Origin of the sequence: Rhizobium giardinii bv. giardinii H152 (genome assembly GCF_000379605.1) — a bacterium.
In the GTDB taxonomy this organism is placed as follows: domain Bacteria; phylum Pseudomonadota; class Alphaproteobacteria; order Rhizobiales; family Rhizobiaceae; genus Pararhizobium; species Pararhizobium giardinii.
In genome coordinates this window covers 1-42850 of record NZ_KB902689.1, presented here as the reverse complement: position 1 = coordinate 42850, position 42850 = coordinate 1, and the positions used below count along the sequence as shown (strand labels likewise).

Here is a 42850-nt window from a genome sequence, read left to right as displayed (position 1 = left end):
GAAAAAGCGGGATTTGCGTCATCCGCTTTTCATTGAAGCCGCAGCCTATCTCCGCACTGTGGGCAAATCCAAGCTCGATTGGCTCGACAGCACAAGCCGGGCCTATGTGCCACTCGCCAATCCCGATGCCGACGCTCGTGCAAATCGAACGCAATAAAGCATCCTTCGGATGCGCCATCCGTCGCCGGGTTCACGCTGGCAGAAATCACCTCGGATCTTTCGTGGGTGCCGGATATGGTTGGCCTGGAACAACCCTCAGCGACGGCGGAAGCCTATGTGCAGGGTCCACTCGATTGAGGAGATGGACGATGTTCTTGGCAGCGCTGTCCGAACATGCCGTCACCAGCACGGCCGTGATCAAGGGGAAATCGGTCAAAAGGTGCCTGCGACCTCTGTAGCAAAATCAGGGCGACCGCTTTGGCAATCACGCCGCATCGTTCTGGGTGTCGCGCGCACGGGGGGCCTCAAGACCAAGGATTGACGCTTGCGAGCGTCAATCAAACAGATACACTTACCCAGCCAGGCAGTGGGTCGTCGAGCGCTGTCAATGTGCGACTTGTGAAGCTGCCGACATTAATTCTTCGGGATCGAGCGCCTGGCACACATTCCAGGGTTTCTCTTCAACTTCTGTGAAGCTCCAGCGCACCACACCTTCTCGATCTAGCAGGAAATGGCCGATAAGCTGCATATGGCCGGGTATCCTCACCTGCTGATCGGCTTCGGTTAATTCGTAACCATCCTTCTCGTTGAGAAGGTCGGCCGCTGTGGCCGGATCCATCGGTTCAGGCAGCTCACCCGGCCGGTCGACCCGCATTGTCTTGACGACGTCCATTCCGACCTTGTACGGCCAGTCAGTCTCATTTTCCGTGAACTCGAGGAGGGGTAAGCCGAAGGCGCGATGCGAAGCTCGCCCCGGGTCGGATGCGGCCAGGAGACCGGGTATTGGATGATAACGAAAATAAAATCGCGCGCGTTCGACCGGGGTGTTTACCACCGCGAGAGATTCGATGCCTTTCTCACGTAGTGCCGGGCCGAGCTGGGCCATCGTCGCGACGTGGCGTCGGCAGAACGGGCACATCAGGCCCCGGAACAGTCCGATCAACAATGGGCTGCGGCCGTGAAAATCATCAAGTGCGATCTTTCCCTCGCTTGAGATCGCATCCAGCACAATGTTCGGGGCCTGCTCGCCCGATTGCAACGGATGGTCGGCATAACGCGCAGACATGGACAACTCCTCGCCCCGTGGGGCTAGTCGAGAAAGGCACGGCAAAGTCTCCAAGATCGCTTCCGTGCCGGGCGAACGTTCCCTCAAGGCAAAATAGCGTTCGGCCTCCGCCATGTTGCCGAGGTGGAAATTGAGCGATGCAATTGCCTGACCCTCGTCTTGGCGGATAGCCAGGATCCACCCTAAGAATGGCCCTACATTGTCTCACGAGCAAGTATAAACAGCGAAACGTCGCGCACCAACGACGGCGTGTCTTTACGTTCCAGACCTTGTGAATGAAATCCACCGGGACGTCAGGATGGAACAGATCTGACATCGAGTTGACAAACACGTTGCGCGGCTTTTTCCAGGAAGCCGGTACCGCCAATGCTATCTCATCGAGGGCGATAGCTCCGGTCCACTTCGCGCTGCAACCGGTCTTGCGCGTCAAGCCGACGTATTTTTCAACGCCTATCGCTTATAGTCGAGCCGCTATCCGCATTGCATAGCAGTTCGTGCAACCCGCGCTCATAATCGAACATCCAGCGATGAGCGTCTCTGGCGAGGGGTGTATTCCGGGACGCGGGTCCATGAAGGCCGAACACTGATAATCCGAGTCCAGCATCGCCATGAAGGATGTCGCAACAATCATTTCTCCGCAGGCTGCGCATCGCAGGATATACGAGCCGCCGTGGACGACCGATTCCGTTTTCTCCAGTCCGCAAGCCGTACAGGACAACATACTATTCGTGGTCCAAATTAGCTGCGCACATTGCTTCTGATGATGAGGTCATGAGGCGACTGCCAGGATAATGGCGATGACGAGCAGCAAGGGGGCCAATCCATCTGAAATGACGAACCACCAGCATCTTGTGCGCCGGATTTCGTGACAAGGAGAGATAGCCAAAGCCCACGGACGTCATCCCCAAGCCGGCGCAAAACATGATGAAGTCGTCGACATAGGTTGCGTCACCGTGGTGCTCCTGCCTTTGAATGCGCCATGTGCTGGCCCTTGCTGTTGTGGCGTTTCGTAGACGCCGGGGTCGCCCCGGCCTCATTTGGCCCTGTCGCCGCCTCAGGTTTCATCCTGGTCATCAACCGCCACGACGGTGTAATTAGCCCAGACGCTCCGGGAGATCGCGTCGCTCTGGGCATATTCGGCGTCGAACTCTTCCAGGAGAGTGAGGAACCCGCCCTTCGCCTCGACATCCGCCGGGGTAACGTATCCCCATTCGCATTCTTCGCAGTGCGCGTATATGTCATCTGTCGCGAGATTGCGAAACAGAAACAGTCGCCCTTGGCGACAGGATGTACAGTTTCCGGCGTGGTAGCGGCGAAGCATGCATTTTCTAGCCCAAGTCACTCGATTATCCAGTATGGCTCGGCAGCGCCAACCACGTCCAGCCCGCTAGCCAACTTCGTGAACTGTTTTCAGGCGACGCCTGTCGTTTGCGATCTGCCGGAGGCGTCCATCGAATTTCGGGCGACACGCGTCTCACGCGTGCAGAGGAAAACAATGCACCTGCTGTCGGGGCGTTCATCGTGTATGATGGTCCGAGATGGGAGAACGTCAAATGTTCGGTCTGCTCGCGTTGCTCACGGCGTCGATCTTCTTCGGCGCCGCCATTTACATAAACGTGGCCGAACAGCCGGCAAGGCTTGGCCTCGATGATCGCGCGGCCCTCGCGCAATGGGGTCCGGCGTACCGGCGGGGCTTCGAAATGCAGGCTTCTCTCGCGCTCATTTCCGGCCTCCTCGGCGCTGCGGCCTGGTGGCAGACCGGCAATCCGCTTTGGGGTGTCGGCGCAGCGATCATCATCTTGAACTGGCCCTATACGATGCTCGTCATCATGCCGGTCAACCGGCGCCTGGAGGCAACGCGACCGGAAGAGGCGGGCGACGAAACCCGTGACCTTCTTCTCCGCTGGGGCAAGCTTCATGCGGGCCGAAGCGCCCTCGGCGCAATCGCGGCGGCCATCTTTCTGCTCGCAGCCTTTCGCGGTCTTTGAACCTTCCTGCCGAGGGCTACCCGCGCAATCACTGCGAAGATTCCCCTCAGCAGCCAATCAAAGTGCTTTGCGCTAGCGAGTTTGAACGACACTATTGGCGAGCCTGGCGTAGGAGTCTCCCCTTTCTGAAAGATAGTCGTAGTATGAAATTCGGCCTCCTGCGTCCGCATAGTCTTCGAGCTTTTGAAAATCAGCTTCATTCAACACTACATGCATCCCTTTGTTGAGAATTCACTAGCCAGCATTCCAACTTGTTAATTACCTTTTGTTTTATAGTATTTCTTTCTCCAATCCGGCGCAGATCGACCTTGGCATCGACCCCTAGACAATTCCAAAAGAAAAACATTTTGCAGCTTGGCGACGGTATAGAGCCGGGCGCATAGCACTCCAGAAAATTAGGCTCCGTTGAAGGATCGACGTAGATGTTTTTCTCTACGGACAGCGAAGGGTTCTTCGCCGGGAAAGTCACCAGATCGGTTCCTGGCGCACGGTATCCGACGGAGCTCTTTTTTAGGGTTTCAAGCCGAACTTTCAGAAAGTCTCTCACCGAAAGCGTCGGCGCCAGGTGCACCATGAACATCACGATATCCGAAACCCGGCTGCCTAAATTTTCGGTTGTTAGCTTCCGATTGAAAATGAAAATCGGGATAGTCGACGATAAATGCTTCGGCTGTCGACTTATTCAGGATCCCATCCAAGGCGGCGGATAAAGAAAGTAGCCTCGGGGGATGAGAAAGACGTGCTCTGAATATGCTGAGCGCACGACAATTGGTTGGTCAGGATCGATAGATCTGAAACCTGAAAGGACCAAGGCGCAAAATGCTATCGCAACTATGACCCAAAACGAGTGACCGACAACGGGGGAGGAGGTAGTCACGCATCACTCCTCGGAAATACGCTTTTGCGCATGCACACATACTGCATTTCATAAAAGAACTTTAAATTTGGCAATTCCGCGAGGAACGTTGGTGCTTCGTGGCTATGTTATGACGGGTGGGCGAATATTCATCTGCAAATTTAGTGATACTGGAAAAATTAACCTGCGTTAGAATTTCCTAATGCGTTGTCTTAAGCCCTTGATAGTCGCATTCGCGGACTTCATCGAGGCGGCGAAGCACGGTTGCCGCCGATCACGTCTTGCGTCCGAGCGCACCAGTTGGCTCGGATGTCTCAATCCCTCGCCTTGAAAGGGTGTGAACCCACGAGCCTGTTATTGCAACTTTGAATTAGAAAGTGATTTTCTAATCCGCACATGAACTCGGCGAAACCGGATGACGGATTTAGGGCCGGTGCGAGCGTTTGTTTGTCCTATATGGATCCGGTCGCGGACCGTCTGTATTCGGCTCACGTCGCAGCCGTTGGAAACCGTGCCTTGTATCACCTCGAGATGGCATCCTTATGAGACGTATCTCTGGCCAGCGAGGCACCCTGCTCCTGGGCAATAATGATGCGGGCTGGGCCGCAAAGGATCCCGGCACGCTCTTCGTCAAGACGGTGAAGACAACCAGTCTGGACGCCGCCTACGACTCCACCAAGTTCTATGAGGCCTGGCGAACCGTGATCCAGGGCTATGGGATCTACAATCCCTATACCGGCGGTCCCTATACCGGCCGTGGCGCCATCAAAGGCCTGCTGCCACATGGCCCTCATAACCTCCGGGACATCTTGGCAACCCATATTCTGAAGCTGACCGGGTCTTATGAGCAGGCGAGCTACGCGATCCAAGATATCCCGGATGTAGTGCAGCAGCACTATGGCCGCTTTTGGCTGCCAAGATATTGAACCAGGCCTGGGAAGCGGCGTAACGACCAGAATGACTGGGAATGGCGCGGTCCACTGTTCCATACCCTTAAAGGCGCCATGTCTTGATCAGTGCGTGATGTCTGGACTTGTACTGGCGATGAACCATGCTATATGTAGGTACATACCTACATCGGAGTGCCGTGCCGTGTCTACCCTTACCAGCCGTGAACTCAATCACGACGTCAGCAGTGCCAAGAAAGCGGCGCAAGATGGACCTGTGATCATCACTGACCGGGGCAAGCCGTCGCACGTGCTGATGACCTATGACGATTTCAAACGTCTTTCCGGAAAGCGCGGCAGCCTCATCGAGGCCCTGTCTATGCCCGGGCTTTCGGAGATCGACTTCTCTCCCGAACGTATCGAAATTGTTTCGCGCGCGGTCGATCTGTCTTGACCTATCTGCTCGACACCAACGTTGTCTCCGAACTGCGGAAGATTGGCGACGGCAAGGCCGATGCCAATGTCGTCGCCTGGGTCGGGCGGGAAGAATCGACAGCCTTCTTTCTCTCGGCGATCACCATCCTGGAACTGGAGCGTGGTATCCTTGGCGTGCAACGGCGCGATGCCCGCCAAGGCGCCCGGCTGCGGACTTGGCTCGACAACCATGTCCGGCCTGAATTTGCCGGCCGGATTTTATCGATCGACGATGCCGTCGCGACGCGCTGCGCCCATCTGCATATTCCCGACCGGCGCAATGAAGTCGATGCTCTGATTGCCGCGACAGCACTCGTTCATGAGCTGACGGTGGTTACTCGCAACGTGAGAGACTTCGAAGGGACGGGCGCAATCATCGTCGATCCCTGGCTGGGATGATTTTGCAGGGTGCGCTTTAGACGAGAGAGGACGCTATAACCGCACGCCCCGTCGCCACTCGATAACGACCGATAAGGTTGGCTTATCGAACGCAAGACTTATCGTCTTGGGGAGGGGTTCAGACAGTCAACCCAAAGTGTGAAAACTTCGCTAGGGATAGCGATGCCCTCAACGACCGCTTCAGCCTCGATCGCCCGGTTTCCGAAGGTTTTATAATCGCATATATTGCCCGCATGGTAGAGCCGCGACATACCTTCGGTCCGTTTGTCTTGGATGTCGGCTGCGGTTTGCTGCAGCGGAACGGCAAGTCCGTGGCTATTGGCCAACGAGGCCTAGCCCTCCTCCAAGCGCTGCTCGAGGCCGACGGAGGGGTCATTTCCAAGGCAGTACTGATGGAGCGGGGATGGCCAGACACGATCGTGGAAGAAGGAAATTTGACCGTCCAAATCGCGGCCCTGCGGAAATCGCTAGGCCCCACCCCGGATGGGCGTGACTGGATCGCAACCGTCCCTCGTGTCGGCTATCGCCTGGTTCGCCCAATCGACGGATCAAGAAAGACCGATGTTGCGCTTTCCGTCACGCCGGCACTTGCAGTTTTGCCCTTTGCCAATCTTAGTGGCATTGCCGAGCAGGACTATTTCTCCGAGGGCGTGGTAGATGACATCATCACCGCACTCAGCCGGTTCAAGAGTTTTGCTGTGATCGCCCGCAACTCCAGTTTTGTTTTCAGAGACCCCGCGGTGGATGTCAGGGAGGTGGCAAAGGAACTCGGCGTCCGCTATGTGCTCGAAGGCAGCGTCAGGCGAAGCGGCAATAAGCTGAGGATCACGGCGCGGTTGGTCGAGGGTGGCGACGGTGTGCATCTCTGGGCGCAAAGCTTCGACGGTGAACTGGACAACGTGTTCGAATTCCAAGACGACATCACCGAACGCGTCGCGACCATCGTTGGTCCCCTTATACAGAGGGCGGAGATCGACCGTTCGCGGGGCGAGCGGCCGGGCAGTATTGCTACATACGACATCTACTTAAGGGCGCTGTCCAAAATTCTGACGGAATCGGCGAGCGACAATGCCGAGGCCTTTGCGCTGCTAACTGAGGGACTGACGCTCGAGCCGGACAACGCCCTGCTCAACGCCCATGCAGCTTGGGCACTGGAGCACCGGATTACCATGGGCTGGACACCAATCGGCCCCAAAGACCGCGAAGAATGCTTCATGCTGGCGCGAAGGGGTCTTGAGAATTCCGCCGGGGACCCGGCGGTTACGGCGCATTGCGCCATGGCGCTGGTTCAGGTGGCGCGGGAGTACGACTGGGGCATGGCAGTTCTGGATGAGGCCGTCGAGGCTAACCCTCACAATCTGATGGTCGTGACCGCAGCAGGCGTCGCTAACCTGCATTGCGGCAGCGTCGAAATCGCACTCTCCTTATTCCATCGGGCGAACCGGCTCTCACCACGCGATCCCCTCGCCCACATTTCGCTATGCGGCACAGCACATGCGCAGATGATCTTGGGAAATTACAGCGAGGTCTTGGTTTGGGCTGCGCGAGCGCTTGCTATCAATCCGAATTTCGATGCCAGCTTCTGGATGCTGATTGCCGCCAACGCACATCTTGGCCGCCTCGATCAGGCTCGCCATTTCCTCAATGAACTCAAAAAAGCCTCTCCGGGCATCACGATCGCGCGCATCGAGGCAGGACAGCCGGCCAAGGACCCAAGCAGGATTTTGGCCATCCTCGAAGGTTTACGGATTGCCGGGCTTGAAGAGGACTGACGCCGGCGCTCTTGCCACTCATCCGATCACGGGCGCCTCGGCAGCCGAGCGGTACGCCAAGAGTGACGCGTCAGGTTGTTTCGGCTGCCGTGCCCTTTGGAAAAATTAGTAATTTTTAGCATCCGCTGAAGGACCCTAAACGGGCTTGTCATTGAGAATGCTCCTCTCGGCGTCGATTGGCGCAGGATTAGAGGAGACTCACAATGCTCACGACCTTGACGATCGTTTCCCTCGACCAGGGTAAAATCTATTCACCGCCTCCCGATCAGGTGCACGAAGTGGCGAAGGCGGAGATCAACTCATTTTCTGGTTGTAGACAAATCGTGCCGACCCGAAAAACCGCTGGCATCGTATTTGATTGTTTGACCGCGCCGATCTTGGGTCTGCGCCGAACCTTTGACCGACTGGTTTCGGTGCGCGGTCGGAACGAACGGGCCTAACGCCATATGGCCTGGTCGGGACACGCATGTGCAGAGATGACACGGCGCTATCAACAGCGACGTGATCGCTTCGGGGCGAATTTGTCGCCATGCCAAATCTCCAGCTCCTGCCGAAACCCTTCTGGCAGGAAGGCAGAAACGGCTGGCTGCTCGATGTCATTGAGCGTCGAATTTCCCCGATGGTGACGGTTCGTCAGTCGATGATGTGATAGCCGCCATCGACGTAGAGCACCTGTCCCGTGATCAGCCGCGCGGCGTCGTGGGCCAAGAAGGCCGTTGCCACCCCGACGTCCTCGATGCTGATGAGTTCGCGGGCCGGCGCCTTCGTCCTGGTCTTTTCCAGAAGCTCGTCGAATTCAGGAATGCCGGAGGCGGCGCGGGTCGCCAGCGCACCCGGAGAGATGGCGTGGACCCGAATGCCTTTCGGTCCGAGTTCCGCGGCGAGGTAGCGGACGGCGCTCTCGAGGGCGGCCTTTGCCACCCCCATGATATTGTAGTTCTCGACCACCATCTGCGAGCCGTAATAGGTCATCGTGAACAGCGTGCCGCCGTTCTTCATCAAGGGTTCGGCAAGATGAGCCATACGGATGAAGGACCAGCAGGAAATGTCCATCGTTGTCAAAAACCCCTCGCGCGGCACATCGACGACGCGCCCGCCGAGCGTATCCCTGGGCGAGAAGGCGATGGAGTGGACGACGAAATCGAGCTCGCCCCAGGTGCTGGCGATGCGGTCGAAAACCGCCTCGATCTGGCCGGGAACGGCCATGTCCATCGGCATGAAGATCGGTGCCTCCACCTCGCGGGCAAGCGGCTCGACATAGGTCCTGGCCTTTTCGTTGAGATAGGTGATCGCAAGCTCGGCACCGAAGGCACGGAAGGCGCGTGCGCAACCCCAGGCGATCGAGCGATCGTTGGCGATGCCGACGATCAATCCTCTTCGCCCCCTAAGAAGCTGTGCATTGACGACCGGAATGGACATTGATTGCTTCTCCTTGTGTCTGGCTTCAAGACATGTTGACGAGCGCCAGCGTATGGCGCGCGATCATCAGTTCCTCGTCCGTCGGCAGAACGTAGACTGCAACGCGGCTCGCCGGGGTGGATATCAGGGTCTCACCGGCTTCATTTGCCGCAGCGTCGAGGTCTGCGCCGAGCCAGGCGAGCCTTTCGGTGATGCGGGCGCGGATCGGGGCGGAGTTCTCCCCGACGCCAGCCGTAAACACGAAGGCGTCGAGGCCTGCGAGCGCAGCGGCAAGCATGCCGGCGCTGAGCGCACAGCGATGGACGAAGTGATCGATGGCGAGGGCGGCACGCGGGTTGTCGCTGGCGAGAAGCTCCCGCATATCGCTCGATATTCCTGACAGACCCTTTAGGCCGGACGACCTGTAGAGGAGGTCGGTCACCTCCCTGGCGCTCATGCCCTTGTGCTCGATCAGGTAGAGCACGACGCCCGGATCCATCTGGCCCGGTCGTGTCCCCATCGGCAAGCCGTCGAGCGCGGTGAAACCCATCGTCGTCTCGACGCTGCGCCCCTCCCGCAGTGCGCACATCGACGCGCCGCTGCCGAGGTGGGCAGCAATGATGCGTCCGCCGGCGATAGCGGGTGCGACCTCGGCCAACCGCTCGCCAATATATTCGTAGGACAGGCCGTGGAAGCCGTATCGCCGAACGCCCTGCTCGTAGTAGTCCCAAGGCAAGGCATAGCAATCCGTATGCGGGGCGTGGCCGCGATGGAATGCCGTGTCGAAACAGGCGACCTGCGGAACGTCCGGATTGATCTCCATCGCAAGACGGATGGGCGCCAGGTTGTTCGGCTGGTGCAGCGGCGCAAGCTCCTGGAAAGTGGCAAGCCTGTCCAGGGTGTCGTGGTCGATCAGCATCGGTCTCGCATAATCCGGGCCGCCATGCACGACCCGGTGCCCGATCGCCCGGAGGCTGAACCCCTCGAGGCTCTGCAGCCAGGTGCGAGTTTCGGCAATCGCCGCCGGCAGGTGGCCAACCGCATCAGGCGCATAGCGACGATCAACCAGCACCGCTCCATCGGCAGCAGTCGCCACAAGACGCGGCCTCGTCCCGATACCATCCATCTGGCCGCGGATGCAGCGTCTCAGGCCCACATCGGCAATTTCGAAGATCTGGAATTTGAGGCTGGACGAGCCTGCGTTGACGACAAGGATCGCGTCCATGTTCAGGCCGCCACTTGCGCGGCGCGCCGCCGCGCGGCGGCGTAGAGCGTGGCAACCGCACACGAAGCCAGACGGCTGCGCACCGTGTCTGCCCGCGATGTCAGCACGATCGGTACGCGCGCGCCGAGCACGATCCCGGCGGCATCGGCATGGGAGAGGAACGTCAAGTTCTTGGCGAGCATGTTTCCTGCCTCCAGATCCGGAACGACGATGATCTGTGCCCGCCCCGCCACCGGCGAGGTGAGCCCCTTGATGCGGGCGGCCTCGGGGCTGATCGCGTTGTCGAACGCAAGCGGGCCGTCGAGCACGCCGCCGGTGATCTGGCCGCGGTCGGCCATTTTGCACAGCGCCGCCGCTTCGATGGTTGACGGTATCTTGGTTGTGACGGTTTCGACCGCCGAAACAATCGCCACGCGGGGCTGGCCAAGCCCGATGGTCGTCCAGAGGTCGATGGCATTCTGCACGATATCGCGTTTGACGTCGAGGTCGGGAAAGATATTGATCGCCGCGTCCGTGATGAACAGCGTGTCGGCGTGGCCGGGCACATCCATCACGAAGACGTGGCTGATCCTGCGTTCGGTGCGCAACCCCGTCGCCGAGGCCGTGACTTCGCGCATCAGTTCGTCGGTATGGAGACTGCCTTTCATGAGCAGTTCGCCCCGTCCCTCTCGGATCAGGGCGACCGCCTGCGCCGCAGCTGCATGGCTGTGCGGCGCATCGACGATTTCGTACTCCTTCAGGTCAAGCCCGTGCTCTGCCGCGACAGCCCGGATCTTAGCCGCCGGCCCCACCAGAACGGGAACGATCAGCCTGCTCTCGGCCGCTTCGATCGCGCCGCGCAGCGAGCTCTCGTCGCAGGGATGCGTCACGATCGTCACAGCAGGCGCCACCTCTTGTGCAGCGGCAATCAGCCGGTCGTATTTGGATGGCTCACGTGTCGTCGTTGTCAGGTCGTTCATCGGAAACCCCTCTGCTTCGATCAGGAAACGCTGCGAACGCGAGCGCTCTTGTTTGCCGCTCCAGGTGTCGGGTTGCTGTCAACCTCCTCCGTGCCGATGTTGAACAACTCGGCCACGCGTTCAAGGCGCTCGGCTGCGGCGTCCTCCAATGCCCCGGACGATTCCAGCACGTCGCGAAGGATCTCGAAAGCCTTTCGGCGCTCGCCTATGTCCGCCGGCAAGAGGGTGGGGATTGCCTCAAGGGCTTCTGCCTCGTCGATAAGCAGGAGGAAATACTGCTCTCGCATCAACGCCTTGAACCCGGCTAGTGTCAATTGACCCGCACCAGCATGGCTGCGCCTTATCCTGCGGATTGCCTCGAAGCCGCGCTCATCCGCTCTGCCGCGCACCATGCCGACGAAGAGCAGGGATCGCGCAAGCGCCTCGAGAGTGCCACCTTGCGCTATCTTCTCTTTCAAGGCGGCGATCCGGGTTTCGAGCAAGGCACCGCTCAGCAGGCTTTTGGGTGCCTTGCGTAGCGGGCGGCTGGTGTCTTGATCGATGCCAAGCGCCGCCTGCAGAGGAGCGGCGCCATAGACGGCGAGGAATGTCTCTTCCGCCACCTTCTCGGACAGGCGCCGCCAATGCTCGAGCCCGTCGACGATCTGGTTCGACAGCTGTTCCTGAAAGGCGAGGAAAGGATTGTCCGGCTCCACCGGAAGGCGGTTTATACGCACGAATTCCGCGGCGTCTTCGACCCAGGCCAGCCATGGATTTTTCGACCCGAACAGTTCGTAGCTGAGGCGCAACGGGTGGAGATGACGCATCGCCTCGGCCACTGGCGGCGTCGCGGCCGCGCGGACCGCCGGCTGGGCAAAGAGGCGGTAGTTTGCCAGATTGACCTCCGAGAGCCGCGCCGCAGCGGCAAATCGGCGCTCGTCTTCGATATCGTTACCGCCAAAGGCGCGAATGTCGTCCAGAGTACGGGTTTCGCAGCGCATGATCCATTCGCCCCCGACCAGCTCGGGATGGTCGATGGCCTCGCCCCTCGGCTCAAGAACCGCTTCGTAAAGGCCGGGCGGCAACACGTCGATCAGATCGATATTGGACGCGAACTCATCGTGTTCCTTGCGCGCGACGCTGGCCGAAACGAAAATTCCTAGATGGCCGATCTTCTCGTGGACCGTATAAACGATGGTCTGCCCAAGAGAGCGTATCTCGTCGACGCTGTCGTAGAGATCGAGGATCCAGTCGAGTGCCTGCTGCGGCGGCGTGACGTTGTCGCCCTTTGAGCAGAAGACAACGATCGGAGAGCGGATGTTGCGCAGGTCAATCGCCGTCCCGTCGGACGTCCGTATCTCGCCGGCGGCAAGCCTGTTGCCGACAAACAATTCGTCGACGATGAACTGCATTTCCTCTGCGTTCAGCGTCACATGCCCACCCCACCAGCGTTCGAAGCCCAGATAGCGCTCGGCTTCCGTGTCGATCTTGGAGTAGAGGTTGTATTGTTTGCTCCACAGGGTGTTGGCAGGGTTCTGGTTCTCGAAATTCTGCACCAGCCATGCCCCGTCGAATTTTCCGGCACCGAGATCGCCGGTCAGGGCCGTCAGCCAGCTTCCGCCGAGAAGGCCGCCGGAATAACGCATCGGATACTGACCCTCGACACCCGCCCAATAGGAGAGCGGCGTGCCGCTGATGATGATGGGGCCGAACAACTCAGGCCGCAGCGCGGCAAGCATCATGACGGACCAGCCCGCCTGGCAGTTGCCGACGACACAGGGCTTTCCATCGGCTTGAGGGTGACGCTCGATGACGGTCTCGAGAAACGTGGCCTCTGCGTAAACGATGTCCTCAATTGTCTGCCCCGGAACGGGTTCCGGCAGGAAGCCTACGAAATAGCAGCTATGCCCGGCTTTCATCGCCACGCCGATTTCGCTATCGGCCTTGAAACCACCAATACCAGGCCCGTGGCCGGCACGCGGATCGACGACGACGAACGGACGCTTGAGCGGATCGATCACCACGTCGGCCGGTGGAACGATGCGGACCAGCCCATAGTTGACCGGCCGCGCGAGGCTTCGCCCATCACAGACAAGCTCGGTGGCGTAATCCAGCACATGCGGCGCGGTGCGCGCTGCTTGCTCCTCATACTGGGCCCCGCGGCGCTTCATGACGTCGAGGTAAAGGATCGAGCGTTGCCATGCGTCGATCCAGTAAGTGGCGAAAGGGTTGGTGAAGTTCGGTGTCGGTGGAAGAATGGATAGCTCGGACATTCTGTCCCTCCTTTGCAGATATAGGGGAGCAATTCATGGCGACGACTGAAGCGTTCAGCTCATTTTTCCCATGCACCGGGAGCGTTGGCCCAAACGGGCCTACTCGAGGATACAGGAATACCCGTGTTTGGATGCTGTTTTTTTCGTCTATGCCGAAGGCAAATGATATTGGCATTGAAACATATCGTTTGCGTGACATCAAATAGCGTCGACAGACGGCAAAAACTCACTGAAATGGCTGCACTATCTCCCGACGACGATAGAGATCACATCATGCCTCCAATCTCTGAGCTTGCGTTGATCCACATCAACGACCAGACGATTGCGAACACGGCTGCACATCAGCCACAGCAAGGACTTTGCTCCTACATTCGAGTCGCTTCAGGCGGATGGTCCAAGTTCGGCAAAATCATATCGTCAAGTAGGCAGGCCCGCCAATTCTTCCCAAGCCTCACCAAAATCGCGGAGAAAGTTCATCGCGCCCGAATGCGCGAGACCGCGCATTTCAGAGAGCGAGCGATTGGGTGTCAGATAGGTTTCGACAATCCTTTCCATCGCCAGCTCGGCTGCATGCACAACCGGACGGGTTGAGATCAGGCGCATCCGGGCGACCAGTGCATAAAGCAGCACGAGATCGGAGACGTCGTCCTTCTGGTGGCTTACTGCGTCACCGTAAAGCCGCGTGGCTTCGGCGATGAAATCCGCAAAGAGCTTTTCGCGCTTGCCAACCTCGACCTCCCAATACTTTTCCTTCGCCTGTGATCGATGCGTCATCCACGTTGTGGCAAATGCTGCCAATCGCAACGCCTGCGAGGCCTACAAGAGCAGAGACGGATGCGTCCATGAGAATTCAACTCCCGGCACGCGCCCGCACCGCGCAAAATGATACTGGTTCCGCATGGGCCCCGGGCCTACTTGGCAAGCGGAGGACCTACCCACACGCCGGCTGGTATTGCAGGGATACAATTTGCCAATCCGTCTAGCATGCCCTGCAAGAGGCTTTCGGTCAGCTCCGCCATTTTTTCACTGGGTCCGACGAGGCGGTCCACCAACAGCAGCGTAAGGCCATGCATTTGAGACCAGAACGTTAAAATTGCACCATCGATTTCGCGTGTATTTTCCGTGGTGTTCGGGATGGGGCGCCCGAGAGCGCCGTTGCTTATCGCCTCCACCAGAAGTGCTTTCATGTCCTCCGCCGCGGTTCTTTCGATAGGCGGGCGCCCGTCATCCTGACCGGTAAGATAGCCGCCAAACATCAATCTGTAGAGCGCGGGATTGTTGACGCCGCCGCAGACATATGCGCGCGCAATAGCGGCAAGCCGTTCATGCGGACTGTCGAGGTCCTTTGTCGCATCGGTCATCTGCTTCGCCAGGAGCTCAAACCCTACCGCTGACACGGCGGCGAGCAATTCACGCTTGTCGGCGAAGTGCTTGTAGGGGGCGTTATGGCTTACGCCCGCCCGACGGGCGAGCTCACGAAGCGAGAACTCGGTGTTTTGTGACTCGCTGAGGACAGCGAGTGCGGCACCGACGATCGCGCTGTGCAGGTCGCCATGGTGATAGGGACGCTGCTCTGTAGTGGAACTGTGCTGGGTCATAGTCGCACATTTAGATTCTCATGTTGCGCATGTCAACATTTTTTGCCGCGCGATGTTGACATTGCCCACACTAAGCTTTAGGTGGGCGTTGTCAACATGGGCGATGGCCCGTTTATACGCATCAGACCGGAGACCGCGAACGCCTGGCTTCCCGTTTGTTCGCAAACCTACTGGAGCAAAAATGCAGTCCTTTCGATTGCTCGGAATTGGTCTCGCCTGCGCGGTTCTGGCTGCCTGCGAAGACAAGGCTGAGGTAACGCCGCCGCCGCAGATGGTCCGCGTCGTTGCGGTTTCCAAGACCCAGTATCAGCCGGGAGCGGAAATCACCGGCGAGGTGAAGGCCCGGATCCAGACCGAACTTTCCTTTCGCATCAGTGGCCGCGTCATTGAGCGATGGGTTGATGTCGGCTCCCACGTTCGCGCCGGCGAGATCCTCGCGCGGCTCAACGATACCGAGCAACAAGCCGACCTGGACGTCGCCCGAGCCGCACTGGAATCTGCGCAGGCAGTCGTCAACCAGAAGACGCTGGCCTTTGAGAGGGCCAGGGCCTTGGTAAAATCGCAGGCAATCCCTCAGCAGTCCTTTGATGAAGCGCGCAAGGAGCTGACGAGTGCCCAAGCCTCTCTCGAGGCTGCCGAGGCCGCACTGGCGACCGCCGAGGACGCCCTGTCCTACACGGAGTTGAAGGCCGACACGGATGGGATCATCACGGCACGAACCCTGGAGGTAGGGCAGGTTGTGTCGGCGGCGCAGTCCGCCTTCACGCTCGCCCATGACGGTCCAAGAGACGCGGTATTTGATGTCTTCGAGTCTTTCTTTCTCGGCGGTCCCCCGTTGGCCGACGTCGAGGTGGCGCCGGTCGGGGATCGCACGCTCGAAGTCCATGCCGCCATCCGGGAGATCTCCCCCGTGATAGACACGAAAGCCGGTACGATCCGGATCAAGGTGGGGTTTCCGCAGGACGCGCAATGGCCGCTCGGCACGCCGGTGGTCGGCAAACTCCGCTCCTCTCCGCGCAGCGGCATGGTGCTGCCGTTCAACGCCATCGCCTCCGACAAGGGTGAACCGGCCGTGTGGCGGGTGAACAACGAAACCCGCTCCGTTTCCCTTCGCAAGGTTGCGGTTGCCCGTTACCGCAAAAGCGATTTCGTCGTGACCAGCGGCATTGCGCCCAATGATCTGATCGTCACGGAAGGCGGAAAATTTCTCAAGGAAGGCGAGGCCGTAGCCTGGGAGGACAAGTGAGATGACCCTTAACCGCTGGTATAGTTCTATTCCACTCTTTCTGTCGATCACGCTCCTTGTCGGCTGCGAGCAAAACTCGATCGCCGGGGAGAATATGCCCCCCCGTCCTGTCAAATCCGTCGCAGCAACAGCCGAGCAGGAGCAAACGGCGAGTTTGCCCGGAGTTGTACGAGCACGCGTCGAGACCGACCTTGCATTCCGCACCCTCGGACGAATTGTATCGCGCAAGGTCGATGTTGGCGATCTCGTGCTGAAAGGTGATGTCGTTGCCGAGATCGATCCGCTGAGCCTCCGGCTTGCCGTCAGGAGCGCAGAAGCCGATTTGCGCGATGCCCAGGCGCAGTTCGATAACGCTGCCCTGACCGAAAGGCGCAAGCGGACTCTCGCCCGCATAAGCGCCGGCAGCATTGCCGATCGGGATCTCGCCGAGCAGCAACTGAAATCGGCCAAGGCCAATGTTGCAAAAGCCACAGCCAGCCTCGCCAAGGCGCATGAGCAGCTTGGTTATGCTGAGTTGAGGGCGGAGTTCGACGGTGTCGTTACGGCCACCTTCGGAGAAATGGGTCAGACGGTCGCGGCGGGCCAGCCGGTCCTCGGACTGGCCCGTCTTGAAAACCGCGATGTGGTCGTCGATGTCCCCGAGGCGCAATTTCGATCCGTTCGGCTGAATGACCGGTTCAGCATCGCCCTCCAGCTCGACCCGACGCTACGGACCTCCGGAATCGTGCGCGAGATCGCGCCGCAGGCAGATCCCAATACCCGCACCCACAGACTAAAGATCGCCGTGGATCAGGCACCGGAGGTTTTCCGCCTCGGTGCGGTGGTGACCGCGACGCTTGTGGCTGACGGAAAGAAACGAGCAATCGCGCTGCCGATCGCCGCCATCGCTGACAGGGATGGCGCAGAACACGTCTGGGTCGTCGATCATTCGACGGGAACTGTCACGTCGAGACCGGTCCAGCTCGAGGCCCCGGCCGCCGGTGCCCGGTCTGTCAGGATAAGGTCGGGGCTGCGGGAGGGCGAAGAAGTCGTCGTCGCCGGGGTCAATGAACTTGCCGATGGACAGAAGGTGAAACTCGAACAGGAGCTGCTCCCATGAGTAAGTTCAATCTCTCGGACTGGGCGCTCGAGCATCGCTCGCTCGTCTGGTATTTCATGATCATCTTCGCGGTGGCGGGTGCCTATGCCTACGTCGGCCTTGGCCGTGAAGAGGATCCATCGTTCACCGTCAAGACGATGGTCGTCCAGGCTCAGTGGCCCGGCGCCTCGGCCCAGGAAGTGACCGAGCAAGTTGCCGACCGCATCGAAAAGAAGCTGCAGGAACTCGACAATCTCGAGCACACGCGCAGCATCACGACCGCTGGTCAGACGATCGTCTTCGTCGATCTGCTGCCGGGAACGAATGCGGGGGACGTAAAGCCCACCTGGGCGCGGGTGCGCAACCTGATTGACGATGTAAAGCACCAGTTCCCCCAGGGGGTTGTCGGTCCGTTCTTCGATGACCAGTTCGGGGACGTCTACGGCAATATCTTTGCCCTCACCGGCGACGGACTCAGTCATAGGGAACTACGCGATTTCGCGGAGGACGCGCGAACGCAGATCCTCAAGATACCGGACGTTGGCAAGGTCGACATCGTCGGTGCGCAGGAAGAGGTGATCTACCTCGAATTCTCCACCCGTAAGATCGCTGCCCTCGGTATCGACCGCGCCGACATCATTGCCACGCTGCAGGCGCAGAACGCCGTCACCCAGTCCGGGTTTGTCCAAACGGGACCGGAACGCGTCGCCTTGAGGGTTGGCGGACGCTTCATCTCCGAAGACACGTTGCGCGGGATCAATCTGAAGGTCAATGACCGCTTCTTTCCGCTGACGGACGTCGCCTCGATCACCCGCGGCTATGAAGACCCGCCGACTTCGCTTTTCCGCTTCAACGGAAAGCCGGCGATCGGGCTCGCGATTGGTATGAAAACGGGTGGCAATCTGCTCGCCTTCGGTGAAGCGCTCGAAAAGACGATGAGCGGAATCGTCCAGGACCTCCCGGTCGGCGTCTCGGTCGAACAGGTCTCCGACCAGCCAGAAGTGGTTCACGAGGCAGTCGGTGGCTTCACGAAGGCCCTGTTCGAAGCGGTCGCCATCGTGTTGGCAATCAGTTTCATCAGTCTCGGCTTAAGGGCCGGCCTGGTCGTGGCGGTCGCAATCCCACTCGTTCTCGCCATTACCTTTGTGGTGATGCTCTATTTCGACATTTCGCTGCAGCGAATTTCGCTCGGCGCGCTCATCATCGCGCTCGGTCTTCTCGTTGACGACGCCATGATCGCGGTCGAGATGATGGTGGCGCGGCTGGAGATGGGTGATAGTCTCAAGAAGGCCGCCACTTACGTCTATACGTCCACGGCCTTTCCGATGCTGACCGGCACGCTCGTGACGGTCGCGGGCTTCATACCGGTCGCTTTCAACAAGAGCAGCGCCGGGGAGTTCACCTTCACCCTCTTCGTTGTCATTGCCGTTTCGCTCATTGTCTCCTGGATCGTTGCCGTGGTGTTCACACCCCTCATAGGCGTGACCCTGCTGCCGAAGACGATGAAGAAGCATTCCGAACACAAGGGCTGGTTTGGCAGGGCTTTCTCGCGGATGCTGCAGTTCTGCCTGCGCTGGCGATGGATGACAATCATCGCCACAGTCGCTCTCTTCGCAGCATCGATCGCCGGCCTGTCCATGGTTCAGCAGCAGTTCTTTCCGAGCTCCGACCGGCCGGAACTGATCGTCGACTGGAACCTGCCGCAGAACAGCTCGATTGCCGAGACCAGCCGGCAGATGGCTCAGTTCGAGCGCGAAATGCTGGCGGGCAATGCAGCGGTCGAGCACTGGTCGACCTATGTGGGAAGAGGCGCACCACGCTTTATCCTTTCTTTCGACGTGCAGCCGGCTGACGTTGCCTTCGGGCAGACAATCCTTGTCACCAAAGGACTCGACGAGCGCGACAGCTTGAAGCGGCAAGTGGAAGCCTACCTTCAGAAGACTTTCCCCGGAACCGACGCTTATGTGAAGCTCTTGGAAATCGGACCGCCGGTCGGCAAGCCGATCCAGTATCGCGTGTCCGGCGAGGATCTCCAAACGGTGCGTGACCTGGCACAGAAACTTGGGTCTGTTGTCGGCACATATCCTTCGCTCAAGAATCTCGCCTTCGACTGGAATGAACCGGCCCGCGTCGTGAAGATCGACGTGTTGCAGGACAAGGCGCGGCAGCTCGGCGTCTCCTCCCAGGACATCGCCATGGCGCTGAATACCGTCGTGCAGGGCAACGCTGTGACGCAGGTCCGCGATGACATCTATCTGGTCGATGTGATCGGCCGTGCCGCTGAAAAGGAGCGCGAGTCGATCGATACGCTGCTCGACCTGCAACTGCAGAGCAGCAGCGGCCAGTCCGTTCCGTTGTCGTCGGTCGCCACCTTCCGCTACGAGCTCGAACAGCCGACGATCTGGCGCCGCGACAGGGTTCCGACCATCACGATCAAGGCCGGGATCGCCGATGCGACGCAACCGGCGACCATCGTCAAGGCACTCTCCGACAAGGTTGCCGCGTTCGAAAGGACGCTACCGATCGGGTATTCCGTCAAAGTCGGTGGTGCGGTGGAGGAAAGCGCCAAGTCGCAGGGTCCAATTGCAACGGTGGCGCCGGCCATGTTCCTCATCATGGCGACGCTGTTGATGATCCAGCTACAGAGCTTCCACAGGCTTTTCCTGGTCTTCTCGGTTGCCCCGTTGGCGCTCATCGGTGTCGTGGCGGCTCTGCTTGCCAGCAACGCCCCGCTCGGCTTCGTCGCGCTCCTGGGCGTGCTGGCGCTGGTCGGCATCCTTATCCGCAACTCCGTCATTCTTATCGTGGAGATCGAGGAATTGCGGGCAGCCGGAAAGACGCCATGGATGGCGGTGGTGGAAGCGACCGAACACCGCATGCGGCCGATCATGCTGACGGCGGCGGCGGCCACTCTGGCTCTGATACCGATCTCCCACGAAATATTCTGGGGACCCATGGCCTATGCTATGATGGGCGGTATCGTCGTGGGAACGGCCTTGACGCTTCTGTTCCTGCCGGCGCTCTATGTCGCCTGGTTCCGGATCCCGCGTGAAGTCGAGCAGCATTGATATGGCGGGTGACATGAGCTTGAACGCCCCGCGAAGCTTTCGCGTCTGGCAACGGATCGGCCGCGCGCGGCCGATCTCAGCGCGAGACCGGGCGCTCCCGGTGCTCGTCGTCCTGTCTTTGGTTGTCAACGGCTGCGCGGCGCGGGTGGAGAACGTCCTTCAACCTCTGGCCGCGTCCGCCAGCGATGCGAGCCGCGTCGACATGCTGGTCGCGACAACACGCAGGCCTTCGGAAAAACCCGGCCAAGTCTATTCCGGCGAGCGCGGAACGGCGATCTCCCTCAACACCGTCGTCGTGTCGGTCCCGCCGGATCGAAACCGCAAGGTTGGAAACGTCCAGTGGCCCTCCCGCGTGCCGGCGAACCCCGAGAAAGAATTCGCGGTGCTCGAGATCGACAAAGCCGGATCCGAAGGCCAGGTCCTCCAGTGGTTTCGCAAGAACAGAAACGCGAAACGTCAGGTCGTCATCTTTGTGCACGGCTTCAACAACACCTATGCCGATGCCGTCTTTCGTTTGGCCCAGATCGTTCATGACTCAGGCACCGATGCAACTCCGGTTCTCTTCACCTGGCCTTCGAGAGCGCGCGTGTTTGACTACCTTTATGACAAGGAAAGCGCCAACTACTCGCGGCGAGCCTTGGAGGATCTTATTCTACAGGCCGCCAGAAGCCCTGATGTCGAGGACGTGACGATTCTCGCGCATTCGATGGGGGCATGGCTCGCCGCAGAGGCCTTGCGCGGTGTCTCGATGCGGGAAAGATCGATACCGGCCAAGGTCAAGAATGTCGTTCTCGCGTCGCCGGATATCGACATCGACGTGTTTCGCCGCCAGTTCGTCGAGATGGGACCGAAGCGACCGCACTTCACGATCCTGACATCGGCCGGCGTGCTGGCTGTCGGGTCGGTTGACCTCGCCGTTACGGCGGTCGCATCGATCCTGCCCGCTCCGAAAAGCCATTCCGCCGCGTCGTCTGGCGTGCACCCCATGGCACGCAAAACGGCGCGCACGATGTCCGGCAGCGTTGTGTTCTGCCTAGCCGGCGCGCTACGAAGCCTGCTCGACAAGGGCGACGACGATGCGAGCTTGAGATCCCCCCCGCAGTCGAGCCTGGACCGCCTGGGCGACGTCCGGTAGCATAACCGCTGCGCGGGCGGCGAGACGTGCCTGCGTCGGCGCGGCGGCCAGGTCGCGGAGCAATATGGTCACGGCCGTGGCCATGCGTGTCAGCGGATCGTCGACGGCCAAACGGGCGGGCTCAAAACGCTCGCTCAGTTCCGCGATGAGTGCGTCGCCCAGCTCTGCCTCCAGAGTGGGAAGGTCCCGAAAGTGCGGCATTGCTCTCCGGGGCTCCGGTCGAATCTGGAGATTCCGACGATCCTGGCTGCGCCGGTTGCGCCGTCAATGCCAGGTCCGCGGGCGCAACCGGCCTCTTTGTAAGGGAAGAGATCGCGCGGCAAGCTTGCGCGCGATCTGACGACCGTCCGACGCGTGCACCCAATTGACGCAACGGGGCGATCGCCTGTTCCGGCCTCTCAATTGTCGAGTGGCATCGCGTTATCCCTGGTCACTTGGCTCGAGCAAGTTCCGGCGTCTTCGTCACTCCCTCACGAAAGCTGCGATCCAGCGCTGCCCCAAGTGGCACCGCTCAGTGCGGCCAGCGGATCCCGGGAGGCTCCGACGTGGCGCCAGCATACGACCCGGTCGGGCCTGACCAGCACCGCACCCTTTTCCGAGATGCCGCGAAATTGTGCCCAGGCCAGGCGCGGATCGAACAGGTCGCCATCAATATGGCCAATGCGGACCGTATCGATTGGCAGGTCGTTCGCCGCGACCAGCGCTGCTGCCGCGGCGCACCAGTTCTGCCCTTCTTCGCCAGCAATCAGCAGAAAGCGGCCTGGTTTGACGAGATCCTTCATGGCCAGCCGCTGGCCGGATTCATCGTCGAGCCATGCGTGTGGCAAGGGGCTAGCGGGGCGCTTCGCGCCATCCGACGCCTGAGCATCGAAGCGAATGAGTTGAACGTCGAGTATGGCTATCGCTACCAGTCGGCAGCGGTCATCCCGGACGGGTCGCCGTTGCCCGAGCCGACCGATGACATCCTCCTCTACGAGCCGACCACTTATCCGGGCATGGCGATCATCGACCATGCAGACGTTCGCAAGATGCTGCTCACCGGCCGGGCGCTCACCGACGCGGGCCGCGCCCTTGCCGTCTGGACCGCTCTGCAGATGGACACGGCCGATCGACATCCGGACGCCGCTGTGCGCCGCAATGCAGACGGCTTCGTCGCCCTACTGACGCCGGTGGTGAAGGCCGCTTTCACCGATTTCGGCTTCGAGATCGCCGTCATGTCGCAACAGGTGTTCGGCGGCCATGGTTACATCCGCGAATGGGGCATGGAGCAATATGTGCGCGACGCCCGCATCACCCAGATCAACGAGGGAACAAATGGCGTGTAGGCCATGGACCTCGTCGGACGCAAACTGCCGATGGAAAACGGCGACGTGGCGCGCAGCTTCTTCGCCTTGGTGCGAGACGAACTGGCGGCCACCGCGGGACCGGCTGAACTCGTCGCGGTGAAAACCGCAGTCGACCACGCCCTGGCCGCCTGGAAAAACTGACGGAGGACCTGCAAAAGCGGGCGATCAGATGGAGGCCGAAGCAAGCGCCACCGACTACCTGCGCTTTTTCGCGCTCGTTTCGTTCGGCTGGCTGTGGGTGCGCATGGCTTCAAAGGCTGCGGTAGCCGCCGGCGCGACTACTCCGCTGAAGCAGCGCAAGCTTGTCCTTGCCCGCTTCTTTGCATGGTGTCTTCGTGCGTCGGGCTGCGGACGGGTTGGCGTCGTGAAGGACGAGTTGGACGTCGATCCACCGCGAGGCGCAGGCATCTGTGAAATGCGATCGTTCGATCCAGCCTAGAGCAACCTTAACTGTGCCTCACATGGATGATTACCCGTTGGCGTCATAACTATCGAAGAATATTCACTATCGGAAAGAGTATGTACAACCGACTTGTACATACTCAAGCGCGATGTTATATAGGCAATCGAGCCTAACATCGGAGGGTTCGATGCCGCAAACCCACTACAAGATCAGTGAAGCGAGGAAAAATTTCGCCGAGGTGCTTGAACGTGCCAACAAGGGCGAAGAGATCGTCATTATGCGTGGCAATGAGATCTATGCTCGCATCGGCCCGGCCGACGAGGGTAAACGCCCGTTCGGCCTGTTGCGCCAGCGCGGCCTGCCCGACGATCTGTTCGACGAGGTCGACAGCGAGCAGACAGCGATCGATGCCGGCGACTGGAACGACGATGTGGGTATCTGGCGGGGCGAACGAAGCGACGGCGAGCCCAAGCCATGAAGGTGCTGATCGACAGCCACGCCCTCTACTGGTGGACGATCGGGAGCAACCGGCTTTCCGGAAAAGCCCGAGCACTGATCGAGGACAAGGCCAACACCGTCCTCGTTAGCGCCGTATCCTTCTACGAGCTCGACAACAAGATGCGCCTGAAGAAGCTCGATCTGAAGCCGCAGGAGCTGCGTGCCGCCGTCGCAGCCAGCGGCTTGCAGACGCTTGCCATCACGGATCTGCATGCGGAGCTAGCGGCCGCCTTCGACTGGGAGCATCGCGATCCCTGGGATCGCATTCTTGCGGCCCAAGCGCGTCTGGAACATTGCGACTTTGTGTCGCTCGACATCGCCTTCGATGCGGTGCTGCACCAACGGGTCTGGTAAGGGGTCGGGATGATGATACTCGCTGACGTCGAGGATGCAGTGGAACATTTCGAAGAACCAAACGCATGGGTCCTCCGCCGGGGACCGCCTGTTGCCTGCTCACCGCCTTCGAGCGGGGCGCCGCGATGAGCGTCACGCAATCTGCATCCGTCACCAGCCGCGCCGAAGGCTCTGGACACCATCGCCGCAGTGCTGCCGATCGACCGCCGTGACAACTCGCCGAGTTGTTGACCGACCAGGATGTCGAAACACTGAAGCCTCGTCAACGAAGGCATGGGGCAAATCACGCTTCGCGCTCACCTTCGACCGCGCCTATTGGAGGCCTGGTCGCTCGCCGCAACTGGTAGCCCTCTCCTGGCCGCCGCCGCCATGCTCTGGAGTAGTCAGTTGCGTCGCTGCTTCGAGCGCGCTGCCAGAACATCCCGGATTGAAAAGCTCGAATGTATGCGCAGCACACCGGGCAAGGTGGACAGAACCTCTTTGTGAATTCGCTCGAATGCTCCTGCGTTCTCGACGTCCACCCTCAGCATGTAGTCTGATCCACCGGTCATCAGATAGCACTCCCTGATTTCGGGGTGACGGCGAACGGCTGCCTCAAATCTGTCCAGGTACTCCTCCGTTTGCCGCTCGAGCGTGATGTTGATGATCACCGCGATCATTGACTCCGACTGCGTCGCGTCAATCAGTGCCGTATAGCCGCGAATGACACCCGCCTTCTCCATCAGCTTGATGCGCCTCAGACAAGCCGATGGCGAAAGCCCGATTTCCCCTGCAAGCTTCGCGTTGCTAACTCGCGCGTCGACCCGAAGCAATCGCAAAATGCTTCGATCGATATTGTCCAAAGCCATCATGAAATGAATCTCCGCAAATGTGATTGAATGTGCGCCCAAACCGCCCTTTTTGAAAGCATCAGCGACAGATGTGCAAACAATTTCGCTGATTATTTCATAGACTCGCTCCACGATAAGGGGAGATGGAAATGGGGCGCGTTGCTAGTTCGCCGGAAACCGAAGCGGGCATTTTGAACGAGGGCGCTACTGGCTACCTCACCATCAATCTCTTGGCACTGGCTCGCAACTACGCCAAGCTGTGCGCCCTCGTGGCGCCAGCTCAAACCGCCGCTGTCGTAAAAGCTGACGCCTATGGTCTTGGCGCGCTACGCCTTGCCCCCACTCTCTATAAAGCAGGCTGCCGGCACTTTTTCGTCGCGCAGTTTGACGAAGCAGTGAAACTGCGTCCCGTTTTGGCGGCGGATGCAAAGATCTTCGTTCTGAACGGTTTGCAGCCGGGCAATGAGGAAGCCTGCGCTGCACGTGAAATTATCCCGATTTTGAATTCGCTAGAGCAGTGGAGACGCTGGTTAGCGACAGCAAAGCGCTGGAAGCGCACGCTTCCCGCCGTTGTGCAGTTGGACACCGGGATGTCGCGACCTGGCGTTCCCCCCGAAGAGCGCAGCGCTCTGGCGTCGGAGCTGGCGGGGCAAGGCAACATCGAGATCCTGTTCATTATGAGCCACTTGGCCTCGGCGGATGAGTTTGGCAGCGACCAGAACGATGACCAGCTTGCTGAAATGAAGCGTATCTCCGAGGAATTCGCGGGGCTCGACATCTGCTTCGCTAATTCCGGCGGCATCTTTCTCGGGAAGCCATACCACGGAGCGCTCGCCCGTCCGGGCATCGCGCTTTACGGCGGCGGCCCGATGGCCGGGGAGCCGAGCCCGATGGAGGCGGTGGTCAGAATGGACGTCGCTGTCGTGCAGACGCGTACCGTTCCCGCGGGCGCAAAGATCGGGTACGGCGGGGCTCACATCGCGGACAAAGAAACCCGCGTTGCGACCATCGCTGCGGGCTATGCCGATGGATTGCCCCGGAGCCTGAGCGGTCGAGGTGCGGTCTACTACAAGGGAACGCGCCTGCCGATTGTCGGTCGCGTTTCCATGGACAGCATCACCTTGGACATCACCGCATTGCCCAAAGGGACTTTGACTCTGGGAAGTCTGGTCGAGGTGCTCGGTCCACATCAAACCATCGAAGATGTGGCCCGCGATGCCGGCACCATCTCTTATGAAATCCTGACCAATCTCGGTGATCGCTACCACCGACAGTACCGCTAGGGCCATTGCGGCTCGATCATTGGGGACATCATGAAAGTTCTAGTTCTTGGGGCCGGAATCGTCGGCGTCACCTCCGCCTATCAACTGGCGAAAGCCGGCCATGAGGTAACGGTCATCGACCGGCAGAAAGGCCCAGCGCTCGAAACGAGCTTCGCCAATGCCGGCGAGGTATCCTTCGGCTACTGCTCGCCCTGGGCGGCGCCGGGCATTCCACTGAAGGCGATGAAATGGCTGTTCATGGAGCATGCGCCACTGATCCTACGGCCGAAGGTGGACGCAGCCATGCTCTGCTGGTTGGCAAAGATGCTCTCGAACTGCACTTCAAAGCGATATGCCATCAACAAGAGCCGCATGCTCCGCCTCGCGGACTATAGCCGGTCCTCGCTTGCCGCTCTGCGCGAAGAGACCGGCATCGAATATGACCAGCGGATGCAGGGGACACTGCAGCTCTTTCGCACGCAAGCACAACTCGACGGGTCCGGCAAAGACGTCAAGGCGCTCGCCGCCGACGGTGTTCCGTATGAGGTTCTCGATCGCGACGGCTGCGTCCGGGCGGAGCCGGCACTTGCTCACGTGCGCGACAAGATTGCGGGCGGTCTGCTGACGCCGAAGGATGAAACTGGTGACTGCTTCAAGTTCACCAATGCACTCGCGAAGAAGGCCGAACAGCGTGGCGTTCGCTTCTATTGGGGCACTGAAGTCAACAGATTGGATGTCGAGGCCGGCCGGGTGCGGGGTGTCATGACCAACTCGGAAAGGCTCCCAGCCGATGCTGTTGTCGTGGCACTAGGCAGCTATTCGCCACTCCTCCTCAAGCGCTACGGCGTCAAGCTGCCGGTCTACCCTGTCAAAGGCTACTCGCTGACGATCCCGATTACCGATGCCTCGCGCGCGCCGGAATCAACGATCATGGACGAGTCCTATAAGATCGCCATCACGCGGCTTGGCGACCGCATCCGCGTCGGCGGCATGGCGGAAATCTCCGGATACACCAACGATCTTACCCAGGCCCGCCGCCGCACGCTAGAACATTCCGTCATGGACCTCTTTCCTGGTGGCGATGTAAGCGAGGCTTTGTTCTGGTCAGGGTTGCGCCCGATGACGCCGGACGGGACGCCGGTCATCGGCCCCACCAAGATTGCAGGCCTCTTCCTCAATACCGGACACGGCACGCTTGGCTGGACGATGAGCTCGGGCTCGGCGTGCGTCATTGCGGATCTCCTTTCCGGCCGAAGACCCGAGATCGACGCCGTAGACCTCGCCATCAGCCGCTACGCCTGACCAATTCACCTAAACCTATGGAGAACTGAACTAATGATTGAACAGGTTTCGACCATCGACGCACCGGGCGCTGTTGGCCCCTACTCCCAGGCGATCAAGGTCGGCGGATTGCTCTTCGTCTCCGGACAGCTGCCGATCGATCCAGCCACGGGTGAGTTCAATTCGGCAGACGCCGTGGCCCAGGCTGAGCAATGCCTGAAGAACCTCGCGGTTATCGCAAGGGCCGCGGGTACCGAACTGTCGAAGACGGTGAAGACGACGGTTCTCCTGACCGATCTCAGCGACTTTTCCGAGGTCAACCGCGTCTATGCCGGTTTCTTTTCGCCCCCCTACCCTGCCCGCGCCTGCTATGAAGTAAAGGCGCTGCCGAAAGGCGCGAAGGTCGAGATCGAGGCCGTCATCGCCTCAATCTGAAAGAGATCGCAATCGGAGTAGAGGGACGTGGAACAATGAGAGGCCCGTGCTTAGGCAGTCTGCCCTGGGTGTAGAAGCTCTGGGGTTTTCATTCGAAGAGGGAGCGGACTCCCCAATGAACGTCCATAAAAGTGCGCGCCTGACGCTGGTATGTCGCGAGCAACGGGCGGCTTGCCCTGCAAAGTCGGCTAGAAGGCGCCGGCGCTCGGGACGGGCTGCCCCTGCGCTACAGGCTGGAATTCCTCAGCCGATGAGAGCCGCCGCGGGCACTTCTCCGACCTGGAGAAACGACCCCCTTGCCTTTGCAGCCTTGTGCCTCAGTGCAGCTAATTCTGCGGCAAGCAATTCGACGGCGATTTTCTGGACGATTGCCTTCAGTCGATCCTCGATCTCGAAACTGTCCAGCATGTAACTGGTTATTGCATCCTTCATGAGTTCTTCGATGGCTGGATCATTCTCCTCTCGGATGATCGTCATGCTATGCTTCCTCCGGGTTATCGCTGCGGGGCATTGTTGGTACCCTTGAGGCTAGTCCCAGGAGTTAACTCAGTCCATGATCCTCCAGGGAGGGATTTCTGAATTCTAGGATGCTCATTTCCTCCTTTGGTTTAGCCTCATTACACCCCGAGGATGTCGGTGCCTGTCGGGTCAGACCTCCCCTATCGCTTTCCGGAGATCGAAACGAGCCGCCGCACCTGGCAATGCGAATTGTCCACCATCGACTCGGCATTCCTGTTTGCTGAGCGCTTTAACTGCAGCGCCATACTTCGGTTGCGATACAGCTGGCAGAAATCCGTCAGCTCGCGAAGACGCTCTATGAGCGAGCCGACTGCAGATGGGCTTGCGACAACGGCGCCACATTAACACATGGCTGGCGCCCGCAAGAGGATCGATGGCGTATCGGAGTTCTTCGACTATATCGCCCGTGGCGCCCCTTCGGACCTGATGGTGGAGAGCGCTTTGCCTAGGAAGGTCGTGCGGATCACGAACCGTTTTCGCCGCCACGACTGCGAGCCAGCGCAGAGCGGATGCAATCAAGCAAATCTTGCTCGCCAAAAGGCTTTGTCAGGCACCCGACGATATCCGCGCCCAATGCAGGCGCTCCCACATTCTCATCCGGATACGCCGTGATCAGAACTGTCGGAACGCTTCTGCCCAAGGCGACGAGGCGCCGGTGCAGATCGAGCCCGCTCATCCCGGGCATATGGATGTCTGTCACCAGGCAGCCTGTGCGGTTGAAATGGGGGAAAGTCAAAAAATCATCGGCGGATGAAAATGTCTCCGCGTCAAATCCCAGCGACCTTATGAGTCCCTTGATAGCATCGCGCATCGACTCGTCGTCTTCGACGATCGCAATCAGAGGTCTGTTGGTTGACACTGCCGCCTCCCGAACTCGCCGATCAGCATCGTGCCGAATTCCGGCGTTGTGGCGTGCTTGACTAGATGAATTAGTATGCAGGGGCGACAGCGATATCGCAAGCTATACAATCGTATAGATTGTCTAAGACCTGCACAGCCGAAAGCTTGCAATACCTGTCCGACGTTTACGGCAGGCCGCGATGCATGGCGGGCTGTAACCTTCGAACGCTCTCATGGAGTGGCTGGACCCTTCGCATTTAGTCTTGTGGCTGAGGGGATTAGCGCGCATTCTGGTGTAGGAAGGAATCCCGTCTCGGCATTGACGAAGGAGAGGAGGAGTGTTTTCAGCGCGTCATTGGCGCTTTGCTTGTTGGGCGTCGCCCGCTGCGGTTGCAGTTGGTGAAGACAGCACATCTCCCAAAACGCCGATTCACCTTGGTGAGCTCTGACGATGGTCGAGGCGCCAGCAACCGTGATCGTCATAGATGATGACCCGGAAATCCGTTCTGCGGTCGACAGCCTCTTGCGTTCAGTAGGCTTTGCCGTCAGCCTCCTCGACTCGGTGGGCGACTTCCTCAAGACCGGACGACCCAACGGGCCGGCCTGTCTTGTGCTTGATGTCCGGCTTCCAGGGCAAAGCGGTCTTGATTTTCAGCTCGAGCTGTCGCGAGAAAATATTCAGCTGCCGATCGTCTTCATCACCGGGCACGGCGACATTCCAATGTCTGTCCGGGCGATGAAAGGGGGTGCTGTCGAGTTCCTGACGAAACCGTTTCGCGATCAGGATTTGCTCGACGCTGTTCACCTCGGCCTGGAGCGTGACCGCGTTTGGCTTGAAAGTGAAAAGGCATTGGCGACAGTGCGCGCGCGTTTCGAGAGCTTGACCCCCCGAGAGCGCGAGGTAATGGCGTTGGTCGTAACTGGACGGCTGAACAAGCAAATCGCCGCAGATCTCGGTGTGAGCGAGATTACCGTGAAGGTTCACCGTAGCCAGGTCATGCAGAAGATGGGGACCAAGTCCTTGCCCGAACTCGCGCGAATGGCTGACAAGCTGAACTTTGCGCCCAAAAAACCGCTTAGGCAGGTATAAAGGCTCTTATGCCCGCGTATAGGTTATTCCCTCCTCTTTGATACCCGAACTTTCCTCCCGACCAATAGTCAGGTGGGAAGCCTACTGTTATGGTCAGAAATCTCCTCCCAGGGGGCTCAGCAACCGGCCTCCAATTTGACCCCGCCCCTTGCTGGGCGGGGCTTTTTCCCGGCAGAACCGAAAGCAATTCGGCGCCGCGGCGAGACCCGAACCTGCGGCTGCTGCTTTCGCCTCGTCGACCGCTAGCCGGCATCTAAGAGCGCACGCGCGATGTCCATGCGGATAGGTGCGACGGAAGGTCAATGCACATAGCGTGAACCATTCGCCAGCCAACCAGCGGTGTCGATGTGAGCTGAAGCGCCTTATTTTAGGGGCCAACACGACCCGTCGGCCCGTGCGTTCAGTGTTGCTCCACGCGTCAGGACCGACAGCGCCAGATGACAGAAAGAAATCGTCATACTACGTCGTGTGTGGTAAAAGATTGCGTTCACACTCGCTGTGGCCAAACTAGGCGGACAAATCTTGTGGGCGCTTGCTTGGTGACCGAATCCGGCAATTGAACACCTCCTCTCGATTCGTCGCTGACGGAGATAGCAGCTTGGAGCTCTTGTGGGAGGATGGCGAACGCGTGCTGTCCCGCGGCCGGCGTCTAGGTGCCGGCGGCCAGTGGAACGCTGTGCTGACCGTCCTTCCTGCCGCAGCGCATCGAACGCGTGCAAGCCTCGATCGCCTCGCCCACGAATATGAACTGAGGGACGATCTGGACGGTGCATGGGCCGTGCGGCCGCTCGAGATGGTGCGCGAAGGCGGTTGCACCATGCTGGTCCTGGAGGACCCCGGCGGCGTGCCGCTCGCCCGGCTTCTCGACGGCCCCATGGAGGTCGGAAATTTCTTGCGCATCGCAATCGCCATCGCCTCGACTCTCGGCAAAGTTCACCAGAGCGGTCTCGTCCACAAGGACATCAAGCCGGGCAATATTATCGTGAACGGCGAGACTGAGGAGGTTCGGCTGATCGGCTTCGGGATTACCTCTCGCCGCTCTCGAGAATGGCAGGCCGCTGACCCGCCCGAGACCATCGCCGGAACGCTCGCCTACATGGCGCCTGAGCAGACCGGCCGCATGAACCGGTCGGTCGACTCTCGCAGTGATCTCTACGCACTCGGCGTCACCTATTACCAGATGCTCACCGGCGTCCTGCCGTTTGCAGCTGGCGATCCAATGGAATGGGTGCACTGTCATCTCGCAAGGAAGCCGTTGTCGCCCAATGAGCGGCTGAAGGAGGCGCCCGGCGTCCTCTCAGCGATCATCATGAAACTTCTAGCGAAGACGGCCGAGGAGCGCTACCAGACCGCGGCCGGGCTGGAGCGCGATCTGCGGCGCTGTCTCACCGCCTGGCAGGCTCTGGGCTGCATCGATCACTTTCCGCTTGGCGAGCACGACACGCCAGACCGACTCCTGATTCCTGAGAAGTTGTATGGGCGTGAGCGCGAGATCGAGGTCCTGCTCGCCGCCTTTGACCGCATTGCTCAGGGTGGCGCGCCGGAGCTGGTGGTGGTTTCCGGCTACTCCGGTATCGGCAAGTCCTCCGCCGTCCACGAACTCCATAAAATCCTCGTACCCTCCCGCGGACTGTTCGCCTCAGGCAAGTCCGACCAATACAAGCGCGATATTCCGTATGCCAGTCTGGCGCAGGCCTTGCAGGGGCTGATCAGCCCCCTGCTCGGCAAGAGCGAGGCCGAGCTGGCGCCCTGGCGCGAGGCTTTTGGCGAGGCCCTTGGCCCGAACGGCCAGCTCGTGGTGACGCTGGTCCCCGAGTTCGAACTGCTCACCGGCCCGCAGTCGCCGCTACCGGAGCTGCCGCCCCAGGACGCGCAGCGCCGCGTCCAGATGGTCTTGCGCCGCCTGCTCGGCGTCTTCGCTAGGCCGGAGCGCCCGCTGGCGCTGTTCCTCGATGACTTGCAGTGGCTCGATGCTGCGACGCTCGACCTGATTGAACACTTGGTAACCCAGTCCGAGCTGCGTCACCTGCTGCTGGTCGGCGCCTACCGGGACAACGAGGTCACGCCAGCGCACCCGCTGATGAGGCGGCTGGCAGCGATCCGCAGCATGGGCGCACCGGTGCAGGAGATTGTGCTAAAGCCGCTCGGGCATGAGGATCTCGGTCGGCTCATTGGCGATGCCCTGCATTGCACGCCAGCCGATGCCGCGCCATTGGCCCGGCTGATGCACGACAAGACCGCCGGCAATCCCTTCTTCGCCATCCAGTTCCTCACCGCCCTGGCCGAGGAAGGGCTAGTCGCCTTCGGCCAAGGGCAGGCGCGCTGGTCTTGGAACATCGACCGCATCCACGCCAAGGGTTACACGGACAACGTAGTGGATTTTTTGCTGGGTAAGTTGCGCCGCCTTCCCGAAGAGGCCCAGGACGCCCTGCAGCAGTTGGCCTGCCTGGGCAACATTGGCGATGTTGCCACCCACGGTCTGGCCCAGCGGGAGAGCACCGTGACTCTGGAGGCAGCCCTGTCGGAGGCGGAGCGCGCCGGGTTGGTTTTACGGAGGGGTGGGGCCTATCACTTCCTGCACGACCGCGTGCAGGAGGCGGCTTACGCGCTCATCCCTGCAGGCGAACGGGCTGCTGCGCACCTCGCTATCGGTCGGCGGCTGGCCGCAAACACGCCGTCGGAGGCGGTTGAGGACAGTGTCTTCGAGATCGTGGGCCAACTCAATCGCGGCATAGCGCTGATCGACTCGGGCGAGGAGCGAGAGCGCCTTGCGCAACTGAACTTAATCGCTGGCCGGCGCGCCAAAGCCTCGACCGCGTACGCCTCGGCCCTGACTTACTTCAGCACCGGGCTGGCCCTATTGCCGGAGCCCGGGTGGGAGCGCCGGTATGAGCTGACCTTCGCACTTGAGCTCCACCGGGCCGAATGCAAGTTTCTCACCGGCGAGCTGGGCGAAGCGGAGGCACGCTTCGCTGAGCTGGCATGCCGCGCCATCAGCCTGCCCGACCTTTCTACAGTCACCCGGCTGCAGGTGGATCTCTTCATGACCCTCGGCCGAAGCGACCGCGCTGTCAGGGTCGGTCTCGACTATCTGCACCGCGTTGGCGTCGCTTGGTCGGCGCATCCGACGAAGGAGGATGTCCGGCAGGAATACGCGCGGATGTGGCGCCAGCTCGACCACCGCCCGATCGAAGCGCTGCTCGAACTGCCTCGGATGACCGATCCGGTCGCGTGCGCGACGATGGACGTCCTCACCTCGCTCGTGTCGCCGGCATTGTTCACCGACGAGAATCTGCGCTGCCTCGTCATTGGCCGCATGGGGAACCTCAGCCTGGAGCATGGAAACGGCGACGCATCGTGCTACGCCTACACTGCCGTTGGCAACGTGCTCGGACTGTTTTTCGGCGACTACAAGGCAGGATTCCGCTTCGGCCAACTTGGGCTTGACATGGTGGAGCAGAGGGGTATGGACCGGCTCAAGGCGCGCGTTTACCTGGCCTTTGGCAACCTCGCGAAACAGTCTACGCGGCATTTCCCATCGGGCCGGCCAATCGCAGGGCACGCCTTCGACATGGCGCTGCAGGCCGGTGACCTAACCTACGCGGCCTTTAGCTGCAATAACGTCCTCACGCAACTTCTCGCCAGTGGCGATCCGCTCGCCGAAGTGCAGCGCGCGGCCAGGGCCGGGCTCGACTTCGCGCAGAGGGCGAAGTTCGGTCTCGTCATCGATCTCATCACCGCACAGTTCGGGCTCGTGCGGACTTTGCGCGGCCAGACGGCGATCTTCGGTTCTTTCAACGATGCCGGGTTCGATGAAGTCCGGTTCGAGCAGCATCTGGAGGAGGATCCGCGCCTGGCGGTCGCAGCCTGCTTGTATTGGATCCGTAAGTTGCAGGCACGTTTCTTCGCCTTCGACCCGGCCGCAGCGGTCGCGGCGGCGACGAAAGCAGGACGCCTTCTTTGGATGTCGGCAGCAATCTTCGAGCGGGCGGAATACCATCTCTACGCTGCGCTGGCGCGGGCCGCGTTGTGCGACGCCGCCCCCGCTGCGGAGCAAGCCCGCAACCGCAAAATTTTGGCCGCACATCACTGCCAGCTCCAGGAGTGGGCTGAGAACTGCCCGGAAAACTTCGCGAGCTGTGCCGCGCTGGTTGGCGCGGAGATCGCCCGCCTCAAACGGCGGTGGCTCGAGGCCGAGCGTCTCTACGAACAGGCCATCCGCTCCGCCCGCGACAATGGCTTGATCCACAACGAGGCGCTGGCATCCGAATTGGCAGCGCGGTTCTACACAATTCGTGGCTTGACGACCAATTCCCATGCCCACATGCGAAATGCGCGGCACTGCTATTGGCGTTGGGGAGCTGATGGCAAGGTGCAGCAACTCGATGCATTGTATCCCTACCTGCAAGAGGACGAGCCCTCATCCGGTTCAATCAGGACGATCGGAGCGCCGATCGAACAACTTGACCTCGCCACCGTGATCAAAGTGTCGCAAGCCATCTCGGGGGAGATAATCCTTGAAAAGTTGATCAACACGGTCTTGCGGACCGCCATTGAGCAGGCGGGAGCCGAGCGCGGCCTGTTGATCCTGTCGCGCGGGGGTGAGTCACGGATCGCGGCGGAGGCCACGACCGCTGGCGACTCGGTGGTGGTGCAGGTGCGCGACGAGTTCGTGACCGCGATCACACTGCCGGAATCGGTCCTTCACTATGTCTTGCGCACAAATGAGAGCGTCGTTCTCGGCGACGCCATGGCGCAAAACCCGTTTTCCGAGGACCCCTACATCTTGAAGTACCATGCTCGTTCCGTTCTCTGCCTGCCGCTGCTCAACCAGGGCCAACTGACTGGAGTACTCTATCTTGAGAACAACCTCGCCCCTCGGGTCTTCGCGCCGACCCGGATCGCGGTTCTGAAGCTGCTTGCCTCTCAGGCGGCGATCTCGCTGGAAAATACCCGGTTGTACCGCGACCTCGCAGAACGCGAAGCCAAGATCCGTCGCCTCTTCAAGGCTAACATCATCGGCATTCTCGTCTGGGACATCGAAGGTCGCATTCTGGAGGCCAACGACGCATTTCTCGACATGCTGGGATACGACAGAGAGGACCTTGCCTCCGGTCGGCTATGCTGGACGGACCTGACGCCGGACGATTGGCGCGATCGCGATGCACGGACCGTTGCAGAGCTGAAGATGATCGGGGCAGTCCAACCGTTCGAGAAGGAGTACTTTCGGAAGGATGGCAGTCGTCTGCCTGTGCTGGTCGGCGGTGCGCTTTTTGAGGAAAGCAGGAACGAAGGTGTTTCTTTCGTACTCGATTTGACCGATCGCCGGCGGGCGGAAACAGCGTTACGCGAAAGCGAGCAAGCCTTGCGCGAGGCGCTGGGACAGTTGGCCCACGTAAACCGCGTCGCCACCATGGGTCAGCTAACAGCCTCCATCGCTCATGAAGTCAATCAACCGATCGCCGCGTCTGTGACAAACGCCCAGGCCGCCTTGCGCTGGCTCGGTGCCCATCCGCCGAACCTGGAGGAGGTGGTTCAGGCGCTTGGCCGGATCGTCGAGAACGGCAAGCGAGCCGGCGATGTCATCGGCCGCATCCGCGCCTTGGTCAAGAAGGAACCGCCTCACCGAAGGCGTTTCGATCTCAATGAAGCCGTTCGGCACGTAATCGCCCTGATCCGCATCGAAGTGCTCCGGCAAGGCGTTTCGCTACGCACCGAGTTCGCGACGAGCCTGCCGGCCATGAAAGGAGATCGCGTCCAGCTTCAACAGGTAATCCTCAACCTCATTATGAACTCCGTCGAGGCGATGAGCGGCACCAATGGGGAGGAGCGCGAATTGACGATTATCACCGAGACAGAGGCCTCAGGAGCCGTGGTCGTCCGGGTGCGCGACTCAGGACCTGGCCTTGATCCCCGGTGTATGGACCGCCTGTTTGAGGCATTCTACACGACCAAATCCAGCGGCATGGGCATGGGCCTGGCGATCTGCCGTTCGATCATCGAGGATCACGGGGGCCGGCTTTGGGCCACTGCGAATGTACCTCGTGGGGCCGTGTTTCACTTCACCCTGCCAGTCGAAAGGGAGGAAACCGCTCACGCAGAGCAGGAATGAAACAAGAGGAGGAGACCATGGATATCCGCAAATACGCCGTGCTGGGCGTTGTCGTGCTTGCTAGCGTCGTCAGTTCTAATTGTCCGGCCACTGCCGAGGACGTGACGATCTCCGTCTGGGCGCTCGACCGTGATACCCAGCCGGCGCCCAATCTAATCGCCGAATACAACAAGCTTAAAACGGGCATCAAGGTCGAGTTCCGGCAGATTCAGTTCGACGATGTGGTCAGCGAGGCCATGCGCGCCTATTCGACGGACCAGGCGCCGGATATCATTGCCGTTGACAATCCGGAACATGCCCTATTCGCCGCGCGCGGCGCCTTTCTTGATCTAACCGCCATGTTGGAGAAGTCGTCAGTGATCAAGCCGGAGAACTACTTCCCCGGCCCGCTTGCCTCCACCATGTGGAAAGGCAAGCACTATGGTATACCGAAGGCTACAAACACGATTGCGCTCTACTACAACAAGGACATGTTCAAGGCCAAGGGCCTCGATCCGGCAAAGCCACCCGAGACCTGGGCCGAATTGATGGACGCGGCACGAAAGCTGACCGATCCGGCCGCCAACGTCTATGGCATAGCTTTTTCGGCGAAGGCGAGCGAGGAGGGCACCTTCCAGTTTCTGCCTTGGGCCCAGATGGGCGGTGCCAGCTATCAGAACATCAACACCGATGGCGCGGTCAAGGCGCTGGAAATTTGGAAAACGATTCTGGACGAGAAGCTTGCGTCCCCGGATACACTGACTCGCGGCCAGTGGGATTCAACCGGCACGTTCAATTCAGGAAACGCGGCCATGGCGATCTCCGGCCCCTGGGAGCTTGACCGCATGGTCGCTGAAGCGAAGTTTGATTGGGGCGTGACTTTGCTGCCGGTGCCGGAAAAGGGTGCCGAACGGTCCTCTTCAATGGGGGACTTCAATTGGGCGATCTTTGCCAACACGGATCACCCCGAGGAGGCCTTCAAGGTGCTGGAGTACTTCGTATCCCAGGATGCTCGCATGTTCAGCGAGTTCGGTCTGCTCCCCGCCCGCTCCGATACGCCGATTGCCGAGACCGGCCAGCCACTCAAGGATGCTGCCCTCAAGGTCTTCCTCGAACAGCTGAAATATGCACAGCCCCGCGGCCCACATCCGGAATGGCCGAAGATTTCCAAGGCTATCCAGGATGCCATTCAGGCGGCCCTGACCGGCCAGACGAGCCCCAAAGACGCGCTTGACGAGGCGGCCGAAAGGATCAAGGCGGTGCTAGGCTGACTGCCTTCAGAGCTTCGGCGCGGCAGCTCGATTGCGGACGCTTCGCCTTGCTGCTGCACCGTCGCCCTGGTTGAGCGTCCGCCGATACGCTTTCAATGGCGCAAGAAGCCTATGTCTCTCAGTCGGCATCGCGGCTCGCGGAAACGGTTCCGCTACGGCCCGCAGGAAATGCAGAAGAACAGGGGTATAACCTTAGCCCCGCGTATAGGTCGTCCCCTACCAGTTGGTATCTGATCTTTCCTCCCGGCCAATAGCCGGGGCGGCAATGCATTGATATGGTCAACCAACGTACTGCGCGGTCTCCCTCTTGCCTAATCGGCCCGCGAATGGATCGACATAACGGGTACCTCAGGACGTAGAACCCTAACGGGTCGCTCTTGTGCAGCGGTTAAAGATCGATCTCCGCGAAACGCGCAGGCTGGCTCTAATCGCCGTTGAGGTAGAGAGCATGAATGCATTACAAACGACTCTCTTTGCAGTAGGAACGGCTGTTCCGGCAGCGGCGGATGATGCTAAGCCAGCGGCGGCGCAGCCGAATGGATGGGCATATCTGTTTTCGTCCTGCTGCGTCCTCGATTGCCGCGAAATCCGGCAACGAGTGGTTGTCGAGTACCCGAGCGGCTACCCCGTCACTGCCATTGGGGACCTCATGGCGTCAAGCGATACTAAGAACAGCCCGGACGGACAGTTTGACCAATACCCGATGTCTCACCTGGCCGCGCCAACCAATCGCGCTTCTTGGACGTCAAGCTTTGCTCGACCTTACCCTTACATCTACTTTTTACCGACGACCGAGTTCGACGTCAGGTGCCAGCGGCGGAACCGGGACATACCATGAGCATCGGCAACTCGGTCCTCATTGTCGACGGCGAACCCCTCATCCGCATCGAATTCGCCGATATGCTTGAAAATGTTGGGTTTCTCCTCGCGACCACAGCCGCAGCCGCCATCTCCATCCTTTCAGAGCACGAGAAAATCCGTCTGATAATGATGGATATGGAAATATGCGGAAGGATACACGGTGGCAAGGCCTGCTCCAGTTTCCTGGTTGTGCGGAGCGGCGATCCCTGTAAGACCGAATACACTAACTAAGGCCCTGGTCGTTGATGGCAGTTGACTTTTCGCCCACTGTATATTCTCCCCTGGACATGGATTTCTCCTGATGTAGTGGGGAGCAGCATCCATCACCGGGTTCGTGATGACCGCAATCTTGGCAATTGTTGAAATCGGACAATTCGCCAATCGAGCAGCGCAGCGCAACGCCCGAAAACGTTATGCGAGCGGCCGCATTTCAGTAGGCCTCTTGTGTGTCGTGGTTCGCCGGTGTCTGTTATCTCGCAAGGAGCCTCGTTGACGCGGAAATCCCGACAAATACCCTCCGTTCACTAACGTTTCAGCGAACCCATTCTGACTTCCGGGGCAATCGTCAGCGTCCTGACCCCTGAACATTAAACGGCACCGGTGGTGTCCTCGATGCCCTGTGTACCCGCTCACATGGGAGCACGCGAATCTGACCGGCAATTACCTCTGGAAGGACAAACCTGCTCTCGATGAAAATGGCTCCTGTGCGATCCGGTTATTGTTCAAGGGCCAATGAGCGATCTTTGGAACGAAGGCTCTTGAGGATAAGAAAAGTGCCTTTCTGCGTTACTTGCCGAATCCTGACGAAATTTGGTGAAAAATACTGAAATTCCACTGCAGTCAGTGCATTTAGCGGCACCTTTTCGCGATACTGCCAGCTATCACTGACACCCGAGGCCCGCATGTCCCCGTTAATCCACCACATCAGCAGCGATGAAACTCTACCCAAGTCAGCCGACGTCGTGGTAATTGGCGGCGGGATTGTCGGTGCCAGCGCAGCCTATTTCCTGGCACGGCGCGGCCTGTCGGTGGCGCTTATCGAAAAGGGCTATGTCGGCTGCGAACAGTCGAGCCGGAACTGGGGCTGGTGCCGTCGGCAGAACCGTGACGCACGTGAGTTGCCGCTTGCCAATCTGGCGCTACGGCTGTGGGAGGAGCTCACCAAAGAAATCGGACATGATCTTGGCTTTCGCCGTTGCGGGCTCACCTATGCGACCGCCGATCAAAAGCAGCTCGCCGAATGGGACAAGTGGCGCGAGGTTGCCCGGCGGTTCGACGTCAATACGCGGATGCTTACGGCCGACGAAGCGGCTGCCGCCGTTCCTGCGGCTGGCGGTCGCAAATGGCTGGGCGGTGTCCATGCTGCAGACGATGGCAAGGCCGAGCCTGCGCTTGCCGCCCCTCGGATCGCCGAGGGCGCGCGCATGCATGGCGCGACCGTTCACCAGAACTGCGCGGCACGCGGACTGGATATCACCAATGGGCAAGTGAGCGGCGTCGTCACCGAGCAAGGCACTATCCGCACCGGCGCGGTCCTATGTGCGGCCGGTGCCTGGGCTTCTGCTTTCCTGCGCATGCATGCCGTTTCGCTGCCGCAGGCCAGCGTCCGTCAGACCGCCTTGCGGACCGCTCCTGCACCGGATTTTGGTGAGGCAGTCTATACATCCGACTTTGCCATGACGCGCCGGCTCGATGGCAGCTACACAATCGCGATCAGCGGCAGGGCGACCCTTGAGATCACGCCGCAGGGGATCCGCTATGTCCGTCCGTTTTTGCCGATGTTCATCAAACGGCTGAAGGCCGTCGAGATCGGCATAGGCCGCTCGTTCTTCGAGGGCCCGGACTCCCTCCGTCGCTGGCATCTCGACAGGCCGACCCCCTTCGAGCGCATCCGTGTCCTCGATCCCGCTCCGGACAAGCGGATGTTGGCAACCATCATGACGCGGGTAAGAACCCTGTTCCCCACTGTTGCCGATGCCGGCGTCGTGTCCTCCTGGGGCGGGTATATCGACTCGACACCGGACGCCGTACCGGTGATTTCCCCGGTGGACAGCATTGGCGGAGTATTCGTCGCCGCGGGCTGTTCCGGACACGGCTTCGGGGCCGGACCTGGCATTGGCCATCTGGCGGCGGATCTCGTCGCGGGCGACGCGGCAAGCATTGATTCGACCCCATTCCGACTGTCGCGCTTCACGGACAGATCGAAAATTGAAGTTGGCGACTTCTGACGCAGCGGTCCTTCTGGCAACTCACGGCTCGGCTTTGCTGCCGAAGAGTGCGCCGTCTACTGAGCAGAGGAAACTGCTAAACTTCGGCTGGAAGGCCGCCAGAAGAGGACTAGCGCGCGGGAGCAGCTTGATGAGCCCAGACATCCAGTTCCACCAGCTCAGTTCCCAGTGACCAGAGGGGGGAAATCATATGTCAGATCGAACGACGAGCGCTTCTGCCAGAAAGCTGGCATTCATCCATACTGTTTCCAGCCTTGTTTCCGAGTTCGAGGGCCTCGCCAAACAACATCTGCCCGGCTGGAAGCCGTTCGCGATCCTCGACGAGAGCCTCTTGAGGGATACCATTGAGCGCGGGTCGCTATCCGATCTGACGAAACGAAGGCTCGCGACCTACACATGGTCGGCAATCGACGCCGGTGCAGATGCGATTGTCGTCACATGCTCAACCCTCGGACCCGCAGTTGATGCCATTGTGCCGCTTTGCCCTGTGCCGCTGTTCCGTATCGATGAGGGCATGGCCAAAGCTGCTGTCGAGCATGGAAACCGCATAGGCGTCCTCGCGACCTTATCCACGACGTTGGTGCCGACAGTGGATTTGCTGAAGCGCCAGGCATGCGAGGCGGGCAAGGATGTAGCAATCGACCATGGGCTTGTTCAGGGAGCGTTTCAACTCCTCGCCGGCGGGGACGTCGAAGCCCATGACGCGCAAATCCGCCAAGCTCTCGAAGAACTGTCGCAAAAGGTCGATGTGGTCGTTTTGGCGCAGGCCTCGATGGCCCGTGCAATGCGGGGCACGGGCCACAGCGTTCCAGTTCTGACAAGCCCCCGACTTGGGGTTGAAAACGTAAAACGGCGTTTAGAGCAGCGATAGGACAACAGCGGGAGAGGATGCACATACGCATGACGAGTCTTGCCGCAATATTGTTTGGGGGCGGGGCAACCTCCAGCCCGATCGCCCGTAGGAGCGTCACCATTTCTCCGGCAATGGCGATGACGGCGACGGCGGGAGGCTGGCCGCCATCAGCGTGCGACAATGCGCGCAAAGCCTCACCTGGCCTTTCTCGCGAGAGCTCGCCGAGGGCGCAGCGAGCCGTGCAGTCTCAGGACTGATTGACGATCCGCCTCCTCGTCATTGCCGGGCCGCACTCTCCTTGATAGCCGGCCGCGTCCGGGCCTGCCATCAGCGGGGTCTGGCAGCGCCCCCAGCAGCGGCTCCCAAAATCTACGTCACCACTCGTCCGCTTTCGATGGCACAACGACGAAGACGTTGGGAGTAGTTCCCATGGTGACCGGCGATATCCGCCGCTACAATTTCGCGCTCAACACCGTGGGTCGCGCTACGGTGTGTTGCGCCCCACGAATTGTGAGGCAAAGAGCGCTTCCAGTCAGTCGTTCTGCCGGTTGGCGATCAGGTCGTCGACGACGGTCGGATCGGCCAGCGTCGAGGTATCGCCGAGCGCGCCGTAATCGTCCTCGGCGATCTTGCGCAGGATGCGGCGCATGATCTTGCCGGAGCGGGTTTTCGGCAGGCCGGGGGCGAACTGGATCTTGTCCGGCGAGGCGATCGCGCCGATTTCCTTGCGAACATGGGAGATCAACTCCTTGCGCAGCTCTTCCGAGCCCTGCTGGCCGACCATCAACGTCACGTAGCTGTAGATACCCTGGCCCTTGATATCGTGCGGATAGCCGACGACGGCGGCTTCCGACACCGCATCATGGCTGACCAGGGCCGATTCGACCTCGGCTGTGCCCATGCGGTGGCCGGAGACGTTGAGCACGTCATCGACGCGACCGGTGATCCAGTAATAGCCGTCCTCGTCACGGCGGCAGCCGTCGCCGGTGAAATACTTGCCCTTGTAGGTGGAGAAGTACGTCTGGATGAAGCGCTCGTGGTCACCATAGACGGTGCGCATCTGGCCCGGCCAGCTGTCGGTGATGCAGAGATTGCCGTCGGCCGCACCGTCGATCACCTTGCCTTCGC

Annotated in this window: 35 protein-coding genes and 8 pseudogenes; 26 read left to right on the top strand and 17 right to left on the bottom strand. The window is 60.2% G+C overall.

Annotated elements, in window-relative coordinates; translation table 11 throughout:
• Positions 1-544: 544 nt before the first annotated feature.
• The 4 genes and pseudogenes from A3AY_RS0121300 to A3AY_RS35785 form a co-directional block, all read right to left on the bottom strand.
• On the bottom strand, positions 545-1225 hold the full coding sequence (locus A3AY_RS0121300; RefSeq protein WP_026203683.1) for a redoxin family protein: 681 nt from the start codon (positions 1223-1225) through the stop codon (positions 545-547).
• 256 nt (positions 1226-1481) lie between these two features.
• A pseudogene (locus tag A3AY_RS40675) lies at positions 1482-1739 on the bottom strand (DUF5131 family protein); the annotation flags it as partial.
• Positions 1740-1748: 9 nt separating this feature from the next.
• Positions 1749-1946 (bottom strand): annotated as a pseudogene (locus A3AY_RS40670) (hypothetical protein); the annotation flags it as partial.
• Positions 1947-2279: 333 nt separating this feature from the next.
• Positions 2280-2546: a hypothetical protein gene (locus A3AY_RS35785; protein WP_018327704.1), complete on the bottom strand. Its 267-nt coding sequence runs from the start codon at positions 2544-2546 to the stop codon at positions 2280-2282.
• Between the two features lie 232 nt (positions 2547-2778).
• Here A3AY_RS35785 and A3AY_RS0121290 point away from each other — a divergent pair, with 232 nt between their 5' ends.
• Positions 2779-3213, top strand: a complete 435-nt coding sequence (locus tag A3AY_RS0121290; RefSeq protein ID WP_018327703.1) for an anthrone oxygenase family protein — start codon at positions 2779-2781, stop codon at positions 3211-3213.
• A gap of 196 nt (positions 3214-3409) precedes the next feature.
• Here the strand turns inward: A3AY_RS0121290 and A3AY_RS39320 are convergent, their stop codons facing one another.
• Entirely contained in the window at positions 3410-3793 is a 384-nt protein-coding gene (locus A3AY_RS39320) for a hypothetical protein (protein WP_154663320.1), read from the bottom strand.
• Between the two features lie 827 nt (positions 3794-4620).
• Between A3AY_RS39320 and A3AY_RS0121280 the strand changes: the two are divergent.
• The 5 genes and pseudogenes from A3AY_RS0121280 to A3AY_RS35780 form a co-directional block, all read left to right on the top strand.
• A pseudogene (locus tag A3AY_RS0121280) lies at positions 4621-5018 on the top strand (hypothetical protein); the annotation flags it as partial.
• Positions 5019-5113: 95 nt separating this feature from the next.
• Positions 5114-5410, top strand: coding sequence for a type II toxin-antitoxin system Phd/YefM family antitoxin (locus A3AY_RS0121275; protein WP_051108387.1), 297 nt, complete (start codon positions 5114-5116; stop codon positions 5408-5410).
• Positions 5407-5829, top strand: a complete 423-nt coding sequence (locus tag A3AY_RS0121270; RefSeq protein WP_018327699.1) for a type II toxin-antitoxin system VapC family toxin — start codon at positions 5407-5409, stop codon at positions 5827-5829. Before A3AY_RS0121275 ends, A3AY_RS0121270 begins: the two co-directional genes overlap by 4 nt.
• A gap of 233 nt (positions 5830-6062) precedes the next feature.
• Positions 6063-7601, top strand: a complete 1539-nt coding sequence (locus A3AY_RS0121265; protein ID WP_018327698.1) for a winged helix-turn-helix domain-containing protein — start codon at positions 6063-6065, stop codon at positions 7599-7601.
• Between the two features lie 203 nt (positions 7602-7804).
• A complete protein-coding gene (locus tag A3AY_RS35780; RefSeq protein WP_018327697.1) occupies positions 7805-8041 on the top strand; it encodes a hypothetical protein in 237 nt (78 codons plus the stop codon).
• A gap of 193 nt (positions 8042-8234) precedes the next feature.
• On the opposite strand, the gene fabI is transcribed toward A3AY_RS35780, so the two are convergent.
• The 6 genes and pseudogenes from fabI to A3AY_RS0121225 all read right to left on the bottom strand — a co-directional run bounded on the left by fabI (position 8235) and on the right by A3AY_RS0121225 (position 15033).
• Positions 8235-9020 (bottom strand): enoyl-ACP reductase FabI, encoded by a 786-nt coding sequence (gene fabI, locus A3AY_RS0121250; protein ID WP_026203681.1) that lies wholly within the window; start codon positions 9018-9020, stop codon positions 8235-8237.
• Between the two features lie 25 nt (positions 9021-9045).
• Positions 9046-10224 (bottom strand): acetate/propionate family kinase, encoded by a 1179-nt coding sequence (locus A3AY_RS0121245; protein ID WP_018327694.1) that lies wholly within the window; start codon positions 10222-10224, stop codon positions 9046-9048.
• A gap of 2 nt (positions 10225-10226) precedes the next feature.
• Positions 10227-11183 carry a phosphate acetyltransferase gene (locus A3AY_RS0121240; RefSeq protein WP_018327693.1) on the bottom strand — a complete coding sequence of 319 codons (957 nt, stop codon included), beginning with the start codon at positions 11181-11183 and terminating at the stop codon, positions 10227-10229.
• Between the two features lie 20 nt (positions 11184-11203).
• A complete protein-coding gene (locus A3AY_RS0121235) occupies positions 11204-13435 on the bottom strand; it encodes a DUF3141 domain-containing protein (RefSeq protein ID WP_018327692.1) in 2232 nt (743 codons plus the stop codon).
• A gap of 417 nt (positions 13436-13852) precedes the next feature.
• Positions 13853-14279: pseudogene (locus tag A3AY_RS35775) on the bottom strand (hypothetical protein).
• A gap of 67 nt (positions 14280-14346) precedes the next feature.
• On the bottom strand, positions 14347-15033 hold the full coding sequence (locus tag A3AY_RS0121225) for a TetR/AcrR family transcriptional regulator (RefSeq protein ID WP_018327690.1): 687 nt from the start codon (positions 15031-15033) through the stop codon (positions 14347-14349).
• Positions 15034-15214: 181 nt separating this feature from the next.
• On the opposite strand from A3AY_RS0121225, the gene A3AY_RS0121220 reads away from it, so the two are divergent.
• The 4 genes from A3AY_RS0121220 to A3AY_RS35770 are packed head-to-tail and all read left to right on the top strand — an operon-like array spanning position 15215 to position 21560.
• Positions 15215-16279 (top strand): efflux RND transporter periplasmic adaptor subunit, encoded by a 1065-nt coding sequence (locus A3AY_RS0121220; protein ID WP_018327689.1) that lies wholly within the window; start codon positions 15215-15217, stop codon positions 16277-16279.
• 1 nt (position 16280) lies between these two features.
• Positions 16281-17378 carry an efflux RND transporter periplasmic adaptor subunit gene (locus A3AY_RS0121215; RefSeq protein WP_018327688.1) on the top strand — a complete coding sequence of 366 codons (1098 nt, stop codon included), beginning with the start codon at positions 16281-16283 and terminating at the stop codon, positions 17376-17378.
• Positions 17375-20425 (top strand): efflux RND transporter permease subunit, encoded by a 3051-nt coding sequence (locus A3AY_RS0121210; RefSeq protein ID WP_018327687.1) that lies wholly within the window; start codon positions 17375-17377, stop codon positions 20423-20425. The genes A3AY_RS0121215 and A3AY_RS0121210 overlap by 4 nt, the downstream gene beginning before the upstream one ends.
• 13 nt (positions 20426-20438) lie before the next feature.
• Positions 20439-21560 carry an alpha/beta hydrolase gene (locus A3AY_RS35770; protein ID WP_234913143.1) on the top strand — a complete coding sequence of 374 codons (1122 nt, stop codon included), beginning with the start codon at positions 20439-20441 and terminating at the stop codon, positions 21558-21560.
• Positions 21561-22030: 470 nt separating this feature from the next.
• Here A3AY_RS35770 and A3AY_RS0121200 read toward each other — a convergent pair whose 3' ends face one another.
• Complete coding sequence (locus A3AY_RS0121200) at positions 22031-22342, bottom strand: aromatic-ring hydroxylase C-terminal domain-containing protein (protein WP_154663319.1); 312 nt, start codon at positions 22340-22342, stop codon at positions 22031-22033.
• Between the two features lie 99 nt (positions 22343-22441).
• On the opposite strand from A3AY_RS0121200, the gene A3AY_RS41215 reads away from it, so the two are divergent.
• The 3 genes and pseudogenes from A3AY_RS41215 to A3AY_RS41540 form a co-directional block, all read left to right on the top strand.
• A complete protein-coding gene (locus tag A3AY_RS41215) occupies positions 22442-22885 on the top strand; it encodes an acyl-CoA dehydrogenase family protein (protein WP_026203680.1) in 444 nt (147 codons plus the stop codon).
• Positions 22886-22888: 3 nt separating this feature from the next.
• A complete protein-coding gene (locus A3AY_RS41210; protein ID WP_018327684.1) occupies positions 22889-23047 on the top strand; it encodes a hypothetical protein in 159 nt (52 codons plus the stop codon).
• Between the two features lie 28 nt (positions 23048-23075).
• Positions 23076-23171 (top strand): annotated as a pseudogene (locus A3AY_RS41540) (acyl-CoA dehydrogenase C-terminal domain-containing protein); the annotation flags it as partial.
• Between the two features lie 52 nt (positions 23172-23223).
• Here the strand turns inward: A3AY_RS41540 and A3AY_RS41685 are convergent.
• Positions 23224-23351, bottom strand: a pseudogene (locus A3AY_RS41685) (RHE_PE00001 family protein); the annotation flags it as partial.
• A gap of 145 nt (positions 23352-23496) precedes the next feature.
• Here A3AY_RS41685 and A3AY_RS0121180 point away from each other — a divergent pair.
• The 3 genes and pseudogenes from A3AY_RS0121180 to A3AY_RS40665 form a co-directional block, all read left to right on the top strand.
• Positions 23497-23787: a type II toxin-antitoxin system Phd/YefM family antitoxin gene (locus A3AY_RS0121180; RefSeq protein WP_018327683.1), complete on the top strand. Its 291-nt coding sequence runs from the start codon at positions 23497-23499 to the stop codon at positions 23785-23787.
• Positions 23784-24161, top strand: a complete 378-nt coding sequence (locus A3AY_RS0121175) for a type II toxin-antitoxin system VapC family toxin (protein WP_018327682.1) — start codon at positions 23784-23786, stop codon at positions 24159-24161. Before A3AY_RS0121180 ends, A3AY_RS0121175 begins: the two co-directional genes overlap by 4 nt.
• A gap of 125 nt (positions 24162-24286) precedes the next feature.
• Positions 24287-24515 (top strand): annotated as a pseudogene (locus A3AY_RS40665) (integrase); the annotation flags it as partial.
• Positions 24516-24544: 29 nt separating this feature from the next.
• On the opposite strand, the gene A3AY_RS0121170 reads toward A3AY_RS40665, so the two are convergent.
• Positions 24545-25012 carry an Lrp/AsnC family transcriptional regulator gene (locus tag A3AY_RS0121170; protein WP_018327681.1) on the bottom strand — a complete coding sequence of 156 codons (468 nt, stop codon included), beginning with the start codon at positions 25010-25012 and terminating at the stop codon, positions 24545-24547.
• Between the two features lie 128 nt (positions 25013-25140).
• Between A3AY_RS0121170 and alr the strand changes: the two genes are divergently transcribed.
• From alr to A3AY_RS0121155, 3 genes are read left to right on the top strand one after another with little or no spacing between them, the layout of a single operon-like run.
• Positions 25141-26274 (top strand): alanine racemase, encoded by a 1134-nt coding sequence (gene alr, locus A3AY_RS0121165; RefSeq protein ID WP_018327680.1) that lies wholly within the window; start codon positions 25141-25143, stop codon positions 26272-26274.
• A 30-nt stretch (positions 26275-26304) separates the two neighbouring features.
• On the top strand, positions 26305-27555 hold the full coding sequence (locus tag A3AY_RS0121160) for a D-amino acid dehydrogenase (RefSeq protein ID WP_018327679.1): 1251 nt from the start codon (positions 26305-26307) through the stop codon (positions 27553-27555).
• A 33-nt stretch (positions 27556-27588) separates the two neighbouring features.
• Complete coding sequence (locus A3AY_RS0121155; protein WP_018327678.1) at positions 27589-27969, top strand: RidA family protein; 381 nt, start codon at positions 27589-27591, stop codon at positions 27967-27969.
• A gap of 243 nt (positions 27970-28212) precedes the next feature.
• Here A3AY_RS0121155 and A3AY_RS0121150 read toward each other — a convergent pair whose 3' ends face one another.
• Positions 28213-28446, bottom strand: coding sequence for a hypothetical protein (locus A3AY_RS0121150; RefSeq protein ID WP_018327677.1), 234 nt, complete (start codon positions 28444-28446; stop codon positions 28213-28215).
• Between the two features lie 183 nt (positions 28447-28629).
• Between A3AY_RS0121150 and A3AY_RS40660 the strand changes: the two are divergent.
• A pseudogene (locus A3AY_RS40660) lies at positions 28630-28868 on the top strand (glucoamylase family protein); the annotation flags it as partial.
• A gap of 83 nt (positions 28869-28951) precedes the next feature.
• On the opposite strand, the gene A3AY_RS0121145 reads toward A3AY_RS40660, so the two are convergent.
• Positions 28952-29347 carry a response regulator transcription factor gene (locus A3AY_RS0121145; RefSeq protein WP_018327676.1) on the bottom strand — a complete coding sequence of 132 codons (396 nt, stop codon included), beginning with the start codon at positions 29345-29347 and terminating at the stop codon, positions 28952-28954.
• A 432-nt stretch (positions 29348-29779) separates the two neighbouring features.
• Between A3AY_RS0121145 and A3AY_RS0121140 the strand changes: the two genes are divergently transcribed.
• From A3AY_RS0121140 to A3AY_RS0121115, 6 genes are all read left to right on the top strand, one after another.
• Positions 29780-30418, top strand: a complete 639-nt coding sequence (locus tag A3AY_RS0121140) for a response regulator transcription factor (protein ID WP_018327675.1) — start codon at positions 29780-29782, stop codon at positions 30416-30418.
• Positions 30419-31016: 598 nt separating this feature from the next.
• Entirely contained in the window at positions 31017-36530 is a 5514-nt protein-coding gene (locus A3AY_RS0121135) for a trifunctional serine/threonine-protein kinase/ATP-binding protein/sensor histidine kinase (RefSeq protein ID WP_018327674.1), read from the top strand.
• 17 nt (positions 36531-36547) lie between these two features.
• Entirely contained in the window at positions 36548-37780 is a 1233-nt protein-coding gene (locus A3AY_RS0121130; RefSeq protein WP_026203677.1) for an ABC transporter substrate-binding protein, read from the top strand.
• An 834-nt stretch (positions 37781-38614) separates the two neighbouring features.
• Positions 38615-38872 (top strand): response regulator, encoded by a 258-nt coding sequence (locus tag A3AY_RS0121125; RefSeq protein ID WP_018327672.1) that lies wholly within the window; start codon positions 38615-38617, stop codon positions 38870-38872.
• Between the two features lie 671 nt (positions 38873-39543).
• Positions 39544-40869 (top strand): NAD(P)/FAD-dependent oxidoreductase, encoded by a 1326-nt coding sequence (locus A3AY_RS0121120; protein ID WP_026203676.1) that lies wholly within the window; start codon positions 39544-39546, stop codon positions 40867-40869.
• Between the two features lie 190 nt (positions 40870-41059).
• Positions 41060-41740 (top strand): aspartate/glutamate racemase family protein, encoded by a 681-nt coding sequence (locus tag A3AY_RS0121115; protein ID WP_018327670.1) that lies wholly within the window; start codon positions 41060-41062, stop codon positions 41738-41740.
• Between the two features lie 514 nt (positions 41741-42254).
• Here A3AY_RS0121115 and A3AY_RS35760 read toward each other — a convergent pair.
• On the bottom strand, positions 42255-42850 hold a 596-nt coding region (locus A3AY_RS35760; protein ID WP_040669084.1), incomplete at its 5' end, for an AMP-binding enzyme.

Bases quoted from the DNA above. Each gene is read 5' to 3' on its own strand.
- A3AY_RS0121300 (WP_026203683.1), bottom strand. From the start codon at position 1,225: ATGTCTGCGCGTTATGCCGACCATCCGTTGCAATCGGGCGAGCAGGCC.
- A3AY_RS35785 (WP_018327704.1), bottom strand. From the start codon at position 2,546: ATGCTTCGCCGCTACCACGCCGGAAACTGTACATCCTGTCGCCAAGGG.
- A3AY_RS0121290 (WP_018327703.1), top strand. From the start codon at position 2,779: ATGTTCGGTCTGCTCGCGTTGCTCACGGCGTCGATCTTCTTCGGCGCC.
- A3AY_RS39320 (WP_154663320.1), bottom strand. From the start codon at position 3,793: ATGTTCATGGTGCACCTGGCGCCGACGCTTTCGGTGAGAGACTTTCTG.
- A3AY_RS0121275 (WP_051108387.1), top strand. From the start codon at position 5,114: ATGAACCATGCTATATGTAGGTACATACCTACATCGGAGTGCCGTGCC.
- A3AY_RS0121265 (WP_018327698.1), top strand. From the start codon at position 6,063: ATGGTAGAGCCGCGACATACCTTCGGTCCGTTTGTCTTGGATGTCGGC.
- A3AY_RS35780 (WP_018327697.1), top strand. From the start codon at position 7,805: ATGCTCACGACCTTGACGATCGTTTCCCTCGACCAGGGTAAAATCTAT.
- fabI (WP_026203681.1), bottom strand. From the start codon at position 9,020: ATGTCCATTCCGGTCGTCAATGCACAGCTTCTTAGGGGGCGAAGAGGA.
- A3AY_RS0121245 (WP_018327694.1), bottom strand. From the start codon at position 10,224: ATGGACGCGATCCTTGTCGTCAACGCAGGCTCGTCCAGCCTCAAATTC.
- A3AY_RS0121240 (WP_018327693.1), bottom strand. From the start codon at position 11,183: ATGAACGACCTGACAACGACGACACGTGAGCCATCCAAATACGACCGG.
- A3AY_RS0121235 (WP_018327692.1), bottom strand. From the start codon at position 13,435: ATGTCCGAGCTATCCATTCTTCCACCGACACCGAACTTCACCAACCCT.
- A3AY_RS0121225 (WP_018327690.1), bottom strand. From the start codon at position 15,033: ATGACCCAGCACAGTTCCACTACAGAGCAGCGTCCCTATCACCATGGC.
- A3AY_RS0121220 (WP_018327689.1), top strand. From the start codon at position 15,215: ATGCAGTCCTTTCGATTGCTCGGAATTGGTCTCGCCTGCGCGGTTCTG.
- A3AY_RS0121215 (WP_018327688.1), top strand. From the start codon at position 16,281: ATGACCCTTAACCGCTGGTATAGTTCTATTCCACTCTTTCTGTCGATC.
- A3AY_RS0121210 (WP_018327687.1), top strand. From the start codon at position 17,375: ATGAGTAAGTTCAATCTCTCGGACTGGGCGCTCGAGCATCGCTCGCTC.
- A3AY_RS35770 (WP_234913143.1), top strand. From the start codon at position 20,439: ATGAGCTTGAACGCCCCGCGAAGCTTTCGCGTCTGGCAACGGATCGGC.
- A3AY_RS0121200 (WP_154663319.1), bottom strand. From the start codon at position 22,342: ATGAAGGATCTCGTCAAACCAGGCCGCTTTCTGCTGATTGCTGGCGAA.
- A3AY_RS41210 (WP_018327684.1), top strand. From the start codon at position 22,889: ATGGACCTCGTCGGACGCAAACTGCCGATGGAAAACGGCGACGTGGCG.
- A3AY_RS0121180 (WP_018327683.1), top strand. From the start codon at position 23,497: ATGCCGCAAACCCACTACAAGATCAGTGAAGCGAGGAAAAATTTCGCC.
- A3AY_RS0121175 (WP_018327682.1), top strand. From the start codon at position 23,784: ATGAAGGTGCTGATCGACAGCCACGCCCTCTACTGGTGGACGATCGGG.
- A3AY_RS0121170 (WP_018327681.1), bottom strand. From the start codon at position 25,012: ATGATGGCTTTGGACAATATCGATCGAAGCATTTTGCGATTGCTTCGG.
- alr (WP_018327680.1), top strand. From the start codon at position 25,141: ATGGGGCGCGTTGCTAGTTCGCCGGAAACCGAAGCGGGCATTTTGAAC.
- A3AY_RS0121160 (WP_018327679.1), top strand. From the start codon at position 26,305: ATGAAAGTTCTAGTTCTTGGGGCCGGAATCGTCGGCGTCACCTCCGCC.
- A3AY_RS0121155 (WP_018327678.1), top strand. From the start codon at position 27,589: ATGATTGAACAGGTTTCGACCATCGACGCACCGGGCGCTGTTGGCCCC.
- A3AY_RS0121150 (WP_018327677.1), bottom strand. From the start codon at position 28,446: ATGACGATCATCCGAGAGGAGAATGATCCAGCCATCGAAGAACTCATG.
- A3AY_RS0121140 (WP_018327675.1), top strand. From the start codon at position 29,780: ATGGTCGAGGCGCCAGCAACCGTGATCGTCATAGATGATGACCCGGAA.
- A3AY_RS0121130 (WP_026203677.1), top strand. From the start codon at position 36,548: ATGGATATCCGCAAATACGCCGTGCTGGGCGTTGTCGTGCTTGCTAGC.
- A3AY_RS0121125 (WP_018327672.1), top strand. From the start codon at position 38,615: ATGAGCATCGGCAACTCGGTCCTCATTGTCGACGGCGAACCCCTCATC.
- A3AY_RS0121120 (WP_026203676.1), top strand. From the start codon at position 39,544: ATGTCCCCGTTAATCCACCACATCAGCAGCGATGAAACTCTACCCAAG.
- A3AY_RS0121115 (WP_018327670.1), top strand. From the start codon at position 41,060: ATGTCAGATCGAACGACGAGCGCTTCTGCCAGAAAGCTGGCATTCATC.